The following is a 57,671-nucleotide window of genomic DNA, read 5'->3' as shown; positions in this document are numbered from 1 at the left end:
AACAGTTAGGGTAAAGGATTTGTATTTACAAACCTTTTAGATCTGAGGAGGATTCAGAAATATGGATTTCAAGCAACATATCGCAATTGTACCGGATTATCCGAAAGAAGGTATTGTGTTTAAAGACATTACACCTTTAATGAATGATGGTAAAGCATACAAAGCAGCAACAGATGCAATCGTTGAATACGCAAAAGAAAGAGATATCGATGTTGTAGTAGGACCAGAAGCTCGTGGTTTCATTATCGGTTGCCCAGTTTCTTATGCGTTAGAAGTAGGATTTGCACCAGTTCGTAAATTAGGAAAATTACCACGTGAAGTAATTACTGTTGACTACGGTAAAGAATATGGTAAAGATGTTTTAACAATCCATAAAGATGCAATTAAGCCAGGTCAACGCGTATTAATTACAGATGATCTATTAGCTACAGGTGGAACAATCGAAGCGACAATTAAGTTAGTTGAAGAGCTAGGCGGAGTTGTAGCAGGGATTGCATTCTTAGTAGAGCTTACTTACTTAGATGGTCGTAAAATGTTAGATGGTTACGATGTATTAGTATTAGAAAAATACTAATCACTATATAGGTAAAACTACGGTGATAAAAAGTACCCGTGAATCTCTTGGAGAGGAGCGGGTACTTTTGTATAATTGAACAAAAAATCATGGTGAAATGTCAGTAAAATCTTTTCCTTTTCACAATTCACAATCATTGGGTTATAATGATAGAATATAATTTATTCTATTAAATAAAGATAAAGTCAATTTTCAATAAAAGGTGATTCGATGGCAAATGAGCAGGTACTAACAGCTGAACAGGTACTCGAGAAAGCAAGTCAATATTTAGCGGATGAAGATATTGAGCTAGTGGCACGTGCTTATGAATATGCACGTGATGCGCATAGCGAACAATATAGAAAATCGGGTGAACCGTATATTATTCATCCGATTCAAGTTGCAGGTATTTTAGTTGATTTACACATGGATCCAGCTACGGTATCAGCAGGTTTCTTACATGATGTAGTGGAAGATACAGAGATTACGTTAGAAGATATTGAACGGGAATTTAACAAAGAAATTGCTATGCTTGTTGATGGTGTTACAAAGCTTGGGAAGATTAAATATAAATCTCACGAACAACAACAAGCAGAAAACCATCGCAAAATGTTTATTGCAATGGCTCAAGACATTCGAGTTATTTTAATTAAACTAGCTGATCGTCTTCATAACATGCGTACATTGAAACATTTGCCTCAAGAGAAGCAGCGTCGCATAGCGAATGAAACGTTAGAAATCTTTGCACCTTTAGCACATAGACTCGGAATTAGTACTATTAAATGGGAGCTAGAGGATACGTCACTTCGCTATTTAAATCCCCAACAATATTATCGTATTGTAAATTTAATGAAGCGTAAACGTGCAGAACGTGAAGAATACTTAGACGAAGTAATGACTGGTATTCGTGAGAAATTAAAAGAAGTTGCAATTCAACCTGAGATTTCTGGAAGACCGAAACATATTTACAGTATTTATCGTAAAATGGCACTGCAAAATAAGCAGTTCAATGAAATTTACGATTTATTAGCTGTACGTGTCGTTGTAAATAGTATTAAAGATTGTTATGCGGTGCTTGGAATTATTCATACGTGCTGGAAGCCGATGCCAGGTCGTTTTAAAGATTATATTGCAATGCCAAAAGCAAATCTATATCAATCTCTTCATACGACTGTAATTGGACCAAAAGGTGATCCACTTGAAGTGCAAATTCGTACGAAAGAAATGCACGAAATTGCAGAATTCGGGATCGCGGCACACTGGGCGTACAAAGAAGGAAAAACAGCAGAAACAACAGGTACATTAGAGAAGAAACTCACATGGTTCCGTCAAATATTAGAATGGCAAAATGAAGCTTCTAATGCAGAAGAATTTATGGAGTCATTAAAAATTGATTTATTTTCTGACATGGTATTCGTCTTTACACCGAAAGGCGATGTAATGGAATTACCACTTGGATCGGTTCCGATTGATTTCGCGTATCGTGTCCATTCGGAAATTGGGAATAAAACAATTGGTGCAAAAGTAAACGGTAAAATGGTGACGTTGGATTATAAATTAAAAACAGGCGACATCATTGAAATTTTAACGTCGAAACATTCATATGGCCCAAGTCAAGATTGGGTAAAACTTGCTCAAACATCTCATGCAAAAAATAAAATTCGTCAATTCTTTAAGAAACAACGTAGAGACGAAAATATTGAAAAAGGCCGTGAACTTGTTGAAAAGGAAGTACGTGGTCTAGAGTATGAGATGAAAGAAGTATTAGCGCCTGATAACTTAAAACGCGTCGCTGAGAAATTTAACTTTGCAAATGAAGAAGATATGTTTGCAGCAGTTGGATATAGCGGAATTACAGCTTCGCAAATTGTTACGCGACTAACGGACAAGTTCCGCAAACAACGCGAAGAAGAAGAAATTGTTGAAGTTAAAGAAGTTCGTAAACCGATGAAAATTCGAAAATGGGATTCTGGTGTAAAGGTAAGCGGTGCTGATAATTTATTAATCCGTTTATCGAAATGCTGTAACCCAGTTCCAGGCGATGATATCGTTGGATATATTACGAAAGGCCGAGGTGTATCGATTCACCGCCGTGATTGTGTAAACGTTCATACAGAAGAAGCTGTAGAACGTTTATTAGAAGTAGAGTGGGAAGGTAGCCCTGAAAAAGAAATTGAGTATAACGTTGATATTGAAATTTCGGGTTACGATCGCCGTGGTTTATTAAATGAAGTACTGCAAGCTGTTACAGAGACGAAAACGTACATTTCAGCTGTTTCTGGTAGAAGTGACCGTAATAAAATGGCAACAATTAATATGTCAATCTCGATTCGTAACTTACAACACTTGAAAAAAGTAGTAGAACGCATTAAACGCGTTCCAGAAATTTATGCAGTACGACGCATGATGCATTAATAGGGAGTGTAGAAAGATGAGAGTTGTTTTACAACGATCAAAGAAAGCGTCTGTCACAGTAGACGGTGAGATCGTAGGACAAATTCCGTTCGGTTTAACATTACTAGTTGGCATTACACACGAAGATACAGAAAAAGATGCAACTTACATTGCGGAAAAAATTGCAAACTTACGTATTTTTGAAGATGAGAGCGGAAAGATGAATCATTCTGTACTTGATGTAGAAGGACAAGTTCTATCTATTTCGCAATTCACATTATACGGAGATTGCCGCAAGGGCAGACGTCCAAACTTTATGGATGCTGCGAAACCTGACTATGCAGAGCGTTTATACGATTTCTTTAATGAAGAAGTTCGTAAACAAGGATTACATGTGGAAACAGGAAAGTTTGGAGCAATGATGGACGTTTCTTTGATCAATGATGGTCCGGTGACCTTAATTGTAGAAAGTAAATAGTGTTGATAAAAAAGAGAGGGTTATATAATCCTCTCTTTTTTATACATTGTTGTATGTTTTGTTCATTTATTTGGAATCAATAGCAGTTTCGGTTATGTATAACTCTCTCATCAATATGGAACAATAAAAAGTAAAACATCCATATTGAATGTGAGGGATATACGTATGCGTATGAATGAAAAAGGGCATTCTGTTACAAATGGTGCAAATCAACTGTTTAACGTGAATTTTCATGATTTTATTTCAAAAGAGCAAAATAATACTTCAATGGAGCTTGCTTCCGAGTTTGGGATTTCTCTTCAAGATGTAAAGCGTTTAAAGAAGCAGATTGAACGTTCTTAGAGCACTTGACAATCCTACTTAACAAACGTATAGTAATTTTATATTTACATATGAATATAACCGTTGATAGAGAAGAGTAAATGAGATACACATGGAAAGAGAAGGAATGTCTTAGGCTGAAAACATTTCTGCATGATGACTGATTGAATGACACTCTAGAGGTTTCAACTTGAACGGCATATATGCTTAGTAGGGATGAACGCATATTTAAGCGTTATTAAAAAAGTGGAAGCATACGTGCTTCAATTAGGGTGGCACCACGGGTATAATACTCTCGTCCCTACTGTTTAAACAGTAGAGGCGGGAGTTTTTTTATTTTTATTAAGATTAAAACAATTTGAGGAGGAACTGAATATGTCTATTCAAATCCCACGCGGAACGCAAGATATTCTTCCAGGCACTGTTGAGTTATGGCAGTATATCGAAGGGCAAGCACGCGAAATTTGCCGTCGTTACAATTATAAAGAAATTCGTACACCAATTTTTGAGCACACTGAGCTATTTTTACGCGGTGTTGGTGATACGACAGATATCGTACAAAAAGAAATGTACTCATTCCAAGATCGTGGAGAGCGTAGCTTAACATTACGTCCAGAAGGTACTGCACCTGTTGTACGTTCTTACGTTGAAAATAAAATGTTTGGTGATGCAACACAACCAACGAAATTATACTATATCGGTCAAATGTTCCGTTATGAAAGACCACAAGCAGGTCGCTATCGTCAATTCGTACAATTCGGTATCGAAGCAATCGGCAGTAATGACCCTGCAATTGATGCAGAAGTAATTGCACTTGCTGTTGAATTTTACCGCGGCATGGGCTTAAAAAATATTAAAGTTGTATTAAACAGTTTAGGTGACGCAGCGAGTCGTCAAGCACACCGTGATGCATTAATCGCACACTTTGAGCCACGTATCGGCGAATTCTGCTCTGACTGTCAATCTCGCTTAGAAAAGAACCCACTTCGAATTTTAGACTGTAAGAAGGACCGTAACCATGAATTAATGGCAACAGCTCCATCTATTACAGAATACTTAAACGAAGATTCAGCAGTATACTACGACAAAGTACAAGAACTATTAACGATGATGGATGTTCCATTTGAAAAAGATCCGAACTTAGTGCGTGGTTTAGACTACTATCAACATACTGTTTTTGAAATTATGAGTGAGGCAGAAGGTTTCGGTGCGATCACTACATTAAGCGGTGGTGGCCGTTATAACGGACTTGTACAAGAAATCGGTGGACCAGAAATGCCAGGTATCGGTTTTGCAATGAGTATTGAACGTTTAATTATGGCGCTAAAAGCTGAAAACATTGAATTACCACTTGAACATAGCATTGATTGTTACGTTGTAGCGCTTGGTGAAAAAGCGAAAGACCATGCTGCAAAAGTGGCATTCGATCTTCGTAAAGCTGGATTGTCGGTTGAAAAAGATTATTTAGATCGCAAAATGAAAGCACAATTTAAATCAGCAGATCGTCTAAAGGCGAAATTTGTAGCTGTATTAGGAGAAGATGAGCTAGATAAAGGCATCATTAACTTAAAAGATATGGCAACAGGTGAACAAGAAGAAGTAGCTTTAGATGTATTTGCTTCATACGTAGCAGAGAAATTAATATAGGGGGAACTTACAGTGGCTGAAAGAACACATGCATGTGGAAAAGTAACAGTAGAAGCTGTTGGACAAACAGTTCAATTAAAAGGTTGGGTACAAAAACGCCGTGACTTAGGTGGATTAATCTTTATCGATTTACGTGACCGTACAGGTATCGTACAAGTTGTATTTAACCCAGAAACATCAAAAGAAGCGTTAGAAGTAGCAGAAACAATTCGTAGCGAATACGTATTACACATAGAAGGTACAGTTGTTGAACGTGGTGAAGGCGCAATTAATGACAATATGGCAACTGGTCGTATTGAAGTACAAGCAACAAAAGTAAATGTACTAAATGCAGCGAAAACAACACCAATTATCATTGCTGATGATACAGATGCATCAGAAGATGTGCGTTTAAAATATCGTTATTTAGACTTACGTCGTCCTGTAATGTTCAACACATTCAAAATGCGTCACGACGTAACAAAAACAATTCGTAACTTCTTAGATACAGAAGAGTTCTTAGAAGTAGAAACACCAATTTTAACGAAAAGTACGCCAGAAGGAGCTCGTGACTATTTAGTACCAAGTCGTGTACATGACGGTGAATTCTATGCATTACCACAGTCACCACAGTTATTTAAACAGCTTCTTATGGTCGGCGGATTTGAGCGTTACTATCAAGTAGCACGTTGTTTCCGTGACGAAGATTTACGTGCAGATCGTCAACCAGAATTCACGCAAATCGATATTGAAGCTTCATTCTTAACACAAGATGAGATTTTAGAAATGATGGAGCGTATGATGACGAAAGTTATGAAGGATGCAAAAGGTGTAGAAGTTAGTGCACCATTCCCTCGTATGAAATATGCTGATGCAATGGCTCGCTACGGTTCTGATAAGCCAGATACACGCTTTGAAATGGAACTAACAGACTTATCTGAGTTTGCAGCAGGTTGTGGCTTTAAAGTGTTTACAAGTGCTGTAGAAAGCGGCGGACAAGTAAAAGCAATTAATGCAAAAGGTGCTGCAAGTAAATACTCTCGTAAAGACATCGATGCATTAACTGAATTCGTGAAAGTATACGGTGCAAAAGGTCTAGCTTGGCTTAAAGTTGAAGAAGACGGCTTAAAAGGACCGATTGCGAAATTCTTCGGTGAAGAAGATGCAAACGTGTTAATGAGTACATTAGAAGCTACTGCTGGCGACTTATTACTATTCGTAGCAGATAAGAAGAGCGTTGTTGCAGATAGCTTAGGCGCACTTCGTTTACGTCTAGGTAAAGAGCTTGAGTTAATTGACGAAAGTAAATTTAACTTCCTATGGGTAACGGATTGGCCACTTCTTGAGTACGATGAAGATGCAGATCGTTATTTCGCAGCTCACCATCCATTCACAATGCCATTCCGTGAAGACGTTGAGCTACTAGAAACAGCACCAGAAAAAGCACGTGCACAAGCATATGACCTTGTATTAAACGGTTATGAGCTTGGTGGTGGATCACTTCGTATTTATGAGCGTGACGTACAAGAAAAAATGTTCAAAGCACTTGGATTCTCACAAGAAGAAGCGCAAGAGCAATTCGGATTCTTATTAGAAGCATTCGAATACGGTACACCACCACACGGCGGAATCGCATTAGGTTTAGATCGTCTTGTTATGTTACTTGCAGGCCGTACGAACCTTCGTGATACAATTGCATTCCCAAAAACAGCAAGCGCAAGCTGCTTATTAACAGAAGCTCCAAGCCCAGTTGCAGAAGCACAGCTTGAAGAGTTAAACTTAAAATTAAGCTTAAAAGAAGAAAAGTAAGAATAGGGTCTAGATGGTTATACTATAACCATCTAGACTTTTTTAATGGATAATTAAAAGAAGAAACAAAATCCCGGTTTACAATATGTTTTCATTATCGAAATATGTATTTTTAGGAATTCTATAACTTTTTCTATACAAATAGTCGGAAAAACGCTAGAATACATGGTAGACCATTTTTGTAATAGGAGTGTAGAGCTGAATGTTACATCAATTTTCACGTAATGAATTAGCCTTCGGTAAAGAAGGACTTGAAATATTAAAAAATAGTACAGTCGGTATTTTAGGAATTGGCGGCGTAGGTTCATTTTCAGCTGAAGCGTTAGCGCGTTCTGGAGTAGGACGTCTCGTATTAGTTGATAAAGACGTTGTAGATATTACAAACGTAAACCGTCAAATTCACGCTTTAGTATCTACTGTAGGACGTTCAAAAGTAGAATTAATGAAAGAGCGTATTGCAGACATTAATCCGGAATGTGAAGTAATTGGATTAGAAATGTTTTATACAGATGAAACATATGAAGAGTTCTTTAAACACGGTTTAGATTTCGTAGTGGATGCATCTGATACGATTACGTTCAAAATCCATTTAATTAAACAATGTTTACGTCGTAAAATTAAAATTATCTCATGTATGGGTGCAGCAAATAAAATGGACCCAACTCGTTTCCGTATTGCGGACATTTCTAAAACACATACAGATCCAATTGCGAAAGTAATTCGTACGAAGCTTCGTAAAGAGGGTATTAAAAAAGGTGTAAAAGTTGTCTTCTCTGACGAAAACCCAATCGTAATTCGTGAAGAAGTACGTAAAGAAATCGTACCAGACGAGAATGCAAAAATTCGTAAAGCGAAATTACCGCCTTCATCAAATGCATTCGTACCATCTGTGGCAGGCTTAATTATGGCAAGTCACGTTGTACGTGAACGTATTAAAAATGTAGAAGTGAAACGTGTAGGGCAAGAATAAAAGAAAAGCATATATCCATTTTGGATATATGCTTTTTTATATATATTAAAGAAATATGGATATTTGCATCACTACTAGTTCAAATGTAAGTAAGGTTAGTAAGTAATAATCATATTTATCTGATTTATAGGCGGATGTCTTTTTTAGACTGTTAATGGTGAAAAGAGCTAAAGTCAGGACGAGAAGGCCAAGAGTTATTTTGAAGATTATTAATGAAATAGCAACCATCTCCCTTTAAAAGGTATATGTTTATAATAACATTTTAGTAAAAAATATCTAATCCATTTTAGGAGTTTCCTTGTATGACAAGGAGGAATGTTATTGTCAATCTTTGTCGTTAAATCGATATCCTTTGTTGAATCGTTGATATATTGCAAGTTGTGATAGATATATTTGAAAAATCGTTGATATATTGCAAGTTGTGATAGATATATTCGAAAAACCGTTGATATATTGCAAGTTGTGATAGATATATTTGAAAAACCGTTAATATAATTTCATTTACCGACATGTATATATGGTTTATCGAAAACAAACAAGGATGTCACTTAGTCAAAAAAGTGACATCCTTGTTTTTAATTCTCTGCAGAATATATAATATCTAAATTTCCATTTTGATCTGTTTTGAAAATGGGAGCAATATGTTCTTCTTGTTCTTCAACCGAAACAAGTTTTCGAGCGCGATCCATAATTCGAACAAGCATCGCGTAATCTTCTTCGATTGCTTGTTGTTTTTTTGTGAGTACCGCTAATTTCGTTTCAAGTTCATGATTCGTTTTTTGCAGAGAAGTGAGCTGAGCTTGTAATACATCATTTTCAGTTTGCAACTTTGCAAGTGAAGGATTGTTATGTTCTAAATTTTGTAAAAATGAAATGACATTTTGCATTGTAAGATCTTGTTTACTTGGCGTAATATCTTCTGAAAAATCGGCGTCAATTACGAGTTGTTTCGTTTTCGTGAACCGATCTTTTTCTATATTAGCTTCAGAACGTTTTAATTCTTTACGTTGTTTTTTTGCAAGCTGCACCGCATCTTCGTAATTCGGTCTTACTTCAGCATTCCATCTAAAACCACAAGCTGCGGAAGTGCGGTTTAAAGCGTCGCCAACTTCATCAAACGCTTTTATTTGTGTACTTCCGCTGCGAATATGTCGCAAAACAGTTTCTGCTAAAAGGAGATCATCTTCTTTTGTCCATGCATCTTGACGTGTTTTCATAAGCGAAGCCTCCATAATGGTGACGTTTTCGTTTATGTTACCCTTTATTTTTCGTTTTATTCGAAGTTTGTAATCTTTCATAAACAGTAGAAAGTGCTTGCTCAAATTTCCCTGTCGTTTTCGGTTTATAATATTGCTTGTTTTTTATTTTATCAGGTAAGTATTGTTGCCTTACCCAGCCATTTGGATGGTCGTGTGGATATAAATATCCAATGCCTCTTCCGAGTGATTCTGCGCCTTTGTAATGACTATCTTTTAAATGGCTTGGAATGTCACCTGTTTGACCGTTGCGTAAATCGTGTAATGCAGCATCAAGTGCTTTATAAGCTGAATTTGATTTTGGTGATAAGCATAGCTCTATAACGGCATTTGCAAGTGGGATGCGTGCTTCTGGGAATCCAACTCGTTCAGCTGATTCAATTGCAGCTAGTGTACGCGGTCCAGCTTGTGGGCTAGCAAGTCCAATATCTTCATAAGCCATAATAAGAAGGCGTCTGCCAATACTTTGTAAATCACCTGCTTCAATAAGGCGTGCTAAATAATGGAGCGCTGCATTTACATCACTTCCGCGTACTGATTTTTGAAATGCTGATAATACGTCATAATGAGCATCGCCGCCTTTGTCGTGAACGAAGCTCTTCTTTTGTAAGCATTCTTCTGCAATCTCGAGTGTGATTTCAGCCGCTTGATCGTCTGTAGTAAAGCTAGATAATACAGCAAGTTCAAGTGCGTTATAAGCGGAACGCATATCACCACCAGAGGCATTTGCAAAATGATGTAGTGCTTCATCTGTTACCGTTACAGCATATTCTCCAAGGCCTTTTTCTTTATCTTCTAAAGCTCTTTTTAACCCAATTAAAATATCATCTTCTGTTAGTGCGTGTAATTCGAAAATTTGACACCTGCTTCGAATAGCGGAGTTTATTGCATGGAATGGATTACTTGTCGTTGCACCAATTAAAGTAAGAAGTCCGCTTTCTAAGTGAGGTAATAGAAAGTCTTGCTTTGCTTTATCTAGACGGTGAACTTCATCTAAAATTAAAACGAGGTGTCGATGCATCTTTGCTTCTTGTACGACAACTTCCATATCTTTTTTATTGTGAGTAACAGCGTTTAATAGACGAAACGGGGTACCGGTACTTCCTGCAATTGCACTGGCAATGGATGTTTTTCCTGTACCTGGAGGACCGTATAAAATCATAGATTGAAAATGATTTGCTTGGACCATTCGCCATAAAATCTTTCCTTCACCAACTAAATGTTGTTGCCCAATAATTTCTTGAATATTTGTAGGGCGCATTCGATGTGCGAGTGGTTGTTTCATTTAGACCGTCTCCCTTAATATATAATCTCGTTCTATCGTATCATTTTTTTCTACGAAATTTGAAATAGGATACTGTTTTATGGGAAAATGAAGATGAATATTTTCATTTTTCTTTCAATTGTAATAATTTCCGAGTTTTTCAATGTGATTTTATGTTATCATTTTGATACACAAGTTGAAATTTCTTATAATACTATATTATGCTATAATTTCATAGGATTTTAAATTGTGTTCTTTTTATAAATAAGATATAACCAATAGAAGTGAAAATTTGAAAAGAGGTGCAAAATAGATGAAGATTTCAACAAAAGGCCGCTATGGCTTAACAATTATGATTGATCTTGCAAAAAAGTTTGGTGAAGGTCCAATTTCATTAAAATCAATTGCGCAGGCGCATGACTTATCCGAGCATTACTTAGAGCAATTAATTTCACCACTTCGTAACGCTCGTCTTGTAAAGAGTACGCGCGGGGCATATGGCGGATATGTATTATCTGATCAACCGGCTAACATTACAGCTGGGGATGTAATCCGTGTATTAGAGGGACCGATTAGTGTTGTAGAAATGATAGAAGAAGAAGAGCCAGCACAGCGCCAGTTATGGATGCGTGTTCGTGATGCCGTGCAAGAAGTGTTAGATAGTACAACGTTAGAAGATTTAGTACGTTATGAGGAAGAAAATCACGGGGGCTATATGTTTTACATTTAATTCCTTGTGAAACGATTTGGAAAGAAGGAGATTTAATGGAACGCATTTACTTAGATCATGCTGCGACATCTCCGACTCACCCAGAAGTGGTCGAAAAGATGATTCCATATATGACAGAAATATTCGGGAACCCGTCTAGTATTCACTTTTATGGACGTCAAACTCGTCACACAGTAGATGAGGCGAGACGAGTGTGTGCACGCAGCATTCATGCGAATCCGAATGAAATTATATTTACGAGTGGTGGTACAGAAGCTGATAATTTAGCGCTTATAGGTGTAGCACGTGCGAACCGTCATAAAGGTAACCACATAATAACGACGCAAATTGAACATCATGCGATTTTGCATACGTGCGAATTGTTAGAGCGTGAAGGGTTTGAAGTGACATATTTACCTGTCGATGAAACAGGACGCATTCAAGTTTCTGACATACAAAAGGCATTAACAGAAGAGACGATTCTTGTATCTGTTATGTTTGGGAATAATGAAGTAGGGACAATGCAACCAATTGTGGAAATAGGAAAGTTGCTAAAAGAGCATCAAGCTTATTTCCATACAGATGCGGTACAAGCTTACGGTTTAGTAGAAATTGACGTGAAAGAGTTTGGTATTGATTTATTATCAATTTCAGCTCATAAAATTAATGGGCCAAAAGGTGTAGGGTTCTTATTCGCTGGTGCAAATGTGAAATTTGAGCCGTTATTAATAGGTGGAGAGCAAGAAAGAAAACGCCGTGCTGGTACGGAAAATGTGCCTAGTATTGCTGGGCTTCAGCATGCAATTCTTATAGCTGAAAAAACTCGTGAGCAAAAAAATGCCCAATATGAAGAGTTTAAAGATATAATGGTATCTGTCTTCAAAAATGAAGGCATTACTTTCGAGGTAAACGGAAACTTAGAACATCGCTTACCGCATGTACTTAATGTAAGTTTTACAGGAATGAACATTGAACCGTTTCTTGTGAACTTAGACCTAGCTGGCATTGCAGTATCAAGTGGTTCTGCTTGTACAGCTGGTTCGATTGATCCATCACATGTATTAGTAGCGATGTTTGGAAAAGATTCCGATCAAATACGTTCATCCGTACGCTTTAGTTTTGGACTTGGAAATACGAAAGAGCAAATTGAAAAAGCGGCGTACGAAACAGTGAAAATCGTGAAGCGATTAACACAAAATTAGCATGGGAGGTGACATGATGAACAAACTACCTCACGAAACACGCGTTGTCATCGGAATGTCCGGTGGCGTCGATTCATCTGTAGCAGCACTTTTATTAAAAGAGCAAGGTTATGATGTAATCGGAATTTTTATGAAAAACTGGGATGATACAGATGAGAATGGTGTCTGCACAGCAACAGAAGATTACAATGATGTAATTGAAGTGTGTAACCAAATTGGTATTCCGTATTATGCAGTAAACTTTGAAAAACAATACTGGGATAAAGTATTTACGTACTTCTTAGATGAGTACCGAGCTGGTCGTACACCAAACCCAGATGTAATGTGTAATAAAGAAATTAAATTTAAAGCATTTTTAGAGCATGCAATTGCGCTTGGTGCCGATTATGTAGCAACAGGTCATTATGCACGCGTTGCTTATATGGACGGCGAATATAAAATGCTTCGCGGCGTTGATGACAATAAAGATCAAACATACTTCTTAAATCAATTAAGCCAAGAGCAATTATCAAAAACAATGTTCCCGTTAGGTGAACTGAAGAAACCACAAATTCGTGAAATGGCGAAAGAAGCTGGCTTAGCGACAGCGGCGAAAAAAGATAGTACAGGTATTTGCTTCATTGGTGAGCGTAACTTTAAAGATTTCTTAAGTAACTACTTACCAGCACAACCAGGTGTAATGCAAACATTATCTGGTGAAGTGAAAGGGAAGCATGACGGTTTAATGTATTATACAATTGGACAACGTCATGGTCTTGGAATTGGTGGTAATGGTGATCCATGGTTTGCTGTTGGAAAAAATCTAAAAGAAAACATTTTATATGTTGATCAAGGATTCCATAACGAACTTCTATATGGTGATGAAGTTATTGCTACGAATGTAGGATGGGTAAGTAACAAAGAAAAAGAAACAGAATTTAAGTGCACGGCGAAATTCCGTTATCGTCAAGAAGACAATAAAGTAACGGTTCAAATCGTTGATGAAAATACAGTTCGTATTCTTTGTGATGAGCCAATTCGTGCAATTACACCAGGACAAGCAGTCGTTTTCTATGATGGAGATGAGTGCTTAGGCGGTGCTACAATTGATGAAGTATACCGTAGTGGTAAGAAATTGGATTATTTAGGATAAATGAGAAGCCTCTGCCGATTAGCGGTTAGAGGTTTCTTTTACATAAAGCGAATTTTCGTTCGCTTGGAAAATACATTCTTTGTTATAATTTGTTGTAGAGGTGAAGGACATGTCAAACAAACTTGAAACAGGTATTCAATATATGCAAGAAGGAAATTGGGAAGAAGCGGCTAAAAATTTTACAGAAGCAATTGAAGAAAATCCGAAAGATGCGCTTGGATACATTAATTTTGCAAATTTATTAGACGTATTAGGTGATAGTGAGCGAGCGATTTTATTTTATAAACGTGCATTAGAGTTAGATGATAAATCTGCAGCTGCTTATTATGGCTTAGGCAACGTATATTATGGCCAAGAGCAATTTACTGAGGCGAAAGCTGTATTCGAACAAGCAATGCAAGCTGGATTACAATCAGCTGATGTAACATTTATGTTAGGTATTACACATGTACAGCTTGGAAATGATCGTCTTGCACTACCATTCTTACAAAGAGCAACAGAATTAGATGAAAACGATGTAGAAGCTGTATTCCAGTGCGGACTTTGCTTTGCGCGACTAGAACATATTCAAGAGGCGAAACCTTATTTTGAAAAGGTATTAGAAATGGATGAAGAGCATGCAGATGCGTATTACAATTTAGGTGTTGCTTACGTATTTGAAGAAAATAACGAGAAAGCTCTCGCTTTATTTAAGAAAGCAACTGAAATTCAGCCAGATCACTTTTTAGCTGGTAATGGCGTTCGTTTATTAGAGCAAGAAGCTGAATAAGATAAAAATATAGTTTAATGGGTAGTTATCCCTCATCTAAAAAGGTGGGGGATGTACTGCTCATTAAAGTGAAAATATCGGAAAGGAGAGGAAAGATGGGAAATCAACATGCAATGGATTTGTTTGAGGAAGAGAAAAAATTTATAAAAGCGCAAGTTCTTCATACCATTTTCCACAACGAAGAAAACCTCTATTCCGTTGTCAGTATGAAAGTCATTGAAACGAATGAAACGTATGACGAAAAGAAAGTAATGATAAACGGTCATTTTCCCCGCATGCATGAAGATGAAGTGTTTACATTGACAGGTCACTTTAAGGACCATCCAAAGTATGGAAAACAATATATGGTTGAAACATTTAAAAAAGAATTGCCGCAAACAAAAGCAGGTATGGTGCAATATTTAGCGAGTGATTTATTTAAAGGGATAGGAAAGCGTACAGCCGAAAAAATTGTGGATCATCTCGGGGAACATGCTATTTCTAAAATTATGGATGACCCTGAGGCGTTAAATGGTGTTGTTAACAAACAAAAGGCCCAGGAAATATATGAGACAATTGTTGAACATCAAGGATTAGAAAAAGTAATGAGCTTTTTAAATGGTTACGGTTTTGGAACGAAACTTTCTATTAAGATTTACCAGCAATATAAAGAGATGACATTAGAAGTGATTCGTAATAATCCGTATCAACTTATTGAAGAAGTGGACGGGATTGGTTTTGGACGAGCGGATGATATAGGGCGTGCGTTAGGGATATCGGGTAATCACGACGACCGTGTACGAGCGGGATGTTTTTACACATTAGAGAATGTCTCATTGCAACTTGGTCACGTTTATATGAGGAAAGATCAACTTGTAAGAGAAACGATGTCACTTTTAAACAATCAAGAAGGAAGAGTGACTGAAGAAGATATTATAGGTTGTATTGAAACGATGCAAAGTGAAGGGAAAGTCATCATAGAAGAAGAACGAGTGTATTTAGCAACTTTATTCTACTCTGAAAAAGGTGTTGTAAAGTCTATTCGTCGATTGATGAATCAAGAGGAAACACCTTCATTTCCTGAAGCAGAAGTGTTAAAAACATTAGGTGAAATTGAAGAACAGTTGAATGTACAATATGCACCGTTTCAGCAAGAAGCAATTCAAACGGCACTTCATAAACCGATGATGTTATTGACAGGTGGACCAGGAACAGGGAAAACAACAGTTATTAAAGGGATTGTTGAAATGTATGCGTCACTTCACGGGTTATCGTTAAATCCGAATGAATACAGTGATGATAATCCATTTCCAATACTATTAACAGCTCCAACAGGAAGAGCAGCGAAGCGGATGAGTGAATCGACAGGACTTCCAGCTTGCACAATTCACCGTTTGCTTGGCTGGACGCCAGAAGGATCTTTCCAGCGTAATGAAACGGATCCTGTCCAAGGTAAGCTCCTTATTATCGATGAATTTTCAATGGTTGATATTTGGCTCGCAAATCAGCTATTTAAGTCGCTACCAACGAATATTCAAGTTATCGTTGTAGGTGATGAAGATCAGTTGCCATCTGTAGGACCTGGACAAGTATTAAAAGATTTATTAAATGCAGGTGCAGTTCCGACAGTGAAGCTTACTGAAATTTATCGTCAAGCAGAAGGCTCATCTGTTATTCAACTTGCCCATGCGATCAAAGACGGCACACTCCCGCCAGATTTAGCGCAAAATAAAAAAGATCGTTCGTTTATCAGCTGTACAGGGGCTCAAATTGTTGAGGTTGTGAAAAAAGTTTGCGAAAACGCTAAAACAAAAGGCTTTAGTGCAAGGGATGTTCAAGTATTAGCACCGATGTACCGCGGGCCTGCTGGTATTAATGTATTAAACGAAGCGCTGCAACAAGTTTTTAACCCGAAAAGGGAAAAGAGTAAAGAAATCCAGTACGGTGATGTTGTATACCGAAGAGGCGATAAAGTACTGCAACTTGTTAATCAGCCGGAGAGCCAAGTGTTTAATGGTGATATCGGAGAAATTGTTTCGGTGTTTTATGCGAAAGAAAACGTTGAGCAACAAGATATGATTATCGTTTCATTTGATGGAATTGAGGTAACGTATACGAAGCCGGATTTAAATCAAATTACACATGCATATTGTTGTTCCATTCATAAATCACAAGGTAGTGAATTTCCGATTGTTATTATGCCGATTGTGAAAAGTTACAACCGTATGTTACGCCGTAATTTAATTTACACGGGCATTACAAGAAGTAAGAAGTTCCTTATTATTTGCGGGGAGGAAGTAGCTTTCCAATCTGGTGTAAATCGCCTTGATGATGCAATGCGTCAAACAACTTTAGCTAGTCGCTTGCAGGAATCACAAGGAGAAGTGCAGATGGTCACAGTTAATGGCGAAGAAATGGACGTGGAAAACATTTCACCGTATGATTTCATGTAACAAGGTGAAATTATATAGTGAAACTTTCAAACGCATAGCGTTGAAAGGCTCCAGCAATGTATAAATGAATGCGGTTTGGACATAATGGCGAATAGAATCTGGGAGACTGTAAGGAGATGAAAGCCATATGTTCATTTGTCCAAATTGCAAAGGGAAAGACATTGGGAAAATAGGTGTCAACCAATTTTATTGCTGGAATTGTTATATCGAATTATCGGTTTCAAAGGGGAAAATCCATACGCATCAAGTTGAGGAAGATGGTTCATTAAGCTCTCTTGATGATTTATTTGATGAGAATGAAAGAACGATCGGATAACGAAAAGGGGGATTTACTTTGAATCTACGCAATTCATTAATCGCATTAGGTGTTGGAGCTGCAGCATATCAATATGCTCGTAAGCAAGATGTATTTTCAAAACGCAATATGAAAAAAGCACGTAAGATGATTAAGTCTTACTTATAATCATTTCGATAAAGTGAAAAACTCCCTTATAGACAAGGGAGTTTTTTTATGCACTCATATGCAAATAAAAAAGTCCAATTTCTGAGAAAAGATAAGATAGACCGTAACAGCCAACGCCAAGTATTCCATACTGCCATAATTGCTTCGCTTTTTCTTTACGTGAGGAACGAATAAAGAACCCCTTCCAAATACCAAAGCCGATACAAATCCATTCAAGAATCATAAAAAGTGCTGATAATCCAAGCATAAACAAAACCATAATTAGCCCTCCTGATTACATTATTTCATGCTGTATTCTCAGGGGTGGTTGTCCTTGTTATGTTATTTATATGTACGTCTTTAAAAAACAGTATGGTCCGTATGAAAAGATTTTAAAAGTTTCACACATAACCTAACCCATTTATTTTCAAAATAAAGGTGGAGGAGGTTTTTCATGTGAAGAATCTTAAAATCATTTGGATATATCGTTTAGGATTATTGTTACTTGTTTTTCTTTGTTTGCTCGTCTTTTTAAAAATTAAGCCACTATGGGCACCGATTATTTTTGTATTTAAAGTAGCAATTACGCCGTTTCTTATCGCCTGTTTTATTGCGTATTTATTGCACCCTTTAATTGAAAAAATTCATAAGGAAGGGATGCCCCGTACACTTGCCATTTTGCTCATTTATATTCTTTTCTTTGGCGGAATTGGTTATGGGATTTATAAAGGAACACCAGTCGTTATTAAACAGTTACAAGAGATTAATGAACAATTTCCGCAGTTTACAAAGATGTACGATTCGTGGATGGATGGCGTTACAGAACAAACAGCGAATTTCCCTTCGTTCATTCATGAAAAGGTGAAACAACTTTTTGTGGGTGTGGAAACGAAGATTCAAGCGCTTTTAAATAAAGTGATGAGTACAGCTCGTGGTGTACTCGATTCATTGCTCATTATTTTCTTAATACCGTTCATTGTATTTTACATATTAAAAGATTATGGTGAGTTTTATCATGTCTTTTGGAAACTAGTCCCAAGTAAATGGCGAGGTACGGGGCAAATGCTTGCGAAAGAAATTGATAAGTCACTTGGAAGTTATATTCGAGGACAGTTATTTGTTTGTTTAGTATTAGGGGGAGTATCAGCTCTTTCTTTTTGGTTTATCGGTATGAAATATCCATTATTGCTTGGCATTATTATTGGGGTAACGGATATAATCCCGTACTTTGGTCCTATTTTAGGAGCGATCCCGACGTTAATGATTGCAGCAACAGTATCAACGAGTTTACTTATTAAGGCGGGGATTACGATTGCTATTTTGCAATTTGTGGAAAGTAACATTTTATCGCCTTACATTGTTGGTAAGTCACTTCGTATGCATCCTGTTATTATTATGCTTGCATTACTAGTTGGGGGGGAAGTAGCTGGTATTGTAGGGTTACTAATATCGGTTCCGATTTTAGCAGTTATTCGTACTGTCATTGTTCATGTGAGACCTCTCTTGAAAAAAGAAAATGTGTAAGTATAGAAGCCCTCTATGTAAGAAATAGAGGGCTAATCATATATTTATTTAGAAAGCTGCTCGTGTATCTTTTGAACGAGGGAGCTCACATCATTTGTTTGAATATGTTTTATTTTTTTCCATTCGTTATCATACATAAATACAATTTGATTGTTGAAAAGACGCTTTTGTTCTTTTAGATTAGAAATTTTTGCGAAAGAGTACTCTTCAAATATTGGATTCTTACTTACATCTGGCCCGTAAAAGAATAGCCTTTTGTTCGTTAAAATTAGCAATCCTGGCCTTGCGACGGAACGATAAATAAATATGTCTAATGAACATGCTGTGTAAAATAATATCGTTTCGTCAGTCGCTAATATGTTTTTAGCTTTGTTAAGTAAGGTTGTCATTGTGATCGCTCCTTTATTTTATTAACAATAATTTAATTGTAGCAAAAAAAGTAATATTTAGAAATTTTTATAAATAATTATTGTAAGGAGATTCCAATTTATTAATAAACGCATAATATATGAAAAGGCTGTTAAGAATGAATAGTAGAATACCTATGATTAATAAGCGATTAATACAATATAAATGATTATCTACATTGACAAACTTAAGAGAATTCTATTATATTTAGTCATATAATACATTAAATCAATGACGGAACAAGTACGTTACAGTCCATTTATAGAGAGAAGCTTCCATATGGCTGAAAGAAGCTTTAAATGAAGGGTAACAGAAAGCTAATCCTGAGAGCAGCTAATCACTGCCGTCTTGCCACGTTACGGCACCATGAGGTGATGAATTGATTGTTATTGTAATCAATTCATAATTAGGGTGGTATCGCGAGTTAACTCTCGTCCCTTTTATAGGGACGGGAGTTTTTTATATTTAAGGAGGAAAATACAATGAAACAACTAACAGGCGCACAAATTCGTCAAATGTTTTTAGACTTTTTCCAAGAAAAAGGACATGCAGTAGAACCTAGTGCATCACTAGTTCCACATGAAGATCCATCTCTTCTGTGGATTAATAGTGGTGTAGCTACATTAAAAAAATATTTTGATGGACGTGTAATCCCACAAAATCCACGTATTACAAATGCTCAAAAATCAATTCGTACAAACGATATTGAAAACGTAGGGAAAACAGCTCGTCACCATACATTCTTTGAAATGTTAGGAAACTTCTCAATCGGTGATTACTTCAAAGAAGAAGCAATTACATGGGCTTGGGAATTCTTAACGAGCGACAAATGGATCGGATTCAATAAAGAATTACTATCAGTTACAATCCATCCAGAAGATGAAGAAGCATTCACAATTTGGAATGAGAAAATGGGCGTTCCAAAAGAGCGTATTATCCGCTTAGAAGAAAACTTCTGGGATATCGGTGAAGGACCAAGTGGACCGAATACAGAGATTTTCTATGACCGCGGAGAAGCTTACGGTAATGACTTTAGTGACCCAGAATTATATCCAGGCGGAGAAAACGAGCGTTACTTAGAAGTATGGAACCTTGTATTCTCTCAATTTAATCATAATCCAGATGGTTCATATACACCACTTCCTAAGAAAAATATTGATACAGGGATGGGTCTAGAACGTATGACATCTATCGTTCAAGATGTGCCTACGAACTTTGATACAGATCTATTCATGCCGATGATTGGTGCAACAGAATCAATTTCTGGTGAGAAATATCGTAATGGCGATTTAGAAAAAGATATGGCGTTTAAAGTAATTGCTGACCATATCCGTACAGTAACATTTGCTGTTGGTGACGGTGCTCTTCCTTCTAACGAAGGCCGTGGTTATGTATTACGTCGTTTATTACGCCGCGCTGTTCGTTATTCGAAGAAATTAAACATTAACCGTCCATTCATGTTTGAATTAGTACCGGTTGTTGGAGAAGTAATGAAAGACTTCTATCCAGAAGTACTTGAAAAGCAAGATTTCATTGCGAAAGTTGTGAAAAACGAAGAAGAGCGTTTCCATGAAACACTTCATGATGGTGAAGCAATTTTAGCTGAAGTTATTACAAAAGCAAAAGAAGAAAAAACAACTGTTATTTCTGGAGTAGATGCGTTCCGTCTATATGACACATACGGTTTCCCAATCGAATTAACAGAAGAATATGCAGAAGAAGCTGGTATGACAGTTGACCAAGAAGGCTTCGAAAATGAAATGGAAAAACAACGTGAGCGTGCACGTGCTGCTCGTCAAGACGTTGATTCAATGCAAGTTCAAGGCGGTGTACTTGGAGAAGTTAAAGTAGCGAGTGAGTTCGTTGGTTACGGTACAGTTGCAACAGAAAGTAACGTTGTTGCACTTGTGAAAAACGGCGAATACACAGACAGCTTACAAGCTGGTGAAGAAGGACAATTAATGCTTGATGTAACACCATTCTATGCTGAGAGCGGTGGACAAATTGCAGACCGTGGTTACCTTCTTGCTGATGGCGTGAAAGTTCTTGTAAAAGACGTGCAAAAAGCACCAAATGGTCAAAACTTACACAAAGTTGTTGTTGAAGAAGGTACATTAACGAAAGATGCGGCTGTGAAAGCTATTATCGATACGAAAAACCGTAGTAGCGTTGTGAAAAATCATACAGCAACTCATTTACTACACCAAGCATTAAAAGATGTACTTGGAACACACGTTAACCAAGCAGGTTCTCTTGTAACTTCTGAGCGTTTACGCTTTGACTTCTCTCACTTCGGTCAAGTACAAGCTGACGAATTAGAAAAAATTGAGCGTATGGTAAACGAGAAAATTTGGGAAAGTATTGATGTTGAGATTTCTCAAAAAGCAATCGAAGAAGCGAAAGAAATGGGTGCAATGGCATTATTCGGTGAAAAATACGGTGATGTTGTACGCGTTGTACAAGTTGGCGATTACAGCTTAGAGCTTTGTGGTGGTTGTCACGTTGATAATACAGCTTCTATCGGTATTTTCAAAATCGTTGCTGAGTCTGGTATCGGTGCAGGAACTCGTCGTATTGAAGCAGTAACTGGTAAGTCTGCATACGAATTAATGAACGATCAAGTAGGTTTATTAAAAGAAGCAGCAGGAAAAATGAAAACAAATCCGAAAGATATCTTAACAAGAGTTGATGGTCTATTTGCTGAAGTAAAACAACTTCAAAAAGAAAACGAATCTCTTGCTGCGAAATTAAGCAATATCGAAGCTGGAAACTTAACTGATTCTGTAATGACAGTTGATGGCGTAAATGTATTAGCAGCGAAAGTAAATGTTGCAGATATGAATAACTTACGTACGATGATGGATGATCTAAAAAATAAATTAGAGTCAGCAGTTGTTGTATTAGCGTCTGTTAATGACGATAAAGTAAACATCCTAGCAGGTGTAACGAAAGACTTAATTGGCCAAGGTTACCATGCTGGTAAACTTGTGAAAGAAGTAGCTTCTCGTTGCGGCGGTGGCGGTGGTGGCCGTCCTGATATGGCACAAGCAGGCGGTAAAAACCCAGCTCAAGTCGAAGAAGCTTTAGCATTTGTACAAGAGTACGTTAAATCTGTTTCAAAATAAAGAGATAGTAGTGTACAATGGTAGGGAGAGGAGAAGTTCTTCTCCCTATACTTACTATATAAGTGAGGTGCTTGAAATGGACGGTTTTGATAAAACAATGAAGTTTAGCATTCAAGATGAAAAACAGAGTGTCCATGTAAATGATGTACTTTTAACTGTGTATGATGCACTTCAAGAAAAAGGCTATAATCCGATTAACCAAATCGTCGGTTATTTATTAAGTGGAGACCCAGCATATATACCTCGCCATAAAGATGCACGTAGCATCGTTCGCAAGCTTGAACGTGATGAGATTATTGAAGAGCTTGTGAAGTCTTACTTGAAACATCATCGTGAGGAGTAGTTTATGCGGATATTAGGTTTAGATGTAGGTACAAAAACAGTCGGAGTTGCAATTAGCGACGAAATGGGCTGGACAGCACAAGGATTAGAAACAATTAAGATTAACGAAGAACGAGGTCACTTTGGTTTTGATCGTATTTCTGAGTTAGTAAAGCAGTACAATGTGGATAAAATAGTAGTAGGTTTACCTAAAAATATGAATGGTACAATTGGCCCACGTGGTGAAGCGTGCCAACAATTTGCAGAAAACCTACGAGAGCTGTTACAATTAGACGTTGTAATGTGGGACGAGCGTTTGTCAACGATGGCAGCGGAACGTCTACTCATTTCAGCTGATGTAAGTCGTAAGAAGCGAAAACAAGTAATCGATAAGATGGCTGCAGTCGTAATCTTACAAGGATTTTTAGATAGTAAATAAGAGGTGACCAAAATGGAAGAAAATCAAATTACAATTGTAGACGAAAAAGGTAACGAACATTTATGTGAAATTATTTTCACTTTTGATGCTGAAAAATTTGGTAAAAAATCATATGTAGTCTTCTCTCCAATCGGTGAAGTAGACGAAGATGGAGATCCAATTTATGATGCAATGGCTTATGAGCAAAATGAAGAAGAGGGCGGAAGCTTACTTCCAATCGAATCTGAAGAAGAGTGGGAAATGGTACAAGAAATGTTCAACACTCTTGCTGATGAGCAAGAAGCTGAATAATAGGTACTGAAAAGATGGACGACATACAGTCCATCTTTTTTTGTATTTATATGTAAAATGAAAGATTTTTTGTCGAAACTGTGTAAGTCTTTGTAGTATAATGAGACGGATTGTAGAAAAATAAAGTGTCTATTAAAAAAGATAAGTGAATTTGTTGCGTTTTTACATCGTGCTGTATAGAAAGGTGTACATACGGTCTACAATTAAGTAAGGAGGAAATGTTTTGATAGAGAATCAAGTGAAAAAGAAGCGTAGACGCATCTTTTTATTTTCGATTATTGCACTGCTTTTAGTTTGTGGTTCAGTCTATGCGTATATTTCATCCGCATTAGGACCAGTTGATAGCGGGAATAAAAAAGAGATTGAAGTAGAAATTCCGAAAGGATCATCTACAAGTAAAATTGGAGAAATTTTAGAAGAAAAAGCCGCTGTAAAAAACGGTACAGTTTTTAGTTTTTATACAAAGGCTAAATCGAAAAGTTTACAAGCAGGTACATATTTATTAAACCCTTCAATGAATGCTGAAGATGTGATCGAACAAATGTCATCTGGCAACGTGCATCGTCCAGCTCTTTATAAAGTGACGATTAAAGAAGGGGCGCAAGTAACTGAAATTGCAGAAACGATTGCGACAGAACTAAAGTGGAATAAAGATGATGTTACGCGTCAATTAAACGATAAAGCATTTATTCAAAAAATGCAGCAAAAGTATCCGAAGTTATTAACGGATAAAATCTTTGATAGTAATATTAAATACCCATTAGAAGGTTATTTATATCCTGCAACGTATTCGTTTTATAAGAAAGATACAACGTTAGAAGAAATTGTAATTCCGATGCTTGAGAAAACAAATGCAATCATTGTTCAAAATGAGGCGAAAATGAAAGCGAAGAACTGGGATGTTCATCAGCTTTTAACATTATCTTCACTTATTGAAGAAGAGGCAACTGGTTTTACAGATCGTCAAAAGATCGCTAGTGTCTTTTATAATCGTTTAGCAAAAGGTATGCCGCTTCAAACGGATCCAACGGTATTATATGCACTTGGAAAGCATAAACAACGTGTATTATACGAAGACTTAAAGGTCAACTCACCGTACAATACGTATGTTGTAAAAGGATTGCCGGTAGGGCCGATCGCAAACTCTGGTAAACATTCAGTGGAAGCTGCGTTAGAACCTGCGCAAACAGATTATTATTATTTCTTAGCTGCACCAAGTGGTGAAGTGTACTATGCGAAAACATTAGAAGAGCATAATGCATTAAAGCAAAAATACATTACGAAAAAACAGTGAAATGGGGAGGGATAGCGAAAAAAGTCGCACATCCCTCTTTTTTGTGGTAAAATATATCGGGTTAAAAACTGGCAGAAGAATCGTTTTTAATATCAAAACGGGACGTACAAGCTAAGGGTAAAGCTGGCTTGTATTTTTATTGCATTCTATGTGGGAAAAGACGTCATAGAGGCACTTCTCCATGTAAATAAGGAGGACCATTTATGGAGGATGCAGTTAACGAGTACCTATTATCATTTATTGATCCGAAAGATAAATTAATTCTTGAAATGGAAGAATATGCAACAGAAAATCATGTGCCGATTATGGATCGACTTGGAATGGAATTTATGCTGCAATTTTTACGTTTAATTGGACCGAAAAGCATTTTAGAACTTGGAACAGCAATCGGTTATTCTAGTATTCGTATGATGCAAGCTATTCCAAATTCACGTATTGTGACAGTTGAGCGCAATCGTGAGCGATATGAAAAAGCACTTGAATATATAGAACGTTCCCCAGTAACAGATCGTATTTCAGTTATTTACGGTGATGCGTTAGAGACAGGTGAACAAGTAAAAGAACACGGGACATTTGACGTTATTTTTATTGATGCAGCAAAAGGACAGTATCGTCGCTTTTTTGACTTATATGAACCGTTATTAAATCCTGGTGGCGTAATTATTTCAGATAATGTTATGTACCATGGTCTTGTAACGACAAAAGAGAAGATTGAAAACAGACGTACACGTGGTTTAATCCGTCGTATTAAGACGTACAATGAGTGGCTTATGAACCATGAAGGATATGATACAACGATTTTCCCAATTGGTGATGGAGTAGCTGTTAGTAAAAAGAGAGGGTGACCAAGGTATGAAGAAACCTGAATTGTTAGTAACGCCAAGAGCGGTGGCGGATATCGAACTTCTTGCGAAAGCAGGAGCAGATGCGGTAATGATCGGTGAGCAAAAGTTTGGTTTACGTTTAGCAGGGGAGTTTTCACGTGAAGATGTAAAACAAACTGTGAAGATTGCGCATGAAAATGGTGTGAAAGTATACGTAGCAATGAACGCTATGTTCCACAACGATAAAGTAGAAGAATTAACAGATTACGTTTCATTTTTAAATGAAGTAAATGTAGATGCAATTGTTTTCGGAGATCCAGCAGTATTAATGGCTGTTCGCGAAGTAGCGCCAAATATGCAGTTGCACTGGAATACAGAAACGACAGCAACGAATTGGTTCACTTGTAATTACTGGGGACAAAGAGGAGCGAAGCGTGCTGTATTAGCTCGTGAGCTGAGCTTAGATGAAATTGTTGATTTAAAAGAAAATGCTGAAGTGGAACTAGAAGTACAAATTCACGGTATGACTTGTATGTTCCAATCGAAGCGTTCATTAGTAGGAAACTACTTTGAGTATCAAGGACGTAATCTTGACATTGAAAAGAAAAAATATGAAGAGAATATGTTCTTATATGACCCAGAGCGTAATAATAAATATCCAATCTATGAAGATGAAAATGGTACTCATATTATGAGTCCGAACGATATTTGTTTCATCGATGAATTAGAGGAACTAATCGAAGCTGAAGTTGACAGCTTAAAAATCGATGGTGTACTAAAAAGTTCTGAATACATTATTGAAGTAACGAAGAAATATCGTCAAGCGATTGATTTATGCGTAGAAGATCGTGATGCGTATTATGACGTGAAAGATGCTCTATATAAAGAAATAGAAGAAATGCAACCAGTAAATCGTCCGTTAGACACAGGATTCTTCTTTAAAGAAACGGTTTACTAAACGAGGAGGGTGTAGGAAATGACTGTACAAGAAATTTCACGAGTGATCGATGGCAAGCGCGTTATTGTGAAGAAACCTGAACTGTTAATCCCTGCGGGTAACTTAGAAAAATTAAAAGTAGCTATCCATTATGGGGCAGATGCTGTATATTTAGGTGGACAAGAATTTGGTCTTCGTTCGAATGCAGGTAACTTTACGCTGGAAGATATGGCAGAAGGCGTTGAATTTGCAAAGAAATATGGAGCGAAAATATATGTAACAACAAATATTTTCGCACATAATGAAAATATGGACGGGCTAGAGGAATATTTAAAAGGGATTGAAAAAGCTGGCGTAACGGGAATTATCGTTGCTGATCCGCTTATCATTGAGACGTGTAAACGTGTAGCGCCTTCTGTTGAGGTGCATTTAAGCACACAGCAATCACTATCCAACTGGAAAGCAGCACAGTATTGGAAAGAAGAAGGTTTACATCGTCTTGTATTAGCTCGTGAAGCAAGCTATGAAGAAATGAAAGAAATTAAAGACAAAGTGGATATTGAAATTGAAGCATTCGTCCATGGTGCAATGTGTATCGCATATTCAGGAAGATGTACACTAAGTAACCATATGACAGCGCGTGACTCTAATCGTGGCGGTTGTTGCCAATCTTGCCGCTGGGATTATGATTTAGTTCAAACAGTATCACAACATAAAGATGCAAAAGAGCTTCCTCTATTCCAAGAAGAAGATGCTCACTTTGCGATGAGTCCAAAAGATTTAAATTTAATTTTATCAATTCCGAAAATGATTGAAATTGGAATCGATAGTTTAAAGGTAGAAGGACGTATGAAATCAATCCATTACGTAGCGACTGTAGCAACTGTATATCGTAAAGTAATTGATGCTTATTGTGCGGATCCGGATAACTTTGAGTTTAAACAAGAATGGTTAGATGAGCTTGATAAATGTGCAAATCGTGATACAGCTCCTGCATTCTTTGAAGGGGTTCCAGGACATCAAGAGCAAATGTTTGGAAATCATAGTAAGAAAACAACGTATGATTTTGCTGGTTTAGTGTTAGATTATAATGAAGAAACGGGCATCGTAACGCTTGAGCAACGTAATCATTTCAAACCAGGACATGAAGTGGAGTTCTTTGGACCAGAAATAGAAAACTTTACGCAGACGGTGGAGAAAATTTGGGATGAGGATGGAAACGAATTAGATGCAGCGAGACATCCGTTGCAAATCGTGAAATTCAAAGTGGATCAACCAGTGTATGTGAATAATATGATGCGCAAAAGCATACTTCAATAAGAAAGAGTGGTAGTCGAATGGGGACGAATAAGCCTGTTGTAATTGGAATCGCTGGTGGTTCAGGATCAGGAAAAACAAGTGTAACGAAAGCGATTTTTGACCATTTTAAAGGTCATTCCATTTTAATCTTGGAGCAAGATTATTATTACAAAGATCAAAGCCATTTACCAATGGAAGAGCGTTTAAAAACAAATTATGATCATCCGCTTGCGTTTGATAATGATCTGTTAATTGAACATTTGCAGCAGTTGCTTGCATATGAGCAAATTGATAAGCCTGTATATGACTATACATTGCATACGCGTTCAGAAGAAATTATTCCAGTTGAGCCGAAAGATGTAATTATTTTAGAAGGAATTCTTATTTTAGAAGACCCACGTCTTTGTGAGTTGATGGACATTAAGTTATTCGTTGATACAGATGCTGACCTTCGTATTCTGCGCCGCATGCAGCGTGATATTAAAGAGCGCGGTCGTACGATGGATTCAGTTATTGATCAGTACGTAACTGTTGTACGTCCAATGCACAATCAATTTATTGAGCCTTCTAAGAAGTTTGCGGATATTATTATCCCTGAAGGTGGACAAAACCATGTTGCAATTGATATTATGGTGACAAAAATTGCAACAATTCTTGAACAAAAAGTAAATTTGTAATAGCATAGTAAAAGATATACGGTAGGAAGGGATTTTTTCCCTTCCCATCGAATACAATGAAACATGCAACCTCATCTATATATAGGTGAGGGCATATTTATATCAACTTTCCATACATATCTTCTTTATATAAAGAAGAATTGGAAATACGGGGTTGTATGTGACAACTCCGCTAGTGCGAGGGTACTAGAAACCTCCGCTAACAATGGAAGCGGAGGAGTTTTCATATGGAACTCCTCTTTTTTTCGGGGGATTGGTATATAAAAGGAGTGGAAAATATGTCAACAGAAAAAACATACCCTATGACGCAAGAGGGTAAGCAAAAACTAGAGAACGAACTTGAGCAATTAAAAACAGTAAGACGTAAAGAAGTAGTAGAACGTATTAAAATCGCACGTAGCTTCGGGGACCTTTCTGAGAACTCTGAGTACGATGCAGCAAAAGATGAGCAAGCGTTCGTAGAAGGACGTATTACACAATTAGAAAATATGATTCGTAATGCAGTTATCATTAAAGATACTGGCGAAGTATCAACTGTTGTTACATTAGGTAAAACAGTAACATTTAAAGAATTACCAAACGGAGATGAAGAAGCGTACACAATCGTAGGTAGCGCGGAAGCTGATCCATTTGAAGGAAGAATTTCTAACGATTCTCCAATCGCAAAAAGCTTATTAGGTAAGCAAATTGGTGAGAAAGTAACAATCCAAACACCAGGCGGGGAAATGCAAGTAGAGATTGTCTCTGTAAAATAATAAAAAAATCACTCGTGTAAAAACGAGTGATTTTTTTATTTGTATAAAAGATGAAACACTCCGTCCAAACTATAATAGACGAGGTGTTTTTTTATGAAAATAAAACGGAGAATTACAATTGTTTTAATTTGTTTTATGGGCATTATGTTTTTATTGCTTTGTCGTTTAATTCAAATCCAAATTATAGATACAGAATCATTTACTGATCGCAAAATAAATTTAATTGAAAAAAGTGTTACGCAACGTACGCAATACATTGCAGTAGACGATGGACGTGGGCAGTTTATAGATCGTAGTGGTAAAGAAATAGGTGAGGAAAAGTATCCTGTTTTAATTGTTTTTCCATTTTTACAAATAAAAAATGACATGTTAGAGAAAATCGCGCATATCATTGGTGTGTCGAGACAAGAGATCAGAAGACAAATGAAAAATAAAAAAAATGCATTTATACTGCAAGGGGAAACTGCTCCATTTCGAGTGACACGAGAGCAGATGGAGAAGGTGAATCAATTACATGTATTAGGTATTGTAGCAGCTGAAGTGCGATTAAAACAAACTGGGGAGATAAATCATTTAATTGGTGATGTAGGGGAGAACGAAAGAGAATTTCAAAAGCGATATGGAGAAGTGAAAAAAATTTCAAAACAAACGCCGATAGGTATTTCAGGATTACAGCAATCATTTGATGAATTTTTATTGACTGATGGAGAGGCAAAAGTATTGTATCAAGTAGATCGGCAAGGAGAACCAATTTTCGGAAAGCAAGCGAAGTATACTTCACCAGGAAATCCATTTTACCCAGTTAGGATTCAAACTACTTTACATAAAGGGTTGCAGCAAAAAGCAGAAGAAGTGATTGAAGCAAATGAAATAAAGAAGGGGGGATTAGTATTACTTGATGTAAAGACAAATGAAATATTAGCGATGGTCAGTAAGCCGTCTTTACAAGTAAGAGATAAGAATTTATATAAGACTACACTTGAAAATCAAATGTTAACGCCGCATTTTCCAGGCTCTGTTTTTAAAACAGTAGTTGCAGCTGCAGTCATTGATCAAAAAGTAAATTTGTTTAATCGGACATTTAATTGTAATAAAGATTTATATGGTGAAAACGACCCACAAGTTATGATGGGTACACTTAACTTCAAAGAGAGCTTTGCTAGGAGCTGTAACAGGACATTTTCCGAGTTAGGTAACGAGCTATTACAAAAGGATAGGACGGTGCTAGAAACATACGTAGCAGCTTTAGGAGCAAATGAAAAGGTTGGATGGAAAGGTTCTGTATTTCATACACCTCATTTCGAGCAAATGCCAGAAGAAAAAGGCACTACTATTTGGGGGAATGAAGAAAACAAAAATAGTAAAAAAGCGGTAGAGCAAACAGCGATTGGACAGAAAGATGTACGTATATCACCTCTAGCAATTGCAAATATGATGGCGACGATTGCGAGGAATGGAGAAAAAATGGAAGTGAAAGCTGTTGAAAAAATAGTATATAAAAATGGAGCGGATTTTTTTACATTTGAGAAACATACGTTACATGGAAAACAGCTTTCGTATGAAACAGTGAAAACATTACAAGAGTTATTAAGAGGCGTTGTAACAAGGGAGAAAGGAACAGGAACGGCATTCCGTTCGTTGCCGCTCAGTGTCGCTGGAAAATCGGGGACAGCGCAAACAGGGAAAGGGACGAGGGTGAATCGCTGGTTTGCAGGTTATTTTCCGTATGAGAATCCAAGATATGCTTTAGTTGTTGTTGATCTAGAGACGGATAACAAAGTGAATAAAGTCACACCTATTTTTAAAGATATGGTAGGAGCAATCTATCAATTGGAGAATGAAAAGTAATCTTGCAATTTATAGTGAATTGTTTTCATTTCATGAAAATATCATTGTAAATGTTCAACCTTTCTAGATTTAATGTTACAATAGCAATTAGGAAAAACTGCATGGAGGTTTGGAGAATGGCAGGAGGATCAAGATTCCAACAGAAACAACAAAAACGTCGTCAAAACGGTGTTTTAAATATTGCAATCGCTATTGTATTACTATTAGTAGCTATTGTAGCATATCAATTGTTCGTTCCTAGTACGAAAGAGCAAGCATCTTCTACTGATAAGAAAGTCTCTCAACAAACAACAAAGAATGAGAAAGCTGGAAAATCAGAAGATAAAGAATCTGCTAAGAAAAAAGAAAAAGAAAAAGAAAAAGAGCAAGCAGAAGCTAAGCAAAAAGCTGAAGAAGAGAAGTTAAAGGCTGAGGAAGAAAAGAAAAAAGCTGAAGAAGAAGCGAAAGCTAACGAGAAAGTATCAGCTGAAAAAACTGTATCCAAGGCAAAAGAGGCTTATACAAAACCTTCTTGGAAAGCTGTAGGAACAGAACAAGGTTCATCACCAGCGATGACGTTTAAACAGGGGTCATCAGATTGGAATGAGATGCAAAGTGCAATTGCTGCAGGTATTGAAGTACCGAAGGAGCAATTAGTATTCCATTTTGTTGGAAGAGACAAAACTGGAAAGAGTAAAGCTTATGGTGACGTTCAAGATAAGCAAAGTGGAAAAAGATATTACGTAAATATTGATTGGGTAGACAATGAGGGCTGGAAACCAGTACTTGTTCAAACTCTAAACTAAAAAAGAGAAGCTCCTTAGGAGCTTCTCTTTTTTAGTTAACGCAATTTCTTTAATTTAAAATGAACAACCGCGCTATAATACGGTCTTTTGCTTTCAGGATCCATAACCATTTGATGTGAGATGTGATGAACTTCAAGCATAAGTGCTTTATTATTATCGATTTGTTCACTAATTTTTCGTTCTAAAGAAGCTAAGTCTCCCGCTTCAAAAAATTCTACTTTATCTTCTAACATTTCAAAGGTAAATGACATGAAGACGGCCCCTCTCCTATGTAATCAACTATAGTGTAACAAAGAAAAGAAGGAAATACCATGTACATTTCAATTGACATTTTTAGAAAGAGGGAATATCATACTGATAAAACCGATAAGAAAAAGGGGAATTTTTATGGGCACAGAATTTAATGGTTTATTTGATGAGTGGGCTCATACGTACGACTCATTCGTACAAGGCGAAGATATACAATATAAAGAAGTTTTCGCCCATTATGAGGATATTCTAGAGGATGTAGTTAACAAGTCATTTGGTAATGTATTAGAATTTGGTGTCGGTACAGGTAATTTAACAAATAAATTATTACTTGCTGGCCGCACAGTTTACGGTATAGAACCGTCGCGTGAAATGCGTATGATTGCAAAAGAGAAATTGCCAAAAGAATTTTCGATTACAGAAGGTGATTTTCTTTCGTTTGAAGTCCCAAATTCAATTGATACCATTGTAAGCACCTATGCATTTCATCATTTAACAGATGATGAAAAAAATGTAGCGGTTGCGAAGTATAGTCAATTGCTAAACAAAGGTGGTAAAATAGTGTTTGCTGATACGATATTTGCAGATCAAGATGCATATGATAAAACTGTTGAAACAGCAAAACAAAGAGGTTTTCACCAGTTAGCAAACGATTTGCAAACGGAATACTATACACGTATTCCAGTTATGCAGACTATTTTTGAAAACAATGGCTTCCATGTAACGTTTACGAGATTAAATCATTTCGTTTGGGTAATGGAGGCAACTAAGCAATAGAAAGAGGGATTAGATTGAGAATTGCTGTAATTGGAGCAATGGAAGAAGAAGTACGTATTTTACGTGACAAATTAGAACAAGCAGAGACAGAAACGGTTGCAGGTTGTGAATTTACGAAAGGACTATTAGCAGGACATGAAGTAATCTTGTTAAAGTCTGGTATTGGTAAAGTAAACGCAGCGATGTCAACGACAATTTTATTAGAAAAATATAAGCCTGAAAAAGTAATTAATACTGGTTCAGCTGGTGGATTCCATCATTCTCTAAACGTTGGTGATGTAGTTATTTCCACTGAAGTTCGTCACCATGACGTAGATGTAACAGCATTTAACTATGAATATGGTCAAGTACCAGGAATGCCGCCTGGATTTAAAGCTGATGAGGCGTTAGTTGCATTAGCTGAGAAATGTATGCAAACTGAAGAAAATATTCAAGTTGTAAAAGGCATGATTGCAACAGGCGATTCATTTATGAGTGATCCGAACCGCGTTGCAGCCATCCGTGATAAATTTGAAAATCTTTATGCGGTAGAAATGGAAGCAGCAGCTGTCGCACAAGTATGCCACCAATATGAAGTTCCGTTTGTTATCATTCGCGCACTTTCTGATATTGCTGGTAAAGAATCAAATGTTTCATTTGATCAGTTTTTAGATCAAGCAGCTCTTCATTCTACAAACTTTATCGTAAAAGTGTTAGAAGAGTTAAAGTAATGTAACAAAAAGGCAACTGTCTCATATAAAGAAAATACATACAGTTGCCTTTTCTTTATTGGCAAACAAGGGGGAGAACACGATGAATGTATATCGTGGAGTTCATGAGTTAATTGGTCATACACCAATTGTAGAAATTACTCGTTTTTCACTTCCGAAAGGGGTCCGCTTATTTGCAAAGCTTGAATTTTATAACCCAGGCGGAAGCGTTAAGGATCGTTTAGGAAGAGAATTAATCGAAGATGCGCTAGAAAAAGGGCTTGTTACCCAAGGTGGAACAATTATTGAACCGACTGCTGGGAATACTGGTATTGGACTGGCACTTGCAGCATTAGAACATGATTTACGTGTTATCGTTTGTGTACCAGAGAAATTTAGTATTGAAAAACAAGAATTAATGAAAGCACTAGGTGCAACGGTCGTCCATACACCGACTGAGCAAGGAATGACCGGTGCAATTGCAAAAGCAAAAGAATTAGTAAATGAAATACCGAATTCATACTCTCCAAGTCAGTTTGCGAATGAAGCAAACCCGCGTGCTTATTTCAAAACACTAGGTCCTGAACTTTGGGATGCACTGAATGGAGAGATTAACATATTTGTTGCTGGAGCAGGAACTGGCGGTACGTTTATGGGGACTGCATCTTATTTGAAAGAAAAAAATATAGATATTAAAACAGTTATCGTAGAGCCAGAAGGATCTATTTTAAATGGTGGTAAGGCTGGTTCACATGAGACCGAAGGAATTGGACTGGAATTTATCCCGCCATTTTTGAAGACATCTTATTTTGATGAAATTCATACGATTTCTGATCGAAATGCATTTTTACGAGTGAAAGAATTAGCGCAAAAAGAAGGACTTCTCGTTGGGAGCTCTTCAGGAGCAGCATTTCATGCGAGTTTACTTGAGGCAGAGAAGGCAGCACCAGGTACAAATATTGTAACCATTTTTCCTGATAGTAGTGAGCGCTATTTAAGTAAAGACATATACAAAGGATGGGAATAAAAAATGAGAGCAAAGACAAAGTTAATTCATGGTATTCGCATAGGAGAACCTTCAACTGGATCTGTAAACGTACCGATCTATCAAACAAGTACGTACAAACAAGAAGCGGTTGGTAAGCATCAAGGATATGAATATTCACGTACAGGTAACCCAACACGTGCAGCTTTAGAAGAAATGATTGCTGTATTAGAAAATGGTCATGCTGGATTTGCATTCGGTTCTGGAATGGCTGCTATTACAGCGACAATTATGTTGTTCTCAAAAGGTGACCACGTTATTTTAACAGATGATGTTTATGGTGGAACGTATCGTGTTATTACGAAAGTATTAAACCGCTTCGGTATTGAACATACATTTGTAGACACAACAAACTTAGAGGAAGTTGTAGAAGCAATTCGTCCAAATACGAAAGCGATCTATGTGGAAACACCAACGAACCCATTACTAAAAATTACTGATATTAAGAAAATATCTACTCTTGCTAAAGAGAAAGATTTATTAACAATTATTGATAATACATTCATGACGCCATATTGGCAGTCGCCGATTTCTTTAGGAGCAGACATTGTACTTCATAGTGCAACGAAATATTTAGGAGGTCATAGTGACGTAGTTGCAGGTCTAGTAGTGGTAAATAGCCCACAACTAGCAGAAGACCTTCACTTTGTACAAAACTCAACAGGAGGTATTCTTGGACCACAAGATAGCTTCTTACTACTTCGCGGTTTAAAAACATTAGGAATTCGTATGGAAGAACATGAAACGAATTCACGCGCTATTGCTGAATTCTTAAATAATCATCCAAAAGTAAATAAAGTATATTACCCAGGTCTTGAATCACATCAAAACCATGAATTAGCAACAGAACAAGCAAATGGATTTGGTGCTATTATTTCGTTTGATGTAGATAGTGAGGAAACATTAAATAAAGTACTTGAGAAACTGCAATACTTTACACTTGCTGAAAGCTTAGGAGCAGTAGAAAGTTTAATTTCTATCCCATCTCAAATGACACATGCATCAATCCCAGCGGATCGCCGTAAAGAATTAGGAATTACAGATACATTAATTCGTATTTCTGTCGGTATTGAAGATGGTGAAGATTTAATTGAAGATTTAGCACAAGCGCTAGCGTAATAAAAAATGCACTGCTAATGTGGAGCAGTGCATTTTTATTATGTTAATTTGTGAAATATTTCACAAATTAGACATACACAAATGAAATAATTTCATGTATATTGAATTCATGAAATGTTATTCACGAGTAAACTTGTGAAATGTTTCACAAACAATGGGATTCATGTAGGACGGTAACTCTATTTTTTTTCGCTAATCGGGACTTATTATGACCTGTAGGGACTTATAAAGACCGTGATAACAGAATAGGAGGAAATTTACATGGTAGTCAAAGAGAAAGTTGTCAATGAAATGCAAGAGGTAAAAGAGATGATTGATACGTTAGTAAATAACGGTCAACAAGCTTTACAAGCATTAGAAAGTTTTACACAAGAGCAGATTGACAACATTGTTCATGAAATGGCATTAGCAGGTGTTGATCAACATATGCCACTTGCAAAATTGGCTGTTGAAGAAACAGGCCGTGGTGTCTATGAAGACAAATGCATTAAAAATATTTTTGCCACTGAATATATTTGGCATAGTATAAAGCAAGATAAAACGGTAGGAATTATTCACGAAGATCCTCATGAAGAAATAATAGAAATTGCAGAACCTGTCGGTGTAGTAGCTGGGGTAACACCAGTAACGAATCCAACGTCGACAACAATGTTTAAAGCGTTGATTGCGATAAAAACGAGAAATCCAATTATTTTCGCATTTCATCCTTCTGCACAAAATTGTTCGGTGGCAGCAGCGAAAACCGTATATGATGCAGCAATGAAAGCTGGTGCACCAAAACATTGTATTCAATGGATTGAAAGACCGTCTGTCGAAGCGACGAAACAATTAATGAACCATGAGGGTGTGGCACTCGTTCTAGCAACTGGAGGCGCTGGTATGGTGAAATCAGCTTACTCTACTGGAAAACCAGCGCTAGGTGTAGGTCCTGGTAATGTACCGTGTTATATAGAAAAATCAGCACATGTAAAACGAGCTGTTAATGATTTGATTTTATCGAAAACATTTGATAACGGTATGATTTGTGCATCGGAACAAGCAATCATTGTCGATAAAGAAATCTATGATGATGTTAAAACAGAAATGATCGAAAACAATTGTTACTTTGTAACAGAAGAAGAAAGAAAAAAATTAGAAAAGCTCGTTATAAATGAAAATACATGTGCAGTAAATAGTGATATTGTAGGAAAATCAGCACAGTATGTTGCCGAATTAGTTGGGATTACTGTTCCTGAACATACAAAAATGCTTGTAGCTGAAATTCAAGGTATTGGAGCAGCATACCCGTTATCTCGTGAGAAACTGAGCCCAGTATTAGCCTGTGTGAAGGCGAATTCATTAGAAAAAGGATTTACATATTGCGAAGAAATGTTGAACCTCGGTGGTTTAGGACATTCAGCAGTTATTCATTCTACAAATAAAGAAGTGCAAAAGCAATTTGGATTACGTATGAAAGCTTGCCGTCTCATTGTAAATGCACCTTCATCACAAGGTGGAATAGGGGATATATATAACGGATTTATTCCATCACTTACACTTGGTTGTGGTTCTTACGGAAAAAATTCAGTTTCCCAAAATGTAACAGCGACTCATTTATTAAATATAAAAAGGCTGGCAAATAAAAAAAAGAATATGCAGTGGTTCAAATTGCCGCCAAAAATTTATTTTGAAAAACATGCTACAGCGTATTTAGCAAATATGCCTAACATTTCACGTGCATTTATTGTAACGGATCCTGGAATGGTTGAACATGGCTATGTGGATACAGTCACGCACTATTTAAACAAGCATGCAAATGATGTGAAAATTGAAGTTTTCTTTGAGGTCGAACCAGATCCATCAGATGAAACTGTCTTTAAAGGTGCGGAAATGATGAGAAGCTTTAAGCCAGATGTAATTATCGCACTTGGTGGTGGTTCAGCTATGGATGCAGCAAAAGGAATGTGGTTATTCTATGAGCATCCAGAAACGACATTCTATGGCATTAAACAGAAGTTTTTAGATATAAGAAAACGTACATGTAAATATCCGGAATTAGGAAATAAGGCGCAGTTTGTTGCGATTCCAACAACATCAGGAACAGGATCAGAAGTGACACCATTTGCGGTTATTACAGATAAGAAAAATAATATAAAGTATCCGCTCGCAGATTATGAATTAACACCAGATGTAGCAATTGTTGATCCACAATTTGTAATGACAGTACCACCACATGTAACAGCAGATACTGGTATGGATGTTTTAACACATGCAATTGAGGCGTATGTGTCTGTTATGGCAAATGACTATACAGATGGATTAGCATTAAAAGCTATTGATCTCGTATTCAAATATTTACCGAGAGCATATAAAGATGGAAATGATGAAGAAGCACGGGAAAAAATGCATAACGCTTCTGCAATTGCAGGGATGGCATTTGCAAATGCTTTTCTAGGTATTAATCACAGCTTAGCACATAAAATTGGTCCAGAATTCCATATTCCGCACGGACGTGCAAATGCAATTCTTATGCCGCATGTAGTCCGCTATAATGCTATTAAGCCAAGAAAACACGCATTGTTCCCAAAATATGAGCACTTTGTAGCAGATGAACGCTATGCACATATTGCGAGAATGCTCGGGCTTCCAGCAAGCTCAGTAGCAGAAGGTGTGGAATCACTCGTCAAAGCAATTATTGAGCTTGGAAAAAGCTTAAATATTAATATGAGTATTGCAGGACAAGGGGTAGATAAAGAGCAATTTGAAGAGGTTGTTGGAGTATTAGCAGAAAGAGCTTTTGAAGATCAATGTACAACTGCTAATCCAAAGTTACCGCTTATTTCAGAGCTGAAAGAAATTTATATGGAAGCATATAAAGGTGAATAATGATTAAAAAAGAGCCGCAGAAAGCGGCTCTTTTTTTGTTGGAAAACATCTCCCAGAATGGCTGTATTTACTGGTCTTTCAGTTTCATAGAATATGATAAAGTGAAATGGAGGAGTGAGAATATAATGAAAGAATTACAAGGAAAAATAGAAGATTATACTCGGTTCGGACAAATTCTTCTCGCTGTAAGTACATTGTTAATGGTTGGCTTGTTGATTCCGGATGGAGCAAAAGAGACAATCCAATTTTTTGTTATGATGGGGAGCATCGTTATATTTTTAAGTTTATCGTTCTTTTTCTTTCAGCGTGTGAAAGTGATGCGTGACCAGTTAGAGGAAAACGAATGTGAATAATATTGTTAACTAGAGCGCGGCGAAAAGAAAGAATCTTTTTGTCGCGCTTTTTGTTTTTTGTAGAAAAATGTATGCGTTTCATGTTGACAATGATAATCCTTATCAATTAAAGTAGAATAGTAGTTAATGATTATCATTATCAATTAGAGGTGAAGGAATGAAAAAATCTATTACGCTATTTACAGCGATTTTATCTATTTTTTTCTTGTTAATAGGTTGCAGTGCCAAAGGGGACGAGAAAGCGTCTGCAACCAAAACAGAAAAAGGAAAAGAAAAAATCGAAATTACCGACCTGTCAGGGAGAAAGGTAACATTCGATAAAGTACCAGAAAGTTTTGCAACATTAAGTATGGGAGACATGGATATTATTCATGCTTTAGGTGGAAAAGTAGTAGGTCGTCCGGATACGAAATTAACTCTTCCAGAGGAGTTAAAGAAAGCAAAAGTAATCGGGAATGCACATCAACCGAACTTTGAGCAAATTGCTAGTTTAAAACCCGATGTACTTGTTGCTAACAATGGATTCCAAAAGAATGTGCCAACGGTTGAAGGACAGGGAACGAAAGTAATCATTTCTTCTGCGAATTCTGTACAAGATATTCAAAAGAATATTGAATTATATGGAACGGTAATGAAGAAAGAAGATAAAGCAAAAGAACTTAATCAAAAAATCAATGATCAAATGAAGAAATATGAGAAAAAGAGCGATGTGAAAGCATTGCTAGTGTATGGCGCACCAGGTACTTATTTAGCGGCATTACCAACATCTTTATCAGGTGATGTTTTAGAAAAAACAGGCGGGAAAAATATTGCTTCTGATTTTCCAGAAACGAAAGAATATCCGCAATATGCACAGCTAAGTGTAGAACGTATTATTGAGGCGAATCCAGATGTCATTTATTTAATTACACACGGAGATCCAAAAAGTGTGAAAAAAGCATTCGAAGGCGAAATGAGGAAAAATGAAGCGTGGAAAAATTTAGATGCAGTAAAACAAAACCGCGTAGTTATTTTGCCACCTGATTTATTTGGATCTAATCCTGGGACAAAAGTTACAGAAGCAATGGACTTTATGTATAAAAGTATACAAGATGTAAGGAAATGATACGTATGGAAAGTAGTGAAGTAGTAAGAGAAAAGGAACATCCTTTTGCGAAAAAAAGATGGATAATAGCAGTTACTTTAGTTGTATTAACAATTCTAGGCCTCTTTTACGGACTTTTCGCAGGAAGTTTATCTTTTTCTGTACGAGACATTCTAACAGGTATACAAGATGAAGGTTCGACAGTTCATCGAATTGTATGGGATCTTCGCATACCGAGAGTTCTCGTTGGGTTTATAGTAGGAACATGTTTAGCTGCATCTGGTACACTGCTGCAAGGGGTTATGAGAAACCCTCTTGCAGATCCTGGTATTATCGGGGTTTCATCTGGAGCAGGCCTTGTAGCAATTGTCATCATGATTTTATTCCCACAATATCTAGCTTTTTTACCACTAGGGGCGTTTTTAGGAGCTTTCATAACAGCGATGGTTATTTATGCTTTATCATGGCAAAAAGGGGCACCACCTTCAAGAATTGTCTTAGTAGGAGTGTCAATCAATGCATTAATTGGTGCAGCAACGTCAGCTTTAATGTTATTACATAGTGACAAAGTACAATCCGTGTTACCGTGGCTAGCGGGCGGCATTGGTGGTGTAAGTTGGGCACATTTAAACATGATTATTTATTATGCAATATTCGCCATTATATTAGCTTTCTTTGGTATTAAGCATATTCGAGTGTTAATGCTTGGAGATGAAATGGCAAAACTATTAGGACATAATGTGGAAAAAAGTCGGTTTTATTTAATCGTAGTAAGTACATTATTAGCTGGAATTGCGGTAAGTGTGTCTGGTCTTATTGGATTTGTCGGTCTTGTCGTACCACATATGCTACGTTTATTAGTTGGAAATGATTATAGATATTTGCTACCTTTATCATGCCTTGGCGGCGGGGTATTACTTGTTTTTGCAGATGCAATAGCTCGAAGTTGGTTTGACCCAATCGAATTGCCTGTTGGTATTTTACTGTCCTTCTTAGGTGGTCCTTTCTTCTTATATTTAATTCATAGAGGAGGAAAACAACGTGATTTCCGTTAACAAAGTGTTTTATGCACACTCTGAAAGATTTCAAATGCAAAATATGAATGTACATATTAAGGCTGGAGAAATCGTTAGTTTAATTGGTCCGAATGGAACGGGAAAATCTACTTTGCTTCGTTTAATAGCAAGGCTACTGAAACAAAGCGAAGGGGACATCATTTTAGATGGGAAAAATATTCATATGATGAAGAGTGGTGATGTAGCGAAGCAATTAGCGATGTTACCACAAATGCATGATCATCAATTAGATTTGACAGTGAAAGAACTAATTGAGTTCGGAAGAGGTCCACATAAATCATGGAGTAGCCGCTTAAATAAAGAAGATGAAGAAATTGTTGATTGGGCATTGTCTGTTACAAATCTTGAAGGGTATGAATATCGTCTTTTACATTCTTTATCAGGAGGGGAACGGCAACGTGCTTGGATTGCGATGACGCTAGCGCAACGTACAAATGTTTTATTATTGGATGAACCAACAACCTTTTTAGATATCGTTCACCAGTTGGAAGTAATGGAACTTGTGAAACGATTAAATGAGGAGTTTGGAATGACAATTATAATGGTTTTACATGACATTAACCAAGCTGCTCAATATAGCGATCGTTTACTTGTATTAAAGCGAGGAAAGATTCAGTATGATGGTATACCAGAAGAAGTACTATGCCATGAAATGTTTCAACATGTATTTGGCATAGATGTAGATATTTTTCAAGGAAATGACAAACCGTTTTTTACACCGAAACGAATTTCTAGAAGGGGAGAAGAGCGATGCAAACAGAAGAGCGTATTACCACTGAATTAGTAAGAGAATTTGTTATGGCAGCTCACGGGGATTTAGAGAAAGTACAAGAGCTATTGGTTGAATCACCAAGCTTACTTCACGCCTCTTATAATTGGGGTGGATCAGATTGGGAAAGTGCGTTAGGCGCATCGGCACATGTAGGTCGTAAAGATATTGCTCTTTATTTACTAGAAAAGGGTGCTCGGATGGATATTTTTGCAGCAGCTATGCTTGGTGAATTAGAAGTTGTACAAGCTATTTTAGTAGCTCAACCAGAAGCATTGCGTGCATCTGGCCCTCATGGTATTTCTCTTCTTCAACATGCACGAATGGGTGGAGAGAAATCTAAGCGTGTATATGATTATTTAGCAATACTATCTTAATGAACGAAGGAAGTTCTTATGTGCGGTAAACTTTTCACTTGAAACAATTGGAAAGTTTACCGCCCGTTAGAACGGGATAAGTATCTAGTATATTTGAAAATCCTACACCCCCCTCAATTGTAGTTTTCTTTATGCTAGTTATGATATGGATGCAGTGGACAATATTTGTCTACTGCTTTTTTAGTTATTAAGAATGAATATTCTGTATTTTATTGTTGGTTCATTTATCCCGCTATTTTCCAGGCAGTAAGACTCCCGCCTAAAAATTCGGCTAAAGCAAAGAAGTTAGACGGGAGATCCACTGCCCGTAAACGCCTGGTTGGTGAAGGCTAATAATCAGTGGGGATGAACAAAATTTCCCACTGATTAAAGTTTCACTTTATAATAAATAGTAACATTTCGTATACACACAAAACGTGATCGTGAAATGAAGAAAAAATTAGTGGAAAGGAGTGCCAGCATGTTTCATACAGAACGTTTACAAATTCGCAAATATACAATGGATGATTTACAGTTCTACGCTTCACTATGGGGGAACGAGAAGGTAATGCGTTATATTGGAAATGGGACGTTAAAAACATATATGCAGTGTAAAAAAAGTCTGGAGGAATGGGTGATTCCTAGCTATAAAAACGGTCTCGGTTTATTTGTATTGATTGAAAAGGAAACGGGAACAAGAATTGGTCATGCAGGGCTGGTAAAGCAGAAGATAGATGGAAAAGAGGAAATTGAAATTGGTTATTGGTTACTTCCTCAGTATTGGGGAAAAGGGTATGCAAAAGAAGCAGCGGCAGCATTTCGTGACTACGGTTTCCAAGCATTACGAATGAATAAATTAATTTCTCTTATTAATCCGAATCATCCCGCCTCAATATTTGTTGCTAGAAAAACCGGGCTCAGCTATGAGAAAACAACGTCATTTCATGGAATCGATGTTCTAGTTTATTCTATTAAGCGTGTTGGATGAAAAAATTACTTTTTTAAAGGTAAATTGCATTTTTTGAAGAATGGTATATGAAAATAAAGGGAGGGATTACATGTACATTTATCATAATGGACTTATTATTCGTGAGGGAACGAGTAGCGTACCAGCATATGCAATTAAAGCTTTGTTTGAAGATGCCGGTTGGAGTAATGATAATATCCCTTCTTGGCAAATTGAAAAATTTACGATAGCATTCGAAAATTCAACATGGGCTTTCACAATTTGGGATGAGGAAGAGATGGTTGCGATGGTTAGAGTCATTTCTGATGGAATTATGATTGCGAACATAGTAAATTTAGTTGTGAAGTGTGAATATAGAGGGAAGGGATTAGGTAAGAAGCTTGTAGCTCTTTGCCTGCAAAAACTTCCCCACGGTGATTGGTTTGCGCATACATCAGCGAACAATTTTGATTTTTATAGAAGTTGTGGATTTGAAGTTAGAGAGCTATCAAGAAATGGAACATGTGCGTATTATGGATACCAAGTCGCGAAAAGAGATGGTCACCGATAAATGAATGGAAAGTAAAAAAGTATAGCGAGGTAATTTTGAGACTTTTGATAATAGAGAATGGATTAAGGCTCGTTTTATGCTAAAATAAAAGAAAATTCTGTTTATTATTAGGGGGATAAAAATGAGTGTAAAAGCTGGGGATGTATTTAAATATGAAAGAAGATTTACTGAGGAAGAAGTTTTTGAATTTGCAAATATTACCGGTGATAAAGGTAGACACCATGTGGAATACGATGAAAATGGAAGATTAATGGTTCATGGTTTATTGACTGCTAGCATTGGAACGAAAGTGGGAGAAGAGTTACATTACATAGCAAGAGAATTAGTAAGTGAGTTTATTAGACCAGTTTTCACAGGAGATACGATCACTTGTGAACTAACTTTAACAAATGTTGAGCAAATGGAAGGCTATAAAAAAGTTTCAATCGAGTCAGTTTATCGCAATCAGCATGAAAAGACTGTACTAGTTGGGACAAGTTATGGAATTATAAGGGGATAAAAAAGAAGCCTGTTTAACAGGCTTCTTTTTTTTGTTATTTAATAAACACGTTTTCGATTTTCCGCATAACTAGAGATGAGTAATAATGCAGTTTCTTCTCCTATATTACGAACAATATGAGGAACGCATGCATTCCATGAGAAAGAATCACCTTCTTCTACAATTGCAATATCTTCACCGTGCTGAACTTCTAGTTTTCCGCGTAATACAAGGTGACATTCTTCCCCTTCATGGGCATTTGGTGAGTTTTCTTTCGGGAATCCAGTAGGGATTTCTACTAAAGATAGGCGAAGGCCCCCTTGCTCCGCAACATGTTCAATTCTTTGCTCATCTTTGCCGTATACACTGTATTTCCGTTCTTCTTTTTTGACAATTTTTAATCGATCTTTTTGCTCTAACAATAAATAGGGAAGGGGAACGTTTAAAAAATTGGAGATCGTTTCTAAAGTTGAGATAGATGGTGATGTTTTATTATTTTCAACCTGACTCATAAATCCTTTAGAAAGACCTGTTCCCTCGCAAATTTGTGCAATTGTTATGCCTCTACGTTGACGAATTTCACGTATTGCAGAACCAATATTCATAAAATCAAGCTCCTTTTTGTAAACAACTATTTGTATCATAGCAAAAAAAATATATTTTTTCCCAGTGAAAATGAATTGACGAATAAAAAAAATTAGTGTATGTTTTGTAATGTAAATAAAAGTTTTGTATAAGAAAACTATAAAGGAGAGAATGAAATGAATCAACATATTGGTAACTTAATTATTCGTATCGTGTTAGGGGTAACATTCTTCATGCACGGTTTAACAAAATTCCAATCAGGAATTGACAATATTGCAGGATGGTTTACAAGTATTGGTTTACCAGGAGGACTTGCATACGGTGTAGCAACGTTTGAATTAGTTGGAGGTCTATTATTAATTCTAGGTTTAGGTGTAAGATATATTGGATTATTATTTGCACTTGTTATGGTTGGAGCAATCGTAAAAGTGAAATGGTCAGCTGGTTTATTGGGAGATGGAAAAAATCCTGGTTTCGAATTAGAACTTGCATTATTAGCAATGGGTGCATACTTATTTGTTGCAAAAGCTGATGGCTTTGTAGATAATTTCTTAAAAGAAAAAATGTCAAAGAAGAACTAATTTAAATGGGGGGGCTAACAAGATGAGTTTTCAACTTCATCCCGATACAACACTTGATGTTGTTCATTTATACGTATCTAATGTAAAGAAATCACTAGAGTTTTATACGGAAGTACTAAGTATGAAGGTGCTAAGAGAAGAAGAAGCAGTCGTTACATTTGGGAATGAAAATGATGAACCACTTCTTATCATTGAAGAAAAGAAAGAAGCTTTTCCGAAGCAAAGAGGAAGAACAGGGTTATATCATTACGCAATTTTATTACCAAGTAGACAGGATTTAGCGAATGTTCTTCGTCATCTTGTAGAGATGGTATATCCACTACATGGCGGAGCCGATCATTACTTTAGTGAAGCTCTTTATTTAGCTGATCCAGATGGAAACGGGATTGAAATTTATCATGATCGACAAAAAGAAGTTTGGCGTGATGAGAATGGAGAACTCCCATTTGTTAGTAACCCGTTAGCTGGTGAAGAATTATTACAGCAAGGAAGTACATGGAATGGCTTTCCAGCTGGTACTGTGATGGGGCATATTCATTTTCATGTAGCTGATTTAGAGGAAGCGAAACGTTTCTATGTTGATGGTCTTGGTTTTGAAGTAACGATTCCATCTCGTAATGGAGCATTGTTCGTATCTGCAGGTGGTTATCATCACCATATCGGTTTAAATACATGGCAAGGTGAAGGGGTACCACCGCAAATGCCAGGTTCTGTTGGTTTGAAATATTTCACAGTTGTACTAGCGAATGAAAAACAAAAAGAGCAAGTATGTGAAAGCTTAAAAAATATTGGCAAGATTGCTACGTACAAAGATGGAATATTACTAGTCGAGGATCCATTTGGACATTGTATCCATTTCAAAATAAAAGGAGAAGCCTAAAAAGGCTTCTCCTTTTATTTTCTTATAATTGCTTTTTCGTTTTGTAAAAATAGTTCATCAAATTGTTTTGCAAGCTCAAAATCTAGTTTCGTTAAACCTTTTGCATTCCAAGATGACAAAGTAATAATAACTGCTTTATACTGGATAAGGATAAATGGATGGTGATTATGTTCTTCTGATAGTTTGGCGGCTTCAGAGACAAATTCGACTCCTTTTAAGTAGTCGGAAAACATATATTTTCGTTCAATCCATTTCTCATCTTTTACCATCCATTTATCTACCTTCAATAATTCTTCGTGAACTTCTTCTTCAGTTAATCTTAGCATCATTTTTCACATCCTTTACTGGAAGTAACGCAAGACCATTGTTAATAAGGCGTGTTACAGCTTCGTCAGTTGTGAAAGTAGAAAGTTGATGTAGTAATGCTGCCGATGTTTCATGCCCTTTGTTATGCTCTAAAAGTAACTCTAATACTTCAAGGCGCAGCAACCATTCTTTCGCATAAAATTTATTTAATACTTCTTGAATTGCTACTAATTGATCGATATGCGCGTCGTGTAAAATCCCCTCACTTCGAATATCTCGAACTGTTTGATACATACGTTCAAGTTCATTCAGTACAAGTGGAGCAGGAATTTCGTGAACTTCTTCATCCATTGGGAAAAATGCTGCGGCATCTGCGGCACCTGGGAATACTGAAGTGATTTGTGAGCCAACAGCCATATCAAATGCGCCCCATGAAGCATCAAATAAAACGCGGGCGTTATAAGTAACTGTGCAATCGATAAAGGAAATAAGAGCAATTTTCTTATCGTTTTTTACAATATCTGTTACTGTTCCTTTTACATGAATACCACTTGCAAAAGTAAACTCAGCGATAGTTCCAATTGTAATTCCTAATGATTGTAGTTGTTCGTCTGTACAATTTTCTAATGCAATATTTTCAGTGAGTAATCCAATCGGTGTTCCAAATCCGTCACTGTGTACAGAATTAGAATGATTTGCTAACTGTTTATTATGAAGCGCTAATGCCGTTGGCGAATTTGTTCGCATGTAAATTAATTCACCTGCATCGTTTTCAATTGTCTCGCTAAATGTACCTGTAATTTGTAATCCACTATTTAGCTCAGCTGTTGCATAGTTCTCAGAGCGAATTGCTTTTTCTAAACCTTCTTTTCCACCTGTTTTAAAGGCCATTGTTTTAGAAAATGTTTCAAGCGCATCTGTTAATTCTTCAAAGGATTCACAAACAAATAGTTGTGGTTGCATTTTTGTTACGTCATAAGTTGTCCCTATACATGCTTCGATAGAAAATGGAACCTTTTCTACAGCGTCTGTTAAGCAATGTTTGCTTTCGCCAACAGAAGAAAGGAGACCAGCACCATATATCTTTGGATCATCTATATTTCCGATCAATCCATATTCTACTGTCCACCAGAAAAGACGTGAAATTTGTTCAGCTTCTGATAAACCAGAAACTAAGTTTTGTTTTTCAATTACAGCATTTTCAGCAGCCTTAACTTCATCAGGAGTAGAAGTAGGGCTTTCTTTCACTATCGTTAATGTACGAACAGCTTCAAATGCATCATGTTCTTCTTTTGTAGAGAAAGCTTTTGCACCAATTTGCCCAAAACGTTTCACATATTTTGCATATGTAGGATCAAGTAAAATCAGTGCGTGTCCTGCGGCTTCGTGTACGATATCTGGAGCTGGTGTGTACTCGATATTTTCTACTTTCCGAATATCTGTTGCGATCGGTAGTAATCCGTGTCCTTGAAAATCGAAGAATGCTACGCCGGGAATAAGTCCGTCAATCGTTACAGCGCCCCAGCCACTTGGTGCCAAACACTCATTCATTTCTTCTACTTTTGGAATTGCATCTATATTAATACCAGATGATTGTAGTCCGTTCACATAGGCTGGATGAGCAACGTCTTTTAAGAAGCTATGATTCTGTCTCATAATGTAACGCCACACAGCGTGATTCACCGGTGTGTATTGATCATAATGTTGTGTGGATACGAATGGTTTTAAATGCGATGGAATTTCTGTTTTCTTTGTCATTTAGACATCCTCCTTTTTTTCTATAAAATTGAATATCGATTTCGTATAGCTTGTATCACCTCCCTTCATTATTTGTAAGCGCTTATAAAATTTTATCATAAGATTCGGAATTATTTAACATCTGTTTCTGTGAGAAATAGAAAAAGCCCCTATCGGAAAATCCGATAGGGGCGAAAGAATCGCGGTACCACCCTATTTGTAAGTGAAAATATACTTACATCTCAATTAATGATAACGGAAAAATTCCGTCTTTTCCTTCATGCATAAAAGCACTACGAAAAAGAAGCTCCAGAATTGTAATTCATACTTATATATGTGCTAATTTCCACCGACCATTAGCTCTCTGTAACAGGGATATAAGATACTACTGCGATTCTTTCAACGCGTATATATGAAATTGTGTAAGAGGATGGACGCAAAAAAGTCCCTATCGGAAAATCCGATAGGGACGATAAAAATCGCGGTACCACCCTATTTGTAAACAACTAATTGTTTACCACTCACTTTACGATAACGGAAAGATCCGTCTTTCTCTTCATGCATAAAAAGCATTACGGGAAAGAAGCTCCAGAATTGTAATTCACGCTTGTATATGTACTGATTCGCACCAACCATCAGTTCTCTGAGACAGTGATATAAGTCGCTACTAGTATTCCTTCAAAGCCGATATATAATTCGTTCAACTAAACTATGTTTTGTATTATAAAACTATATTAAAAAAATTGTCAACAAAAATTTTTTATCCCGTGTTAATGAGCAGTAAAATTCCTACCTCAAAATTCGGTTGGAGCAAAGAAGTGAGATGGGAGATTAACTGCCCGTAACTCCCGATTGGTGAAGGGTAATAATCAGTGGGGATGAACGAAATCTCTACTGATTAAAGTTTCACTTCTAAATTAACAGTTAAATTAGAGGTATTGCCAGCTGCATCAGTTGCTACAATGTGAATAGTATTTTTTCCTTCTTGTAATTGAGTACGATCGAAATAAATGTCATAGCTTTTCTCCCAAGGGTTCAGGAATGCCTGGTCCCATACACCATTTCCGTTAATTTCATATTGCATTCTCACTGGAATACCAGGTGCTATCCAACCAGATTCTGACATCCAATCTAGTAGAATATCATCAACTTTTCCTCTAATCACGAGATTTTCTTGGTCAACTTCGTATGTTAACTTAGGTGCAGTTCGATCAAGAAATACAGCAGCTGTTTGTTTTGTTTCTCCGCCAGAATTAGAAGCAACTGCTTCGATTTGATATAGCCCGTCAGCTAAAGGAGTTCCATCGGTTTTTGTACCATTCCATTTGAAAGGTTTGTATCCAGGAGTTGCATTTTTAGCTTGATGGATAATCCCTTGATACGTTACACGTTCTTTCGTAACTAAATTTGCATGCAATGTTACATCATCCACAGGCGCAACTAAATAGTAGTTGATGAGATTATCATCTAGTACGTGGTCGCCATTTGGGCTAAAAGTAGAATTAATAATTTCAAGTCCATCGATACGTTTATAATCTTTAGGATCGATACTAAATGTGAATGGAATTCGAATTTCTTCTTTTGCCCCTTGTTCTTTTACATATACATTTCCAGTATACACACCTTGTGGTAGTGAGCTATCTACAGTGATAGTAAATGGTTTTTCGGTACTACTATTTGGTTGAATGCTAATCGATGAAGGGACAGAAGCTTTTACTTTTGTGTTTGTGTTTGCATCTAGTAACTCCACACGAGTTGAAAAACTTTTCTTTTTACTAGAAAGGTTTTGTAATGTAACATTTTGCGTCAGTTTTACTTTTCCGCTATTTGGCTTAATAAGACCAAAACTGACATTGTTAGGTTTTACTAATACATTTGTTTGAGCTGCTTTCGGAATGTTAATTAAACCTGATCCTTGTGCCATAACAGGGTATGTATTTTCATTGACATCATGTAATGTTTTTGCATTGTTAGCAAGAGCCGCTTTCAATTGTTCTGTCTTCCAATCAGGATGCATTTGACGCAAGAGGGCAACCGCTCCAGCTACTTGCGGAGCAGCCATACTTGTTCCGTTATGCGATTCATAGCCGCCTCGCGGTACTGTACTAGTAATTTGTACTCCAGGTGCAACAACATCAGGCTTTATTAGCCAACTTCCTTGTGATGGTCCTCTTGAACTAAAGTTACCGATAAGTTCTGTTTGCTTTGGTTGTCCAATTTTTATATTTTTCTTTCGTTTTATAATTAAAGTTTTTAATTCTTCCCCATTTGTATTTGATAATTGCATTACTGGGACAGCTAGATGTTCACGTGAAAAATATTCCGGCATCATATTCATTTCTTTTTCGCTAGAGATTAATAACACACCAAGCGCCCCAGCTTGCTTCGCTTGTTCTGCTTTTACTAATGTACTAGAAGTACCTTGTAAAATAAGTGCGAATTTCCCTTTCACATCTTGTTTTGCATAATCACTTGGATTGCCATAACCAACGTATACAAGAGGGGAATCATTTCCTATTGGAAAATCGGATTTTGATAACGGTAACCCTTGATATGTTTTGCTGGAACCAGCTACTTGGAATGTTGGAAACGGGATAGAAACCGTAGATGCTCCAACAGAAATGACACTACTTGCGTTACCGGGAGCATCAACAGACCAAGGTTTTGGTCCGTCATTTCCATTTGAAACGACAGTAGTAACACCAAGTTTCGCTGCTCGTTCTAACGTTAATGTTACAGGCTGATCAGGTACATTTAAATCCTGCCCAAGGGAGAGGTTTAACACATCTGCACCATCTTGAATCGCTCGCTCAATCCCTTGGATAATATCATCTGTTGTACCAGTTCCACCGTCATTCATTACACGATAGGCTAGAATAGAAGCGTTTGGAGCAACGCCTTTAATTTGTCCATTACCCGCAATAATTCCAGCTACATGAGTACCATGTACGTTACCATCCATTGGATCGCTATCTTCATCAACCGTGTCATATCCACCGATGTAATTTGCCTTTAAGTCAGGGTGTGTATAGTCTACGCCAGAGTCGATAATGGCTACTTTCATGCCTTTTCCATCAAGCGGTTTGCCAGATGGATCTTTTAAATTCCACGCTTCAGGTGCACCAATTGTCGGTCCACCGATATTTGGTGCTTCTTCGTTAGTAGTACTTTTTGATGTTTCATGTAATTTATATGTTAAGTTCGGATAGACTGCTTTTACTTCAGGTAAAGAGGCAAGAGAGGTAATTTGATCTCCAGGAACTGAAATAGAGAATCCGGAAAATAACGTATTATACACTTCTTTAATTTTTGCACCAGGTGCTTTTTCTTTTATTTTCTTAGTCGTATCTTCTTGTGCTTTTTTTAGCTCAGCATGATAAGACTGCGCATTACTATTTTGTAAATCTGGAGCATGCTGAATATTACTTTGAGCAGCGAGAGGTGCATGTTGCAATTCTACAATTACTGATATTTCTTTTGTTGTTTTCGTTTCAACATTTTGAGCAATTTTATGTTCTCCCCACTGTTCAATCGTTGTTTTTAATTGTGGACTAAATTGCTTCTCCTTTTGTAGTGATTCAGCATGAGCGCTTAAAGCTCCAAAACTAGAAAAGACAAGCGCCATGCTTAATAGTGTAGATGTAGTTTTTTTCATTGATACTCCCCCTAATAAAAAGTGCCAATATTCAGAAATATAATCTTACATTTTAGTTAGAACTTATAAATATAAATGTTGGCTAAACTATACTTTCGACATAATTCATACCAATCCTCTATGAATTATGTCGAATCGATATTTTTCACATATTGTAGGAAGAAAGTGAGGAATGCTATGAGGGAAATGGAGTGATGGTATGAAAAGGCTAATAGTAAGTGGTAGTGTAGTGTTGTTTATGTTTTTATGTTCTATCGCTATTACTAGCGCAGAAAATAATAGTGTGAAAGTTGCTTTTATTCGTCATCATAACCTTTGGATTAAAGTTGATGGGAAAGAAAAACAACTTACAAAAGGAGAGAACATAATAGGGCCAAAGTGGTCACATGATGGAGAATGGCTGGCATATGTAAAAGGGGAGAAACAAAATATTCTTGAGTTATATCGGCTGAAAGATGGAAAGAAAGTTACGCCGTTTCACTCAGAAGCATCGAATTATCAATGGTCACCAACAGAAAATATAATTGCATTTATATTTACAGGTACATTGAATACATTTGATGTAGAAAAAAAGAATGCAGATTTTGAAAATGTATCGGCTGGTGTGGGTGATTATGCATGGTATCCTGATGGAAAGAACTTTCTTGTATCCTCTGAAGCGCACTTACTTCCAACAGGATGGACAGGGGCTCAGCTATATGAAGTGCAAAAAGATGCACATATGAATCCTCACAAAATGAAGCATTTGTATGCATTGCCAAATGAACATGATGATTTTCTAGCGCTAGTAGCAAGTGGCTTTAAGTGGTCACCAGATCAAAAGTGGATTTCATTTTTAGCGATACCGACAGCTTCATGGTCAGCTGATAGTAATACGCTTTGCTTAGTTCGAGCAGATGGTAGTCGGTTTGAAATAGTAGATCAAATGCTATTAAATACAGAATGGTTCAAATGGGCGCCATCAAAAAACATATTGGCTTATATTGAGGGAAGCGGGAGAGTTGCATTAGAGAATAAACATTTAAAAATAAAAGAACTGTCAGCACTCCAGCAGCAAACATTTACGCCGAAAGGATATGTGGATTGGGATTTTACATGGAAGAACGATAATGTAATTATCGTTTCACGAGCAAAAGAGGGAGGGTTTGAAACTCTGCCAGAAAAAAGGCCATTCCCATCTTTATATGAGATAAATAGCACAAGCGATAAACAATATCAAATTACAAAGTCATCTAATAAGCAAGGCGATTATCATCCAATTTTCATGAAGAAGAGCAATCAATTAATATGGATACGTTCAGATCGTAAGAAAGCTAATATATGGATAGCTCATAGTGATGGAAAACATGAAAAAAAGTGGATTGAAAATGTAGATATACCAGAGTGGTATTATGAGAAATGGAATTGGGAAAATGTTATCTCGGTGAAAGAAGAATAAAAAACTGCCTAAAAGATCGTTTTAGGCAGTTTTTTACTGTTATTTATGTGTTTTATTTGGCTTTTTTTTCGCTGGGTTTCCGTTCCCTTGGCGCTTTCTATTTTGTTCATCTTTTGCTTGTTTTTCATGTAGTGTATCTAAAAATTCATTCGAGTTACTCATGTTTATATCTCTCCTTTCATTTTGTCATGATTACTATAACCATTTAAGAGGATAATCATGAGTTAGAAGTTAGGCACTTAATTTTCTTCGATAATGTAAGTAAAATATTCCATACATAACAAATAGCATGAGTAAAACTTGTAACTCTACATTTGCCTTTAAAATAGCTGCGATAGGGTCTGGTAAGTACGGTGAGTTATCATTTGTGCTTAAACCTAACCATTTATTTAAGAGGCTAATGGTACAAAACATAAAAACACCGGACCAGCTTGCCGTAATTGCTTTTTGTTTAATTTTTGTTTCACGTTCATCATCTGTAATCCAAGGATTAGCAGTTTTATCACTACTAAAGAAGCCGTTTATATATCCCCATACAATCATTCCAATAAAGACAATTATCCATTTCATATATGTAATTCTCCTTCTGGTGTAAAAAGTATTTTACATGTAATATTGTAATATTTTAGAAACCTTCGTGTCAAACCTTTTTTACATATCGGTTTTTATACAGCAGGAATAAAGAATGCAATAGGGAAGAAATATGTGTGAGGATTTTATAGTAAGAGGAGACTGAATATGAAAATCGTTTTTGTTCGGCATGGTGAAGGTAAACATACAACGGATTTACCAGAAAGTTTACAAGTGTTTGACCCACCATTGACGAGAGTAGGAAAGGCTCAAGCTAAATTACTTCAACGTGATGTATCATTACAAGAAGCGGATATATTAATTGTTAGTCCTATACTTAGAACTTTACAAACGGCGACAATATGGAGTGCGAAAGTAGCTTGTCAAAAAATAGTCCATCCATATGTATCTCCACGTATTTTTCCTTATCGAGAAGGAGCGAAAACATTACCGTGCGATTATATAGTAGATCAGGGAATGATAACAAAGTTATTTCCGCATTTTTCGATAGAGAAAAGCTCAAATAATCAGTTATGGAAGGAAGGTATAAACACTATTTCAGAGAATAGTTTTCAGCAAATAGTAGATGAATTTCTTCTTTGGTGTTATGAACTGAGTGTTGAAAGAATTTGCATTGTATCTCACGATGGAACAATTACAGCATATAGGCAATATTTACAGAAAGTCGTTTTAAATAGATCAGACTTTTTGAAAGAAACGGGCATATATGAAATGGATATATCCCATAAAAGTCTGATTAATAAGGGCTGATTATAGGATGGGGTTGTATGTTGAATATTGCATTAGTAGTTGGTTTTAATTCGGATTTAGAGGCGCAATCAATCCGAGCATCTCTTGAGTATTTTGGTGCAAGAGTTGTGATATATTGGATTGGTAGACCGAAAGATTTTGTGGAAGTTCTTTCTGGAAAGAACTTATTTAACGATATTAATTATATTATTTTTTGCTTTCATGGTGAAGAAGGAAAGTTTGTCATGGAAGAATTAGACGAAGAAGTATATGAACAAGATGAACCGAGAGGATATTTTGGTACAGCAGAAATTTATAAATATGCAAAATTGCATAATACACATATTGTAAATAGCGGGTGCACGTTAGGGGAGAAAAATATTGCAAAATCTTTTTTACATAGTGGTGCAAAATCATATATTGGATCGATTGATTATGTAGATGGAAATGCAGCACTTATGTTTACTATACGCTTATTTTATGGGGTTATTAACCATGGGAAAACGTTAGAAGAAGCGTTTCAAGAAGCGAGTTTAATTGATGAGGAGACACATACATTTCGATTCTATAATTAGTGTGAAACACGTTTATTCTATATTCGAATAAACGTGTTTCACATTTAACTCACAATTATTTTACATTTTTTTCAATGAAAATGATTATCACCTGTGGTATGATATGTTCAAGTTTTTACAGGTAATAAAAGTTACTATATAAACGTTAGTTTTTAATGTTTCATACACATTTCATGAATTATTCATAATTAACATTTGAAAAATAAGTAACTAATGTTATTATATTAACTGTAACTAACTTAATTACAACTTTAGGAGGAAGATATGGTTATTCAATTTTTAAGAGAAAACAAAGCAGTTTCTTTTGTATTAGCAGTAATTCGAGTATATCTTGGTTACACATGGTTAATGGCTGGAATCGGTAAACTACAAGGAAAAGGATTCGATGCAACAGGTTATTTGCAAGGCGCAATTGAAAAATCTAAAGGTGCACAACCGGCTGTTCAATCTTGGTGGGCATCATTCTTACAAGAATTTGCAATTCCAAATGTAGATTTGTTTAATACGCTTGTAACATGGGGAGAAATTTTAGTCGGAATTGGTTTAATTGTAGGCTGTTTAACAAAAACAGCGGTCTTTTTTGGTCTTGTAATGAACTTTTCCTATATGTTTAGTGGGTCAATTGGTGTGAACCCTGAGATGGTTATCTTATCTATGTTTGTTCTTGTTGCCGGTATGAACGCTGGGAAATTTGGAATGGATGGCTTTGTTATCCCGAAAGTATTAGGATCAAAAACTCAAAAACGCCAAAAGCAAGCTGCTTAATATATGAAAACGGGTATCTCAAAATGAGATACCCGTTTATGTTATTTTTCAACTTTGATCGGATTGTTCTTAAAGAAGTCTTGTACATACCCGACAAATTCTTGTGGTTCTTGGCGAAATGGTGCATGATAACCTTTTTCAATAATATGTAAAGTGCTATTTTTTAAGAATTGATGATACGTTTCTCTTTCTTTCCAAGAAACGCTACTATCATTTCTGCCCCATATAATTAAAGTAGGCTGTTTCATTTCATTCGCATTAATTTTAAGACGTCTAGGCCATAGTTTCATTTTGTTATAATGCTCTTCATCGTTACGTTTGAATTTCACTTTGCTCTCATCATAATCAGTAATAGAAGAAACGGCATTTAAATCAGTCGACAATTGTGGTTTTGGTGAGCCTTGTTTAGTAACGAATGTATGAGGACCACCTGTAGCATCAGTTAAAATAAGGTGAGTAACTGCTTCAGGATATAAATATGTTAAATTTAGAGAAATTTCTCCCCCCATGGAATGCCCCAGTATTGCGAATGAATCATACCCTAGTTTTTTCATTAATTTATAATACAAATTTGCATGAGTTGGAAAAGAATAATAAAAATCCATTGGCTTAGATGAGCGCCCGAATCCTAAAGCATCTACAGAAATAATTGTATGATCTTTTGCTAAATCGGAGTAAATCTTTTGAAAACCATCTGATGACCCTCCAAAGCCATGAATCATAAGTAAAGGTGGTTTTTCATTACCAATCTTTTTAAAGTAAATGGTTTGACCATCTATTTCTACCATTTTTTCCTCGGTAGCTAGTTTAGCTGTAATTGTATTTTTCACTTGCTTTACTTGTTCTACTGGCTTTTCTGCTGCACTACATCCTACTAATAGTGTAAGAGTAAGACAACCTACCATAAAATAGCTAAATCGCTTCAATTAGGTGTCTCCTTTCTAACATAACGCTGTATCTATCATAGCAAATAGCATATTAAGATTTCCAGGAAGTTGGCTACCATTTTTTATCATAAGAGGTGAAAGGAGCGTTTCTTGGAAATTTTCTGTTTGAAGAAATTTACGAAATGTAAATTGTGAGTGTGGGACATCAATTCGTACTATACCATTCCAACATTCACATATCTTTTTTAATAATTGAATAGCATCTTCTTCTTGCTTGGCGATAAGTGGATTGATACATAATATATTGCCCTTTCGTATGCATAATGAAAAAGCTTCTATACGGTTATTTCTTTCAATTTTAAAAGCGTGTATGGCCCTTGGTAATAGCAAAGAGTAAAGTAGAGAACGATTCACACCAGTTGCAATTTGATCAAGAGAAGTAAGAGATATAAGGTCTTCTTCTCGTACTTGTTGTAAGTGAGAAGGATACGTCTTAGTAGTTTGCTTTTCAAAACGATGAATTGTTGTTGCTGTTTGAAATCCACATGATGTGTATAGAGGTTCGCCAACTTTTGTCGCAATAAGTGCAATTGGTTGTTTTGGATGAATTTGTTCCAAGCAATGATTTAGCAACATGCGCCCTATTCCTCGTCCTTGAAAATTAGGGTGAACGATTAACAT

60 protein-coding genes and 4 other annotated features (2 of these 64 cut by a window edge) are annotated in these 57,671 nt (G+C 36.6%); of the genes, 47 read left to right on the top strand and 13 right to left on the bottom strand.

All coding sequences use genetic code 11. From position 1 onward, the window contains the following. The 8 genes from recJ to ACQRBL_RS21920 form a co-directional block, all read left to right on the top strand. Positions 1–14, top strand: the 3' portion of a protein-coding gene (gene recJ / locus ACQRBL_RS21955; protein ID WP_411995652.1) for a single-stranded-DNA-specific exonuclease RecJ. The gene continues 2,326 nt to the left of window position 1, outside the view; the window shows 14 of its 2,340 coding nt (coding positions 2,327–2,340); its start codon lies beyond the left edge, outside the window; it ends in the stop codon at positions 12–14. A 47-nt stretch (positions 15–61) separates the two neighbouring features. Next, positions 62–574, top strand: a complete 513-nt coding sequence (locus ACQRBL_RS21950) for an adenine phosphoribosyltransferase (protein ID WP_000346215.1) — start codon at positions 62–64, stop codon at positions 572–574. Between the two features lie 210 nt (positions 575–784). After that, on the top strand, positions 785–2,968 hold the full coding sequence (gene relA / locus ACQRBL_RS21945; RefSeq protein WP_001262795.1) for a GTP diphosphokinase: 2,184 nt from the start codon (positions 785–787) through the stop codon (positions 2,966–2,968). Between the two features lie 16 nt (positions 2,969–2,984). After that, on the top strand, positions 2,985–3,425 hold the full coding sequence (locus tag ACQRBL_RS21940) for a D-tyrosyl-tRNA(Tyr) deacylase (RefSeq protein ID WP_001266965.1): 441 nt from the start codon (positions 2,985–2,987) through the stop codon (positions 3,423–3,425). Between the two features lie 165 nt (positions 3,426–3,590). Beyond that, positions 3,591–3,767, top strand: coding sequence for a hypothetical protein (locus ACQRBL_RS21935; protein WP_001242605.1), 177 nt, complete (start codon positions 3,591–3,593; stop codon positions 3,765–3,767). Between the two features lie 54 nt (positions 3,768–3,821). Beyond that, positions 3,822–4,052, top strand: a binding site (T-box leader). 69 nt (positions 4,053–4,121) lie between these two features. Beyond that, positions 4,122–5,393 (top strand): histidine--tRNA ligase, encoded by a 1,272-nt coding sequence (gene hisS, locus ACQRBL_RS21930; RefSeq protein ID WP_000027079.1) that lies wholly within the window; start codon positions 4,122–4,124, stop codon positions 5,391–5,393. A gap of 12 nt (positions 5,394–5,405) precedes the next feature. Beyond that, positions 5,406–7,181, top strand: a complete 1,776-nt coding sequence (gene aspS, locus ACQRBL_RS21925; RefSeq protein WP_000840885.1) for an aspartate--tRNA ligase — start codon at positions 5,406–5,408, stop codon at positions 7,179–7,181. Between the two features lie 202 nt (positions 7,182–7,383). Beyond that, on the top strand, positions 7,384–8,151 hold the full coding sequence (locus tag ACQRBL_RS21920) for a tRNA threonylcarbamoyladenosine dehydratase (protein WP_000903182.1): 768 nt from the start codon (positions 7,384–7,386) through the stop codon (positions 8,149–8,151). Positions 8,152–8,726: 575 nt separating this feature from the next. On the opposite strand, the gene ACQRBL_RS21915 is transcribed toward ACQRBL_RS21920, so the two are convergent. Both ACQRBL_RS21915 and ACQRBL_RS21910 read right to left on the bottom strand, forming a co-directional pair. Then, positions 8,727–9,368: an RsfA family transcriptional regulator gene (locus ACQRBL_RS21915; RefSeq protein WP_000857708.1), complete on the bottom strand. Its 642-nt coding sequence runs from the start codon at positions 9,366–9,368 to the stop codon at positions 8,727–8,729. Between the two features lie 37 nt (positions 9,369–9,405). Continuing rightward, positions 9,406–10,692, bottom strand: coding sequence for a replication-associated recombination protein A (locus ACQRBL_RS21910; protein ID WP_000812919.1), 1,287 nt, complete (start codon positions 10,690–10,692; stop codon positions 9,406–9,408). A gap of 292 nt (positions 10,693–10,984) precedes the next feature. On the opposite strand from ACQRBL_RS21910, the gene cymR reads away from it, so the two are divergent. The 7 genes from cymR to ACQRBL_RS21875 all read left to right on the top strand — a co-directional run bounded on the left by cymR (position 10,985) and on the right by ACQRBL_RS21875 (position 17,378). Continuing rightward, the gene (cymR, locus tag ACQRBL_RS21905; RefSeq protein WP_000704116.1) at positions 10,985–11,401 is read left to right on the top strand and encodes a cysteine metabolism transcriptional regulator CymR; all 417 of its coding nucleotides are present in this window, start codon (positions 10,985–10,987) and stop codon (positions 11,399–11,401) included. 35 nt (positions 11,402–11,436) lie between these two features. After that, on the top strand, positions 11,437–12,582 hold the full coding sequence (locus ACQRBL_RS21900) for a cysteine desulfurase family protein (protein ID WP_000439889.1): 1,146 nt from the start codon (positions 11,437–11,439) through the stop codon (positions 12,580–12,582). 16 nt (positions 12,583–12,598) lie between these two features. Continuing rightward, a complete protein-coding gene (mnmA, locus tag ACQRBL_RS21895; protein ID WP_001038010.1) occupies positions 12,599–13,714 on the top strand; it encodes a tRNA 2-thiouridine(34) synthase MnmA in 1,116 nt (371 codons plus the stop codon). Between the two features lie 109 nt (positions 13,715–13,823). Next, positions 13,824–14,483, top strand: coding sequence for a tetratricopeptide repeat protein (locus ACQRBL_RS21890; RefSeq protein WP_000066406.1), 660 nt, complete (start codon positions 13,824–13,826; stop codon positions 14,481–14,483). Between the two features lie 95 nt (positions 14,484–14,578). Next, positions 14,579–16,915, top strand: a complete 2,337-nt coding sequence (gene recD2 / locus ACQRBL_RS21885; RefSeq protein ID WP_000528080.1) for an SF1B family DNA helicase RecD2 — start codon at positions 14,579–14,581, stop codon at positions 16,913–16,915. Positions 16,916–17,042: 127 nt separating this feature from the next. Beyond that, complete coding sequence (locus ACQRBL_RS21880; protein ID WP_000469281.1) at positions 17,043–17,231, top strand: hypothetical protein; 189 nt, start codon at positions 17,043–17,045, stop codon at positions 17,229–17,231. Positions 17,232–17,249: 18 nt separating this feature from the next. Next, a complete protein-coding gene (locus ACQRBL_RS21875) occupies positions 17,250–17,378 on the top strand; it encodes a YrzQ family protein (protein WP_001053553.1) in 129 nt (42 codons plus the stop codon). Between the two features lie 46 nt (positions 17,379–17,424). Here ACQRBL_RS21875 and ACQRBL_RS21870 read toward each other — a convergent pair whose 3' ends face one another. Further along, positions 17,425–17,637, bottom strand: coding sequence for a hypothetical protein (locus ACQRBL_RS21870; RefSeq protein ID WP_000242539.1), 213 nt, complete (start codon positions 17,635–17,637; stop codon positions 17,425–17,427). A gap of 176 nt (positions 17,638–17,813) precedes the next feature. Between ACQRBL_RS21870 and ACQRBL_RS21865 the strand changes: the two genes are divergently transcribed. After that, complete coding sequence (locus ACQRBL_RS21865; protein WP_097984412.1) at positions 17,814–18,881, top strand: AI-2E family transporter; 1,068 nt, start codon at positions 17,814–17,816, stop codon at positions 18,879–18,881. A gap of 44 nt (positions 18,882–18,925) precedes the next feature. Here ACQRBL_RS21865 and ACQRBL_RS21860 read toward each other — a convergent pair whose 3' ends face one another. Further along, positions 18,926–19,270: a PH domain-containing protein gene (locus ACQRBL_RS21860; RefSeq protein ID WP_023523089.1), complete on the bottom strand. Its 345-nt coding sequence runs from the start codon at positions 19,268–19,270 to the stop codon at positions 18,926–18,928. Between the two features lie 241 nt (positions 19,271–19,511). Then, positions 19,512–19,731, top strand: a binding site (T-box leader). A 40-nt stretch (positions 19,732–19,771) separates the two neighbouring features. Between ACQRBL_RS21860 and alaS the strand changes: the two genes are divergently transcribed. From alaS to ACQRBL_RS21800, 12 genes are all read left to right on the top strand, one after another. Next, positions 19,772–22,414, top strand: a complete 2,643-nt coding sequence (gene alaS, locus ACQRBL_RS21855; protein ID WP_065485334.1) for an alanine--tRNA ligase — start codon at positions 19,772–19,774, stop codon at positions 22,412–22,414. 76 nt (positions 22,415–22,490) lie between these two features. Continuing rightward, positions 22,491–22,757 (top strand): IreB family regulatory phosphoprotein, encoded by a 267-nt coding sequence (locus ACQRBL_RS21850; protein WP_000348591.1) that lies wholly within the window; start codon positions 22,491–22,493, stop codon positions 22,755–22,757. Positions 22,758–22,760: 3 nt separating this feature from the next. Beyond that, the gene (gene ruvX, locus ACQRBL_RS21845; RefSeq protein ID WP_001221193.1) at positions 22,761–23,174 is read left to right on the top strand and encodes a Holliday junction resolvase RuvX; all 414 of its coding nucleotides are present in this window, start codon (positions 22,761–22,763) and stop codon (positions 23,172–23,174) included. A 12-nt stretch (positions 23,175–23,186) separates the two neighbouring features. Beyond that, entirely contained in the window at positions 23,187–23,465 is a 279-nt protein-coding gene (locus ACQRBL_RS21840; RefSeq protein ID WP_000392245.1) for a DUF1292 domain-containing protein, read from the top strand. A 223-nt stretch (positions 23,466–23,688) separates the two neighbouring features. Next, the gene (gene mltG, locus ACQRBL_RS21835; RefSeq protein ID WP_411995651.1) at positions 23,689–24,759 is read left to right on the top strand and encodes an endolytic transglycosylase MltG; all 1,071 of its coding nucleotides are present in this window, start codon (positions 23,689–23,691) and stop codon (positions 24,757–24,759) included. Positions 24,760–24,962: 203 nt separating this feature from the next. After that, positions 24,963–25,604 carry an O-methyltransferase gene (locus tag ACQRBL_RS21830; protein WP_000389102.1) on the top strand — a complete coding sequence of 214 codons (642 nt, stop codon included), beginning with the start codon at positions 24,963–24,965 and terminating at the stop codon, positions 25,602–25,604. A gap of 7 nt (positions 25,605–25,611) precedes the next feature. Beyond that, on the top strand, positions 25,612–26,541 hold the full coding sequence (locus ACQRBL_RS21825) for a peptidase U32 family protein (RefSeq protein WP_000742793.1): 930 nt from the start codon (positions 25,612–25,614) through the stop codon (positions 26,539–26,541). Positions 26,542–26,559: 18 nt separating this feature from the next. Then, positions 26,560–27,840, top strand: coding sequence for a peptidase U32 family protein (locus ACQRBL_RS21820; RefSeq protein WP_000217961.1), 1,281 nt, complete (start codon positions 26,560–26,562; stop codon positions 27,838–27,840). Between the two features lie 17 nt (positions 27,841–27,857). Beyond that, a complete protein-coding gene (udk, locus tag ACQRBL_RS21815) occupies positions 27,858–28,496 on the top strand; it encodes a uridine kinase (protein WP_000537080.1) in 639 nt (212 codons plus the stop codon). 278 nt (positions 28,497–28,774) lie between these two features. Beyond that, on the top strand, positions 28,775–29,251 hold the full coding sequence (gene greA / locus ACQRBL_RS21810; protein ID WP_000102591.1) for a transcription elongation factor GreA: 477 nt from the start codon (positions 28,775–28,777) through the stop codon (positions 29,249–29,251). A gap of 93 nt (positions 29,252–29,344) precedes the next feature. Further along, entirely contained in the window at positions 29,345–31,099 is a 1,755-nt protein-coding gene (locus ACQRBL_RS21805) for a peptidoglycan D,D-transpeptidase FtsI family protein (RefSeq protein ID WP_411995650.1), read from the top strand. A gap of 116 nt (positions 31,100–31,215) precedes the next feature. Continuing rightward, a complete protein-coding gene (locus tag ACQRBL_RS21800; RefSeq protein ID WP_017763609.1) occupies positions 31,216–31,884 on the top strand; it encodes a YrrS family protein in 669 nt (222 codons plus the stop codon). A 35-nt stretch (positions 31,885–31,919) separates the two neighbouring features. On the opposite strand, the gene ACQRBL_RS21795 is transcribed toward ACQRBL_RS21800, so the two are convergent. Next, complete coding sequence (locus ACQRBL_RS21795) at positions 31,920–32,135, bottom strand: YrzA family protein (RefSeq protein WP_000010984.1); 216 nt, start codon at positions 32,133–32,135, stop codon at positions 31,920–31,922. Between the two features lie 136 nt (positions 32,136–32,271). Between ACQRBL_RS21795 and ACQRBL_RS21790 the strand changes: the two genes are divergently transcribed. The 13 genes from ACQRBL_RS21790 (at position 32,272) to ACQRBL_RS21730 (ending at position 44,282) form a co-directional block, all read left to right on the top strand. Continuing rightward, entirely contained in the window at positions 32,272–32,910 is a 639-nt protein-coding gene (locus tag ACQRBL_RS21790; protein ID WP_000536323.1) for a class I SAM-dependent DNA methyltransferase, read from the top strand. A 14-nt stretch (positions 32,911–32,924) separates the two neighbouring features. Next, a complete protein-coding gene (gene mtnN / locus ACQRBL_RS21785; protein WP_001217027.1) occupies positions 32,925–33,620 on the top strand; it encodes a 5'-methylthioadenosine/S-adenosylhomocysteine nucleosidase in 696 nt (231 codons plus the stop codon). Positions 33,621–33,702: 82 nt separating this feature from the next. Then, positions 33,703–34,626: an O-acetylserine dependent cystathionine beta-synthase gene (locus ACQRBL_RS21780; protein ID WP_001103877.1), complete on the top strand. Its 924-nt coding sequence runs from the start codon at positions 33,703–33,705 to the stop codon at positions 34,624–34,626. Positions 34,627–34,629: 3 nt separating this feature from the next. After that, complete coding sequence (locus ACQRBL_RS21775) at positions 34,630–35,763, top strand: bifunctional cystathionine gamma-lyase/homocysteine desulfhydrase (RefSeq protein WP_001201921.1); 1,134 nt, start codon at positions 34,630–34,632, stop codon at positions 35,761–35,763. 261 nt (positions 35,764–36,024) lie between these two features. Then, positions 36,025–38,628: a bifunctional acetaldehyde-CoA/alcohol dehydrogenase gene (adhE, locus tag ACQRBL_RS21770; RefSeq protein ID WP_411995649.1), complete on the top strand. Its 2,604-nt coding sequence runs from the start codon at positions 36,025–36,027 to the stop codon at positions 38,626–38,628. A 125-nt stretch (positions 38,629–38,753) separates the two neighbouring features. Further along, positions 38,754–38,981: a YrhC family protein gene (locus ACQRBL_RS21765; RefSeq protein WP_000661454.1), complete on the top strand. Its 228-nt coding sequence runs from the start codon at positions 38,754–38,756 to the stop codon at positions 38,979–38,981. A gap of 157 nt (positions 38,982–39,138) precedes the next feature. Beyond that, positions 39,139–40,086 carry an ABC transporter substrate-binding protein gene (locus ACQRBL_RS21760; RefSeq protein ID WP_097919782.1) on the top strand — a complete coding sequence of 316 codons (948 nt, stop codon included), beginning with the start codon at positions 39,139–39,141 and terminating at the stop codon, positions 40,084–40,086. A 5-nt stretch (positions 40,087–40,091) separates the two neighbouring features. After that, a complete protein-coding gene (locus ACQRBL_RS21755) occupies positions 40,092–41,120 on the top strand; it encodes a FecCD family ABC transporter permease (protein WP_411995660.1) in 1,029 nt (342 codons plus the stop codon). Continuing rightward, positions 41,107–41,925 (top strand): ABC transporter ATP-binding protein, encoded by an 819-nt coding sequence (locus ACQRBL_RS21750; RefSeq protein WP_411995648.1) that lies wholly within the window; start codon positions 41,107–41,109, stop codon positions 41,923–41,925. The genes ACQRBL_RS21755 and ACQRBL_RS21750 overlap by 14 nt, the downstream gene beginning before the upstream one ends. Then, on the top strand, positions 41,892–42,287 hold the full coding sequence (locus tag ACQRBL_RS21745; protein ID WP_001192766.1) for an ankyrin repeat domain-containing protein: 396 nt from the start codon (positions 41,892–41,894) through the stop codon (positions 42,285–42,287). Before ACQRBL_RS21750 ends, ACQRBL_RS21745 begins: the two co-directional genes overlap by 34 nt. 427 nt (positions 42,288–42,714) lie before the next feature. Continuing rightward, entirely contained in the window at positions 42,715–43,254 is a 540-nt protein-coding gene (locus ACQRBL_RS21740) for a GNAT family N-acetyltransferase (RefSeq protein WP_002024815.1), read from the top strand. 70 nt (positions 43,255–43,324) lie between these two features. Then, the gene (locus ACQRBL_RS21735) at positions 43,325–43,783 is read left to right on the top strand and encodes a GNAT family N-acetyltransferase (protein ID WP_000276127.1); all 459 of its coding nucleotides are present in this window, start codon (positions 43,325–43,327) and stop codon (positions 43,781–43,783) included. Between the two features lie 121 nt (positions 43,784–43,904). Next, positions 43,905–44,282 carry a MaoC/PaaZ C-terminal domain-containing protein gene (locus tag ACQRBL_RS21730; protein WP_000111564.1) on the top strand — a complete coding sequence of 126 codons (378 nt, stop codon included), beginning with the start codon at positions 43,905–43,907 and terminating at the stop codon, positions 44,280–44,282. A gap of 38 nt (positions 44,283–44,320) precedes the next feature. Here ACQRBL_RS21730 and ACQRBL_RS21725 read toward each other — a convergent pair whose 3' ends face one another. Then, the gene (locus tag ACQRBL_RS21725; protein WP_001020693.1) at positions 44,321–44,866 is read right to left on the bottom strand and encodes a helix-turn-helix domain-containing protein; all 546 of its coding nucleotides are present in this window, start codon (positions 44,864–44,866) and stop codon (positions 44,321–44,323) included. Between the two features lie 156 nt (positions 44,867–45,022). Between ACQRBL_RS21725 and ACQRBL_RS21720 the strand changes: the two genes are divergently transcribed. Beyond that, entirely contained in the window at positions 45,023–45,427 is a 405-nt protein-coding gene (locus ACQRBL_RS21720; RefSeq protein ID WP_001071553.1) for a DoxX family protein, read from the top strand. Between the two features lie 22 nt (positions 45,428–45,449). Further along, a complete protein-coding gene (locus tag ACQRBL_RS21715) occupies positions 45,450–46,307 on the top strand; it encodes a VOC family protein (RefSeq protein WP_411995647.1) in 858 nt (285 codons plus the stop codon). Between the two features lie 14 nt (positions 46,308–46,321). Here the strand turns inward: ACQRBL_RS21715 and ACQRBL_RS21710 are convergent, their stop codons facing one another. The 3 genes from ACQRBL_RS21710 to ACQRBL_RS21700 all read right to left on the bottom strand — a co-directional run bounded on the left by ACQRBL_RS21710 (position 46,322) and on the right by ACQRBL_RS21700 (position 52,005). Further along, on the bottom strand, positions 46,322–46,636 hold the full coding sequence (locus ACQRBL_RS21710) for a 4a-hydroxytetrahydrobiopterin dehydratase (RefSeq protein WP_000979537.1): 315 nt from the start codon (positions 46,634–46,636) through the stop codon (positions 46,322–46,324). Further along, entirely contained in the window at positions 46,617–48,371 is a 1,755-nt protein-coding gene (locus ACQRBL_RS21705; RefSeq protein ID WP_411995646.1) for an aromatic amino acid hydroxylase, read from the bottom strand. Before ACQRBL_RS21705 ends, ACQRBL_RS21710 begins: the two co-directional genes overlap by 20 nt. Before the next feature lie 163 nt (positions 48,372–48,534). Continuing rightward, positions 48,535–48,762 (bottom strand) — a binding site (T-box leader). Positions 48,763–48,812: 50 nt separating this feature from the next. After that, positions 48,813–49,041: a binding site (T-box leader), on the bottom strand. A 207-nt stretch (positions 49,042–49,248) separates the two neighbouring features. Then, positions 49,249–52,005, bottom strand: a complete 2,757-nt coding sequence (locus ACQRBL_RS21700; protein WP_097987086.1) for a S8 family peptidase — start codon at positions 52,003–52,005, stop codon at positions 49,249–49,251. A gap of 199 nt (positions 52,006–52,204) precedes the next feature. Here ACQRBL_RS21700 and ACQRBL_RS21695 point away from each other — a divergent pair, with 199 nt between their 5' ends. Then, complete coding sequence (locus ACQRBL_RS21695; protein WP_411995645.1) at positions 52,205–53,443, top strand: TolB family protein; 1,239 nt, start codon at positions 52,205–52,207, stop codon at positions 53,441–53,443. A 39-nt stretch (positions 53,444–53,482) separates the two neighbouring features. Here ACQRBL_RS21695 and ACQRBL_RS21690 read toward each other — a convergent pair whose 3' ends face one another. Both ACQRBL_RS21690 and ACQRBL_RS21685 read right to left on the bottom strand, forming a co-directional pair. After that, positions 53,483–53,605: a DUF4023 domain-containing protein gene (locus ACQRBL_RS21690; protein ID WP_000071866.1), complete on the bottom strand. Its 123-nt coding sequence runs from the start codon at positions 53,603–53,605 to the stop codon at positions 53,483–53,485. A gap of 69 nt (positions 53,606–53,674) precedes the next feature. Next, entirely contained in the window at positions 53,675–54,013 is a 339-nt protein-coding gene (locus tag ACQRBL_RS21685) for a hypothetical protein (RefSeq protein ID WP_000871151.1), read from the bottom strand. A gap of 168 nt (positions 54,014–54,181) precedes the next feature. On the opposite strand from ACQRBL_RS21685, the gene ACQRBL_RS21680 reads away from it, so the two are divergent. The 3 genes from ACQRBL_RS21680 (at position 54,182) to ACQRBL_RS21670 (ending at position 56,103) form a co-directional block, all read left to right on the top strand. Continuing rightward, positions 54,182–54,784, top strand: a complete 603-nt coding sequence (locus ACQRBL_RS21680; protein WP_411995644.1) for a histidine phosphatase family protein — start codon at positions 54,182–54,184, stop codon at positions 54,782–54,784. Between the two features lie 17 nt (positions 54,785–54,801). Next, positions 54,802–55,338, top strand: a complete 537-nt coding sequence (locus tag ACQRBL_RS21675; RefSeq protein ID WP_021036060.1) for a hypothetical protein — start codon at positions 54,802–54,804, stop codon at positions 55,336–55,338. 264 nt (positions 55,339–55,602) lie between these two features. Next, the gene (locus tag ACQRBL_RS21670) at positions 55,603–56,103 is read left to right on the top strand and encodes a DoxX family protein (protein ID WP_000236608.1); all 501 of its coding nucleotides are present in this window, start codon (positions 55,603–55,605) and stop codon (positions 56,101–56,103) included. Positions 56,104–56,144: 41 nt separating this feature from the next. Here ACQRBL_RS21670 and ACQRBL_RS21665 read toward each other — a convergent pair whose 3' ends face one another. Together ACQRBL_RS21665 and ACQRBL_RS21660 are read right to left on the bottom strand one after the other, a co-directional pair. Then, the gene (locus tag ACQRBL_RS21665; protein ID WP_411995643.1) at positions 56,145–57,029 is read right to left on the bottom strand and encodes an alpha/beta fold hydrolase; all 885 of its coding nucleotides are present in this window, start codon (positions 57,027–57,029) and stop codon (positions 56,145–56,147) included. A gap of 15 nt (positions 57,030–57,044) precedes the next feature. Then, positions 57,045–57,671, bottom strand: partial view of a GNAT family N-acetyltransferase gene (locus ACQRBL_RS21660; protein WP_411995642.1) — the 3' portion only. Its footprint extends 207 nt past the window's final position; the window shows 627 of its 834 coding nt (coding positions 208–834); its start codon lies off the right edge, out of view — the gene reads right to left on this strand; the stop codon is at positions 57,045–57,047.

This window comes from Bacillus sp. AF62, from assembly GCF_050312695.1.
Lineage (GTDB): Bacteria > Bacillota > Bacilli > Bacillales > Bacillaceae_G > Bacillus_A > Bacillus_A cereus.
This window is presented reverse-complemented; position numbering and strand designations above follow the sequence as displayed.

What these genes read in the sequence shown, in the direction of transcription:
- ACQRBL_RS21775 (WP_001201921.1), top strand. Translation starts at nt 34,630, where the DNA reads ATGAGAGCAAAGACAAAGTTAATTCATGGTATTCGCATAGGAGAACCT.
- ACQRBL_RS21935 (WP_001242605.1), top strand. Translation starts at nt 3,591, where the DNA reads ATGCGTATGAATGAAAAAGGGCATTCTGTTACAAATGGTGCAAATCAA.
- cymR (WP_000704116.1), top strand. Translation starts at nt 10,985, where the DNA reads ATGAAGATTTCAACAAAAGGCCGCTATGGCTTAACAATTATGATTGAT.
- ACQRBL_RS21800 (WP_017763609.1), top strand. Translation starts at nt 31,216, where the DNA reads ATGGCAGGAGGATCAAGATTCCAACAGAAACAACAAAAACGTCGTCAA.
- ACQRBL_RS21780 (WP_001103877.1), top strand. Translation starts at nt 33,703, where the DNA reads ATGAATGTATATCGTGGAGTTCATGAGTTAATTGGTCATACACCAATT.
- ACQRBL_RS21805 (WP_411995650.1), top strand. Translation starts at nt 29,345, where the DNA reads ATGAAAATAAAACGGAGAATTACAATTGTTTTAATTTGTTTTATGGGC.
- ACQRBL_RS21710 (WP_000979537.1), bottom strand. Translation starts at nt 46,636, where the DNA reads ATGATGCTAAGATTAACTGAAGAAGAAGTTCACGAAGAATTATTGAAG.
- alaS (WP_065485334.1), top strand. Translation starts at nt 19,772, where the DNA reads ATGAAACAACTAACAGGCGCACAAATTCGTCAAATGTTTTTAGACTTT.
- ACQRBL_RS21695 (WP_411995645.1), top strand. Translation starts at nt 52,205, where the DNA reads ATGAAAAGGCTAATAGTAAGTGGTAGTGTAGTGTTGTTTATGTTTTTA.
- ACQRBL_RS21720 (WP_001071553.1), top strand. Translation starts at nt 45,023, where the DNA reads ATGAATCAACATATTGGTAACTTAATTATTCGTATCGTGTTAGGGGTA.
- ACQRBL_RS21940 (WP_001266965.1), top strand. Translation starts at nt 2,985, where the DNA reads ATGAGAGTTGTTTTACAACGATCAAAGAAAGCGTCTGTCACAGTAGAC.
- ACQRBL_RS21820 (WP_000217961.1), top strand. Translation starts at nt 26,560, where the DNA reads ATGACTGTACAAGAAATTTCACGAGTGATCGATGGCAAGCGCGTTATT.
- ACQRBL_RS21705 (WP_411995646.1), bottom strand. Translation starts at nt 48,371, where the DNA reads ATGACAAAGAAAACAGAAATTCCATCGCATTTAAAACCATTCGTATCC.
- mnmA (WP_001038010.1), top strand. Translation starts at nt 12,599, where the DNA reads ATGAACAAACTACCTCACGAAACACGCGTTGTCATCGGAATGTCCGGT.
- ACQRBL_RS21700 (WP_097987086.1), bottom strand. Translation starts at nt 52,005, where the DNA reads ATGAAAAAAACTACATCTACACTATTAAGCATGGCGCTTGTCTTTTCT.
- ACQRBL_RS21735 (WP_000276127.1), top strand. Translation starts at nt 43,325, where the DNA reads ATGTACATTTATCATAATGGACTTATTATTCGTGAGGGAACGAGTAGC.
- ACQRBL_RS21950 (WP_000346215.1), top strand. Translation starts at nt 62, where the DNA reads ATGGATTTCAAGCAACATATCGCAATTGTACCGGATTATCCGAAAGAA.
- ACQRBL_RS21825 (WP_000742793.1), top strand. Translation starts at nt 25,612, where the DNA reads ATGAAGAAACCTGAATTGTTAGTAACGCCAAGAGCGGTGGCGGATATC.
- ACQRBL_RS21840 (WP_000392245.1), top strand. Translation starts at nt 23,187, where the DNA reads ATGGAAGAAAATCAAATTACAATTGTAGACGAAAAAGGTAACGAACAT.
- ACQRBL_RS21760 (WP_097919782.1), top strand. Translation starts at nt 39,139, where the DNA reads ATGAAAAAATCTATTACGCTATTTACAGCGATTTTATCTATTTTTTTC.
- ACQRBL_RS21890 (WP_000066406.1), top strand. Translation starts at nt 13,824, where the DNA reads ATGTCAAACAAACTTGAAACAGGTATTCAATATATGCAAGAAGGAAAT.
- ACQRBL_RS21765 (WP_000661454.1), top strand. Translation starts at nt 38,754, where the DNA reads ATGAAAGAATTACAAGGAAAAATAGAAGATTATACTCGGTTCGGACAA.
- ACQRBL_RS21690 (WP_000071866.1), bottom strand. Translation starts at nt 53,605, where the DNA reads ATGAGTAACTCGAATGAATTTTTAGATACACTACATGAAAAACAAGCA.
- ACQRBL_RS21715 (WP_411995647.1), top strand. Translation starts at nt 45,450, where the DNA reads ATGAGTTTTCAACTTCATCCCGATACAACACTTGATGTTGTTCATTTA.
- udk (WP_000537080.1), top strand. Translation starts at nt 27,858, where the DNA reads ATGGGGACGAATAAGCCTGTTGTAATTGGAATCGCTGGTGGTTCAGGA.
- ACQRBL_RS21915 (WP_000857708.1), bottom strand. Translation starts at nt 9,368, where the DNA reads ATGAAAACACGTCAAGATGCATGGACAAAAGAAGATGATCTCCTTTTA.
- hisS (WP_000027079.1), top strand. Translation starts at nt 4,122, where the DNA reads ATGTCTATTCAAATCCCACGCGGAACGCAAGATATTCTTCCAGGCACT.
- ACQRBL_RS21880 (WP_000469281.1), top strand. Translation starts at nt 17,043, where the DNA reads ATGTTCATTTGTCCAAATTGCAAAGGGAAAGACATTGGGAAAATAGGT.
- ACQRBL_RS21725 (WP_001020693.1), bottom strand. Translation starts at nt 44,866, where the DNA reads ATGAATATTGGTTCTGCAATACGTGAAATTCGTCAACGTAGAGGCATA.
- ACQRBL_RS21745 (WP_001192766.1), top strand. Translation starts at nt 41,892, where the DNA reads ATGCAAACAGAAGAGCGTATTACCACTGAATTAGTAAGAGAATTTGTT.
- ACQRBL_RS21795 (WP_000010984.1), bottom strand. Translation starts at nt 32,135, where the DNA reads ATGTCATTTACCTTTGAAATGTTAGAAGATAAAGTAGAATTTTTTGAA.
- adhE (WP_411995649.1), top strand. Translation starts at nt 36,025, where the DNA reads ATGGTAGTCAAAGAGAAAGTTGTCAATGAAATGCAAGAGGTAAAAGAG.
- ACQRBL_RS21910 (WP_000812919.1), bottom strand. Translation starts at nt 10,692, where the DNA reads ATGAAACAACCACTCGCACATCGAATGCGCCCTACAAATATTCAAGAA.
- ACQRBL_RS21755 (WP_411995660.1), top strand. Translation starts at nt 40,092, where the DNA reads ATGGAAAGTAGTGAAGTAGTAAGAGAAAAGGAACATCCTTTTGCGAAA.
- ACQRBL_RS21920 (WP_000903182.1), top strand. Translation starts at nt 7,384, where the DNA reads ATGTTACATCAATTTTCACGTAATGAATTAGCCTTCGGTAAAGAAGGA.
- ruvX (WP_001221193.1), top strand. Translation starts at nt 22,761, where the DNA reads ATGCGGATATTAGGTTTAGATGTAGGTACAAAAACAGTCGGAGTTGCA.
- recD2 (WP_000528080.1), top strand. Translation starts at nt 14,579, where the DNA reads ATGGGAAATCAACATGCAATGGATTTGTTTGAGGAAGAGAAAAAATTT.
- ACQRBL_RS21900 (WP_000439889.1), top strand. Translation starts at nt 11,437, where the DNA reads ATGGAACGCATTTACTTAGATCATGCTGCGACATCTCCGACTCACCCA.
- greA (WP_000102591.1), top strand. Translation starts at nt 28,775, where the DNA reads ATGTCAACAGAAAAAACATACCCTATGACGCAAGAGGGTAAGCAAAAA.
- ACQRBL_RS21740 (WP_002024815.1), top strand. Translation starts at nt 42,715, where the DNA reads ATGAAGAAAAAATTAGTGGAAAGGAGTGCCAGCATGTTTCATACAGAA.
- ACQRBL_RS21675 (WP_021036060.1), top strand. Translation starts at nt 54,802, where the DNA reads ATGTTGAATATTGCATTAGTAGTTGGTTTTAATTCGGATTTAGAGGCG.
- ACQRBL_RS21790 (WP_000536323.1), top strand. Translation starts at nt 32,272, where the DNA reads ATGGGCACAGAATTTAATGGTTTATTTGATGAGTGGGCTCATACGTAC.
- ACQRBL_RS21860 (WP_023523089.1), bottom strand. Translation starts at nt 19,270, where the DNA reads ATGACAACCTTACTTAACAAAGCTAAAAACATATTAGCGACTGACGAA.
- ACQRBL_RS21680 (WP_411995644.1), top strand. Translation starts at nt 54,182, where the DNA reads ATGAAAATCGTTTTTGTTCGGCATGGTGAAGGTAAACATACAACGGAT.
- ACQRBL_RS21830 (WP_000389102.1), top strand. Translation starts at nt 24,963, where the DNA reads ATGGAGGATGCAGTTAACGAGTACCTATTATCATTTATTGATCCGAAA.
- ACQRBL_RS21730 (WP_000111564.1), top strand. Translation starts at nt 43,905, where the DNA reads ATGAGTGTAAAAGCTGGGGATGTATTTAAATATGAAAGAAGATTTACT.
- relA (WP_001262795.1), top strand. Translation starts at nt 785, where the DNA reads ATGGCAAATGAGCAGGTACTAACAGCTGAACAGGTACTCGAGAAAGCA.
- ACQRBL_RS21685 (WP_000871151.1), bottom strand. Translation starts at nt 54,013, where the DNA reads ATGAAATGGATAATTGTCTTTATTGGAATGATTGTATGGGGATATATA.
- ACQRBL_RS21870 (WP_000242539.1), bottom strand. Translation starts at nt 17,637, where the DNA reads ATGGTTTTGTTTATGCTTGGATTATCAGCACTTTTTATGATTCTTGAA.
- ACQRBL_RS21850 (WP_000348591.1), top strand. Translation starts at nt 22,491, where the DNA reads ATGGACGGTTTTGATAAAACAATGAAGTTTAGCATTCAAGATGAAAAA.
- ACQRBL_RS21670 (WP_000236608.1), top strand. Translation starts at nt 55,603, where the DNA reads ATGGTTATTCAATTTTTAAGAGAAAACAAAGCAGTTTCTTTTGTATTA.